The 57,671-nt window shown below is 45.5% G+C and carries 48 protein-coding genes and 1 tRNA gene; 21 read left to right on the top strand and 28 right to left on the bottom strand.

Annotation, left to right across the window (positions count from 1 at the left end; genetic code table 11):
• The first annotated feature begins 333 nt into the window (after nucleotides 1–333).
• Nucleotides 334–1,014 (top strand): glycerol-3-phosphate 1-O-acyltransferase PlsY, encoded by a 681-nt coding sequence (gene plsY, locus QZ938_RS12390; protein WP_293351694.1) that lies wholly within the window; start codon nucleotides 334–336, stop codon nucleotides 1,012–1,014.
• Between the two features lie 128 nt (nucleotides 1,015–1,142).
• Here the strand turns inward: plsY and QZ938_RS12395 are convergent, their stop codons facing one another.
• From QZ938_RS12395 to der, 8 genes are all read right to left on the bottom strand, one after another.
• The gene (locus QZ938_RS12395) at nucleotides 1,143–1,754 is read right to left on the bottom strand and encodes a hypothetical protein (RefSeq protein ID WP_293148821.1); all 612 of its coding nucleotides are present in this window, start codon (nucleotides 1,752–1,754) and stop codon (nucleotides 1,143–1,145) included.
• Between the two features lie 16 nt (nucleotides 1,755–1,770).
• On the bottom strand, nucleotides 1,771–2,610 hold the full coding sequence (proC, locus tag QZ938_RS12400; protein ID WP_293148822.1) for a pyrroline-5-carboxylate reductase: 840 nt from the start codon (nucleotides 2,608–2,610) through the stop codon (nucleotides 1,771–1,773).
• A gap of 405 nt (nucleotides 2,611–3,015) precedes the next feature.
• Nucleotides 3,016–3,660 (bottom strand): cell division protein SepF, encoded by a 645-nt coding sequence (locus QZ938_RS12405; RefSeq protein WP_293351696.1) that lies wholly within the window; start codon nucleotides 3,658–3,660, stop codon nucleotides 3,016–3,018.
• A 114-nt stretch (nucleotides 3,661–3,774) separates the two neighbouring features.
• Nucleotides 3,775–4,440: a YggS family pyridoxal phosphate-dependent enzyme gene (locus QZ938_RS12410; RefSeq protein WP_293148826.1), complete on the bottom strand. Its 666-nt coding sequence runs from the start codon at nucleotides 4,438–4,440 to the stop codon at nucleotides 3,775–3,777.
• A gap of 387 nt (nucleotides 4,441–4,827) precedes the next feature.
• Nucleotides 4,828–5,097 carry a transcriptional coactivator PipX gene (pipX, locus tag QZ938_RS12415; protein WP_293148828.1) on the bottom strand — a complete coding sequence of 90 codons (270 nt, stop codon included), beginning with the start codon at nucleotides 5,095–5,097 and terminating at the stop codon, nucleotides 4,828–4,830.
• A 42-nt stretch (nucleotides 5,098–5,139) separates the two neighbouring features.
• Nucleotides 5,140–5,577: a holo-ACP synthase gene (gene acpS / locus QZ938_RS12420; protein ID WP_293148829.1), complete on the bottom strand. Its 438-nt coding sequence runs from the start codon at nucleotides 5,575–5,577 to the stop codon at nucleotides 5,140–5,142.
• A 371-nt stretch (nucleotides 5,578–5,948) separates the two neighbouring features.
• Nucleotides 5,949–6,944 carry an energy-coupling factor transporter transmembrane protein EcfT gene (locus tag QZ938_RS12425; RefSeq protein WP_293351698.1) on the bottom strand — a complete coding sequence of 332 codons (996 nt, stop codon included), beginning with the start codon at nucleotides 6,942–6,944 and terminating at the stop codon, nucleotides 5,949–5,951.
• A gap of 406 nt (nucleotides 6,945–7,350) precedes the next feature.
• Entirely contained in the window at nucleotides 7,351–8,712 is a 1,362-nt protein-coding gene (gene der, locus QZ938_RS12430; protein WP_293148833.1) for a ribosome biogenesis GTPase Der, read from the bottom strand.
• A gap of 72 nt (nucleotides 8,713–8,784) precedes the next feature.
• Between der and QZ938_RS12435 the strand changes: the two genes are divergently transcribed.
• The 3 genes from QZ938_RS12435 (at nucleotide 8,785) to QZ938_RS12445 (ending at nucleotide 10,912) form a co-directional block, all read left to right on the top strand.
• Nucleotides 8,785–9,993, top strand: a complete 1,209-nt coding sequence (locus QZ938_RS12435; RefSeq protein WP_293351700.1) for a NupC/NupG family nucleoside CNT transporter — start codon at nucleotides 8,785–8,787, stop codon at nucleotides 9,991–9,993.
• Between the two features lie 169 nt (nucleotides 9,994–10,162).
• Complete coding sequence (locus QZ938_RS12440; protein ID WP_293148837.1) at nucleotides 10,163–10,300, top strand: hypothetical protein; 138 nt, start codon at nucleotides 10,163–10,165, stop codon at nucleotides 10,298–10,300.
• A gap of 69 nt (nucleotides 10,301–10,369) precedes the next feature.
• Entirely contained in the window at nucleotides 10,370–10,912 is a 543-nt protein-coding gene (locus tag QZ938_RS12445; protein WP_293148839.1) for an acireductone dioxygenase, read from the top strand.
• A gap of 342 nt (nucleotides 10,913–11,254) precedes the next feature.
• On the opposite strand, the gene QZ938_RS12450 is transcribed toward QZ938_RS12445, so the two are convergent.
• The 4 genes from QZ938_RS12450 to QZ938_RS12465 all read right to left on the bottom strand — a co-directional run bounded on the left by QZ938_RS12450 (nucleotide 11,255) and on the right by QZ938_RS12465 (nucleotide 14,312).
• Entirely contained in the window at nucleotides 11,255–12,052 is a 798-nt protein-coding gene (locus tag QZ938_RS12450) for a hypothetical protein (RefSeq protein WP_293148841.1), read from the bottom strand.
• A gap of 108 nt (nucleotides 12,053–12,160) precedes the next feature.
• On the bottom strand, nucleotides 12,161–12,628 hold the full coding sequence (locus QZ938_RS12455) for a hypothetical protein (RefSeq protein ID WP_293148843.1): 468 nt from the start codon (nucleotides 12,626–12,628) through the stop codon (nucleotides 12,161–12,163).
• A 389-nt stretch (nucleotides 12,629–13,017) separates the two neighbouring features.
• Complete coding sequence (locus tag QZ938_RS12460) at nucleotides 13,018–13,599, bottom strand: cupin domain-containing protein (protein WP_293148845.1); 582 nt, start codon at nucleotides 13,597–13,599, stop codon at nucleotides 13,018–13,020.
• A 146-nt stretch (nucleotides 13,600–13,745) separates the two neighbouring features.
• A complete protein-coding gene (locus tag QZ938_RS12465) occupies nucleotides 13,746–14,312 on the bottom strand; it encodes a sigma-70 family RNA polymerase sigma factor (protein WP_293148847.1) in 567 nt (188 codons plus the stop codon).
• 384 nt (nucleotides 14,313–14,696) lie between these two features.
• Here QZ938_RS12465 and QZ938_RS12470 point away from each other — a divergent pair, with 384 nt between their 5' ends.
• The 3 genes from QZ938_RS12470 to QZ938_RS12480 all read left to right on the top strand — a co-directional run bounded on the left by QZ938_RS12470 (nucleotide 14,697) and on the right by QZ938_RS12480 (nucleotide 19,293).
• Nucleotides 14,697–15,911, top strand: coding sequence for a DUF4331 domain-containing protein (locus QZ938_RS12470; protein WP_293148849.1), 1,215 nt, complete (start codon nucleotides 14,697–14,699; stop codon nucleotides 15,909–15,911).
• A gap of 447 nt (nucleotides 15,912–16,358) precedes the next feature.
• The gene (locus QZ938_RS12475; RefSeq protein ID WP_293148851.1) at nucleotides 16,359–17,759 is read left to right on the top strand and encodes a hypothetical protein; all 1,401 of its coding nucleotides are present in this window, start codon (nucleotides 16,359–16,361) and stop codon (nucleotides 17,757–17,759) included.
• Entirely contained in the window at nucleotides 17,749–19,293 is a 1,545-nt protein-coding gene (locus QZ938_RS12480) for a sulfite exporter TauE/SafE family protein (protein WP_293148853.1), read from the top strand. Before QZ938_RS12475 ends, QZ938_RS12480 begins: the two co-directional genes overlap by 11 nt.
• Before the next feature lie 387 nt (nucleotides 19,294–19,680).
• On the opposite strand, the gene QZ938_RS12485 is transcribed toward QZ938_RS12480, so the two are convergent.
• Both QZ938_RS12485 and QZ938_RS12490 read right to left on the bottom strand, forming a co-directional pair.
• Nucleotides 19,681–20,118: a hypothetical protein gene (locus QZ938_RS12485; RefSeq protein ID WP_293148855.1), complete on the bottom strand. Its 438-nt coding sequence runs from the start codon at nucleotides 20,116–20,118 to the stop codon at nucleotides 19,681–19,683.
• Nucleotides 20,119–20,609: 491 nt separating this feature from the next.
• Nucleotides 20,610–20,792, bottom strand: coding sequence for a hypothetical protein (locus QZ938_RS12490; protein ID WP_293351702.1), 183 nt, complete (start codon nucleotides 20,790–20,792; stop codon nucleotides 20,610–20,612).
• Nucleotides 20,793–21,322: 530 nt separating this feature from the next.
• Between QZ938_RS12490 and QZ938_RS12495 the strand changes: the two genes are divergently transcribed.
• The 3 genes from QZ938_RS12495 to QZ938_RS12505 all read left to right on the top strand — a co-directional run bounded on the left by QZ938_RS12495 (nucleotide 21,323) and on the right by QZ938_RS12505 (nucleotide 25,371).
• Entirely contained in the window at nucleotides 21,323–22,906 is a 1,584-nt protein-coding gene (locus QZ938_RS12495) for a Ycf66 family protein (protein WP_293351704.1), read from the top strand.
• Between the two features lie 362 nt (nucleotides 22,907–23,268).
• Nucleotides 23,269–24,735 carry a cobyric acid synthase CobQ gene (gene cobQ, locus QZ938_RS12500; RefSeq protein WP_293148861.1) on the top strand — a complete coding sequence of 489 codons (1,467 nt, stop codon included), beginning with the start codon at nucleotides 23,269–23,271 and terminating at the stop codon, nucleotides 24,733–24,735.
• 399 nt (nucleotides 24,736–25,134) lie between these two features.
• On the top strand, nucleotides 25,135–25,371 hold the full coding sequence (locus QZ938_RS12505; RefSeq protein ID WP_293148863.1) for a 2Fe-2S iron-sulfur cluster binding domain-containing protein: 237 nt from the start codon (nucleotides 25,135–25,137) through the stop codon (nucleotides 25,369–25,371).
• A gap of 100 nt (nucleotides 25,372–25,471) precedes the next feature.
• Here QZ938_RS12505 and QZ938_RS12510 read toward each other — a convergent pair whose 3' ends face one another.
• Together QZ938_RS12510 and QZ938_RS12515 are read right to left on the bottom strand one after the other, a co-directional pair.
• On the bottom strand, nucleotides 25,472–25,774 hold the full coding sequence (locus tag QZ938_RS12510) for a hypothetical protein (protein ID WP_293148865.1): 303 nt from the start codon (nucleotides 25,772–25,774) through the stop codon (nucleotides 25,472–25,474).
• A 273-nt stretch (nucleotides 25,775–26,047) separates the two neighbouring features.
• Nucleotides 26,048–27,385 carry a hypothetical protein gene (locus QZ938_RS12515; protein ID WP_293351706.1) on the bottom strand — a complete coding sequence of 446 codons (1,338 nt, stop codon included), beginning with the start codon at nucleotides 27,383–27,385 and terminating at the stop codon, nucleotides 26,048–26,050.
• A 98-nt stretch (nucleotides 27,386–27,483) separates the two neighbouring features.
• On the opposite strand from QZ938_RS12515, the gene QZ938_RS12520 reads away from it, so the two are divergent.
• Nucleotides 27,484–28,263 carry an SDR family oxidoreductase gene (locus QZ938_RS12520; RefSeq protein WP_293351708.1) on the top strand — a complete coding sequence of 260 codons (780 nt, stop codon included), beginning with the start codon at nucleotides 27,484–27,486 and terminating at the stop codon, nucleotides 28,261–28,263.
• 387 nt (nucleotides 28,264–28,650) lie between these two features.
• On the opposite strand, the gene QZ938_RS12525 is transcribed toward QZ938_RS12520, so the two are convergent.
• Nucleotides 28,651–29,430: a photosystem II S4 domain protein gene (locus QZ938_RS12525; RefSeq protein ID WP_293148871.1), complete on the bottom strand. Its 780-nt coding sequence runs from the start codon at nucleotides 29,428–29,430 to the stop codon at nucleotides 28,651–28,653.
• Nucleotides 29,431–29,713: 283 nt separating this feature from the next.
• Nucleotides 29,714–30,847, bottom strand: coding sequence for a class I SAM-dependent methyltransferase (locus tag QZ938_RS12530; RefSeq protein ID WP_293148872.1), 1,134 nt, complete (start codon nucleotides 30,845–30,847; stop codon nucleotides 29,714–29,716).
• 475 nt (nucleotides 30,848–31,322) lie between these two features.
• On the opposite strand from QZ938_RS12530, the gene QZ938_RS12535 reads away from it, so the two are divergent.
• Nucleotides 31,323–32,366, top strand: coding sequence for an adenylate/guanylate cyclase domain-containing protein (locus QZ938_RS12535; protein ID WP_293351710.1), 1,044 nt, complete (start codon nucleotides 31,323–31,325; stop codon nucleotides 32,364–32,366).
• Between the two features lie 347 nt (nucleotides 32,367–32,713).
• Here the strand turns inward: QZ938_RS12535 and fabG are convergent, their stop codons facing one another.
• Nucleotides 32,714–33,478, bottom strand: coding sequence for a 3-oxoacyl-[acyl-carrier-protein] reductase (gene fabG, locus QZ938_RS12540; RefSeq protein WP_293351712.1), 765 nt, complete (start codon nucleotides 33,476–33,478; stop codon nucleotides 32,714–32,716).
• 382 nt (nucleotides 33,479–33,860) lie between these two features.
• Between fabG and trxA the strand changes: the two genes are divergently transcribed.
• The gene (gene trxA / locus QZ938_RS12545; RefSeq protein ID WP_293148879.1) at nucleotides 33,861–34,178 is read left to right on the top strand and encodes a thioredoxin; all 318 of its coding nucleotides are present in this window, start codon (nucleotides 33,861–33,863) and stop codon (nucleotides 34,176–34,178) included.
• A gap of 142 nt (nucleotides 34,179–34,320) precedes the next feature.
• Complete coding sequence (locus tag QZ938_RS12550) at nucleotides 34,321–34,911, top strand: hypothetical protein (RefSeq protein WP_293351714.1); 591 nt, start codon at nucleotides 34,321–34,323, stop codon at nucleotides 34,909–34,911.
• Nucleotides 34,912–35,126: 215 nt separating this feature from the next.
• Here QZ938_RS12550 and QZ938_RS12555 read toward each other — a convergent pair whose 3' ends face one another.
• A complete protein-coding gene (locus tag QZ938_RS12555) occupies nucleotides 35,127–37,514 on the bottom strand; it encodes an NACHT domain-containing NTPase (protein ID WP_293351716.1) in 2,388 nt (795 codons plus the stop codon).
• Between the two features lie 157 nt (nucleotides 37,515–37,671).
• On the opposite strand from QZ938_RS12555, the gene QZ938_RS12560 reads away from it, so the two are divergent.
• Nucleotides 37,672–37,875, top strand: coding sequence for a hypothetical protein (locus tag QZ938_RS12560; RefSeq protein WP_293193830.1), 204 nt, complete (start codon nucleotides 37,672–37,674; stop codon nucleotides 37,873–37,875).
• A gap of 304 nt (nucleotides 37,876–38,179) precedes the next feature.
• Here QZ938_RS12560 and prmA read toward each other — a convergent pair whose 3' ends face one another.
• Together prmA and serA are read right to left on the bottom strand one after the other, a co-directional pair.
• Nucleotides 38,180–39,070, bottom strand: a complete 891-nt coding sequence (gene prmA, locus QZ938_RS12565) for a 50S ribosomal protein L11 methyltransferase (RefSeq protein WP_293351718.1) — start codon at nucleotides 39,068–39,070, stop codon at nucleotides 38,180–38,182.
• Between the two features lie 381 nt (nucleotides 39,071–39,451).
• The gene (serA, locus tag QZ938_RS12570; RefSeq protein ID WP_293148883.1) at nucleotides 39,452–41,035 is read right to left on the bottom strand and encodes a phosphoglycerate dehydrogenase; all 1,584 of its coding nucleotides are present in this window, start codon (nucleotides 41,033–41,035) and stop codon (nucleotides 39,452–39,454) included.
• Between the two features lie 287 nt (nucleotides 41,036–41,322).
• Between serA and QZ938_RS12575 the strand changes: the two genes are divergently transcribed.
• From QZ938_RS12575 to QZ938_RS12585, 3 genes are all read left to right on the top strand, one after another.
• Complete coding sequence (locus tag QZ938_RS12575) at nucleotides 41,323–41,829, top strand: hypothetical protein (protein ID WP_293148885.1); 507 nt, start codon at nucleotides 41,323–41,325, stop codon at nucleotides 41,827–41,829.
• A gap of 478 nt (nucleotides 41,830–42,307) precedes the next feature.
• Nucleotides 42,308–45,604, top strand: coding sequence for a DEAD/DEAH box helicase (locus QZ938_RS12580; RefSeq protein ID WP_293351720.1), 3,297 nt, complete (start codon nucleotides 42,308–42,310; stop codon nucleotides 45,602–45,604).
• Between the two features lie 15 nt (nucleotides 45,605–45,619).
• Entirely contained in the window at nucleotides 45,620–46,450 is an 831-nt protein-coding gene (locus tag QZ938_RS12585) for an SWIM zinc finger family protein (RefSeq protein ID WP_293148889.1), read from the top strand.
• A 244-nt stretch (nucleotides 46,451–46,694) separates the two neighbouring features.
• Here the strand turns inward: QZ938_RS12585 and QZ938_RS12590 are convergent, their stop codons facing one another.
• Both QZ938_RS12590 and QZ938_RS12595 read right to left on the bottom strand, forming a co-directional pair.
• On the bottom strand, nucleotides 46,695–47,426 hold the full coding sequence (locus QZ938_RS12590; protein ID WP_293342633.1) for a PaeR7I family type II restriction endonuclease: 732 nt from the start codon (nucleotides 47,424–47,426) through the stop codon (nucleotides 46,695–46,697).
• Nucleotides 47,423–48,469, bottom strand: a complete 1,047-nt coding sequence (locus tag QZ938_RS12595) for a site-specific DNA-methyltransferase (RefSeq protein WP_293148892.1) — start codon at nucleotides 48,467–48,469, stop codon at nucleotides 47,423–47,425. The genes QZ938_RS12590 and QZ938_RS12595 overlap by 4 nt, the downstream gene beginning before the upstream one ends.
• Before the next feature lie 610 nt (nucleotides 48,470–49,079).
• On the opposite strand from QZ938_RS12595, the gene iscB reads away from it, so the two are divergent.
• Nucleotides 49,080–50,351 carry an RNA-guided endonuclease IscB gene (gene iscB / locus QZ938_RS12600; protein WP_293351722.1) on the top strand — a complete coding sequence of 424 codons (1,272 nt, stop codon included), beginning with the start codon at nucleotides 49,080–49,082 and terminating at the stop codon, nucleotides 50,349–50,351.
• 82 nt (nucleotides 50,352–50,433) lie between these two features.
• Nucleotides 50,434–52,137 carry a lipoxygenase family protein gene (locus tag QZ938_RS12605; protein WP_293351724.1) on the top strand — a complete coding sequence of 568 codons (1,704 nt, stop codon included), beginning with the start codon at nucleotides 50,434–50,436 and terminating at the stop codon, nucleotides 52,135–52,137.
• A gap of 673 nt (nucleotides 52,138–52,810) precedes the next feature.
• On the opposite strand, the gene QZ938_RS12610 is transcribed toward QZ938_RS12605, so the two are convergent.
• From QZ938_RS12610 to QZ938_RS12625, 4 genes are all read right to left on the bottom strand, one after another.
• On the bottom strand, nucleotides 52,811–53,923 hold the full coding sequence (locus QZ938_RS12610; RefSeq protein WP_363318826.1) for a fatty acid desaturase: 1,113 nt from the start codon (nucleotides 53,921–53,923) through the stop codon (nucleotides 52,811–52,813).
• A 540-nt stretch (nucleotides 53,924–54,463) separates the two neighbouring features.
• A complete protein-coding gene (locus QZ938_RS12615) occupies nucleotides 54,464–55,729 on the bottom strand; it encodes a glutamate-5-semialdehyde dehydrogenase (protein WP_293148895.1) in 1,266 nt (421 codons plus the stop codon).
• Nucleotides 55,730–55,733: 4 nt separating this feature from the next.
• Nucleotides 55,734–56,138, bottom strand: a complete 405-nt coding sequence (locus QZ938_RS12620; RefSeq protein ID WP_293148896.1) for a hypothetical protein — start codon at nucleotides 56,136–56,138, stop codon at nucleotides 55,734–55,736.
• Between the two features lie 675 nt (nucleotides 56,139–56,813).
• Nucleotides 56,814–56,885 (bottom strand) — tRNA-Gly (locus tag QZ938_RS12625).
• A gap of 220 nt (nucleotides 56,886–57,105) precedes the next feature.
• Here QZ938_RS12625 and QZ938_RS12630 point away from each other — a divergent pair.
• On the top strand, nucleotides 57,106–57,246 hold the full coding sequence (locus QZ938_RS12630) for a hypothetical protein (protein WP_293148897.1): 141 nt from the start codon (nucleotides 57,106–57,108) through the stop codon (nucleotides 57,244–57,246).
• Nucleotides 57,247–57,671: the final 425 nt, after the last annotated feature.

Consider the following 57,671-nt stretch of genomic DNA (forward strand, 5'->3'; position numbering starts at 1 on the left):
TGAAGAAATTTAGGGGTAAATTAACCGGAATTAGTTCTAGATTCTGACTTCTGACTTCAATTTCCGGCGAATAGAATTCGCGGCTATACAAACAAAGTCCGCCTCCGCGGACTGAAGAAATTTAGGGGTAAATTAACCGGAATTAGTTCTAGATTCTGACTTCTGACTTCAATTTCCGGCGAATAGAATTCGCGGCTATACAAACAAAGTCCGCCTCCGCGGACTGAAGAAATTTAGGGTAAACTAACCGGAATTAGTTCTTCCTTCTGCTTGACATCAGTTACATAATTCGTTGCCGAACTTCCTTCTGTACAACAAATCTAAAATCAAAACATGGCTAGCTGGATAATTTTAAATGGCGCATTGTTAATCGCAGCTTACTTGCTGGGTTCGATTCCAACTGGGTACGCTTTGGGTAAATGGATGCTGGGGATTGATATTCGGGAAGTAGGTTCTGGTTCGACTGGCGCGACTAACGTACTCAGGACTTTGGGAAAGGGGCCGGGGTTGGCGGTGTTGCTGGTTGATGTGTTGAAGGGCGTAAGTGCGATCGTCCTGATCCGTTACATCTACTCTCTAGATTTTACCAGCCAGCTCGCGATCGGCGCCAGTTTAGAAGATACTGCAACAGTCATCCCTTGGATGGCAACTTTAGCCGGTTTGTTTGCTGTTTTGGGCCACAGCAAATCAATTTGGCTGGGGTTTACAGGTGGCAAATCCGTCGCTACGAGTTTGGGAGTTTTACTAGGTTTGTACTGGCCAGTCGGCTTGGGGACTTTCGGAATTTTCGGGATAGTTTTTGCCCTATCGCGAATTGTTTCTTTGAGTTCTATTATCGGAGCAATTAGCGTTTCTGGATTGATGTTTGCTTTACATCAGCCGCTAGCTTATGTGTTGTTTGGACTTGCGGGCGGCGTATTTGTAATCGTGCGGCACCGCAGCAACATTCAGCGGCTTTTGAACGGTACTGAACCGAAAATTGGGCAGAAATTGGAAACAGCAGCCAGCGAGTGATAATTAGTTTGATTTATAGCACTTCCCAAAAAAGTTCGCGGACATTTTTGGGATGCGAACCCTCTTATATTTATCATATAGCAATCCTGAATGATTCACAAAATTTTTAGGGTGGTAGTGCCCCGTGCCTACCCCTTATCTATCGGAGGTATAGCGCTTAATAAAATCCCTAAAATTTTTCCCACATCCCTCAGATAATACTCGATCGCATCAATAGACACAATCTGTCCCTCTAACTTCAAAAATCTCCACACAGTACCCGATGTCACGGCCCCATAAATAATCGGAATCTGATTTCCCTCTTCCTCATTAAATAATTGAGCGGCTAACATTTCGGCTGCACACTGCCCGAAACCAGCCTTAATATCTTCTTTTTTCGCTTCAACAAGGGTAATCACAGGAGCACTGATAAACAAGCGTTCCGCTGACAAACTCATTAAAAAATCGCAGGTTCCATTTAATCCTTTTTCAGGAGCTACATTAAACTCGGAACCGGAAAATAAACCAATTTGATAATTCAATTGTCGTCTAACTTCGAGTAAAATTGGTGCGATAATCAGTTCAGAACGCGCTTTTTCGGTATTGATGTCTACCGCTAATCCTGCGTTTTCTTTTAACGATACTTTCAGAATTTCGCTAGATTCTACTTCTAATATATCGGCAAATAAATCTTGATTTTCCTTGATAATTAAGTCAAATTGTTTGACAATTTCTTTGAGCTTGAAGTCGCTATAAGCCATTGTAAATTATCTTTTTTTATTTACCCAATTCTTGAGAGCGCAAACAAGCTGCTTTCACTGCTTCGATCGCAGCAGAGCGAAAACCGTTACTTTCTAATGTAGCAATTCCGGCGATCGTCGTACCGCCGGGACTTGTCACCCTATCTTTCAATTCTGCTGGGTGCATTCCCGTTTCTTGCAACAGCTTCGCCGTACCGAATACTGTTTGGATTGCTAATTGAGAGGCGATCGCCCGCGGCAGTCCAGCACAAACACCGCCATCTGTCAATGCTTCGATAAAAATCGCAACATAACCTGGCCCGGAACCGGAAAGGCCAGTCACCGCATCCAGCATACTTTCAGGCACTTCCACCACTTCTCCCACGGCCTGAAACATCCGCTTGACTAATTCTAAATCCGTCGGTTGCACGAGTTTCCCCGGGGCGATCGCGCTCATGCCCGCCCCCACCGTTGCCGGAGTATTTGGCATCACCCGCAGCACAGAGCGCCCCGGGAAGGCTGCTTCGAGCTTGTTCAGGGGAACTCCCGCCAAAATCGACACGATCGCAGCTTCTGGCTGAGAATTAGCTGTTTCTCCATTATTTGCTTGTGGGCGATCGATCGCCACGGCCAATTCCAAAGCTACTTGCTCAAAAATTTGCGGTTTAATCGCCAAAAACAGCACTTCCGTAGCGTTAGCAACTTCTAGATTGCTGGCTGTTGTTCCGATTCCGTAGGTTGCAGTCAAAAATTCGCGCCGTTGCGGTTGCGGATCGCTCACCAATATTTCTGAAGGACAATAAACTTTTTCTGCTATTAAGCGGGATAAGAGAGCCTCTCCCATTACTCCGCCGCCGATCGTACCAAATTTTATCATAGTTAATTAGTTATTAGTTATTGGTTATTTGTTATTGGTTATTTGTTATTTGTTATTGGTTATTTGTTAACAGTGCGTTGTTTGTAGGGTGCGTCGCTTTCGACCATCTAAAACTTCCATTGCTCATCTGGTAGCGACGCACCTGACTATACTGGTTTTTTGAATGAATATCTGTCAACAACTGTCAACTGTCAACTGTCAACTGTCAACTGTCAACTGTCAACTGTCAACTGTCAACTGTCAACTGTCAACTGTCAACTGTCAACTGTCAACTGTCAACTGACTACGCACCTTACTATAGTGTTTTTTTGAATGAATATCTCTCAACGACTTTCGGAGTCAACTGTCAACAGCCAACAGCTTTTGGAATCAACTGTCAACTGTCAACTGTCAACTGTCAACTCACTACTGAGCCAATTGAGCTTGTTCAGCCGGCCAGACTGTCGGTGCGGGAGCAGCCGCAGCAGGGCGCGGGCGGCCTTGGGCTGGGGGCACTTCGTGAACCACACCAGACTGAGTTCTTACTTGCACGCAGCTAGGCGTAAACAAGAAAATGCTTTCGCCAATACGCTCTTGATGACCGTCAAGGGCATAAGTACCGCCCGCCACAAAGTCCACAGCTCTTTGCGCTTGGTCTGGATCCATCACCGTTAGGTTCAGAACCACAGATTTGCGTTCTTTAAGAGCTCGAATTGCTGCCGGCATCTCTTCAAAAGTGCGCGGCTCCATTACTACTACTTCCGAAATCCCGTTCATAGATCCAGGCATTCCAATCACATTATTCATTACTGATCCTACTCCCCCGGTTGGTGCAACAACATCCGTACCTGTCGATCCTACTACTGACCGCTCCCGCATTCTGCGATTTTGGCGGCGTTCTTCTTCGGCTGCGGCGATCGCAGCAGCAGAAGTGGAAGTGGCGGAGTTTGGTTCAGGCTGTTGGTAGGCGTTCGCAAAGCGCTCGCTTTCGGTTTCGTCGTACTCGTAATCGTATTCAGGCTCATTGTTGAAGCCTACAAAATCTCGTAGCTTAGAAAAAATGTTCACCATTTAAGCTCCTTCACGACTGTGCTGCCCCGACTATACTCGCGTTGCGGGTTAGCCGCGGGTCGTTCACTACTCTATATTTAACCTAAGTTGTGCTTATCAGAAGATTTGAACAATTTATCCCCTCCTAGAGCCAAATAAGGTTTGTCCTAGCCGTACCATAGTAGCACCTGCTTGAATTGCCAAATGATAATCTCCCGACATCCCCATGGAGAGCTGCTGCATTTGAATGTTTGGCAAATTTTGCTCCTGGATTTTGTCAGCAAGTTCGCGAGTGCTCTTAAACAATTGTAGGATTTGCGAGTCATCTAATCCCAGCGGAGGTATTGTCATCAAACCTTGAATTTTTATATGCTCACATTTATTGAGTTCACAGAGGTCGGCAAGCAGTTCTGGGACGTTCCACCCGTATTTATCGGGGTCTGGCAATATTTTGACTTGCAGGCAGACTTGCGGGGTGCAAGACATTTCGCCAGCTAGGCGCGAAAGCCTCTGAGCCAGTTTTAAGCTGTCGAGCGAGTGAATCCACTGGAAATGCTCTAGGGCCTTTGCTGCTTTGTTGGCTTGCAAGTGGCCGATCAAGTGCCAGTTGATATCTGGCAAATCTTGCAGTTGGCTTTGTTTTTCGGCAGTCTCTTGAACTTTGCTCTCGCCAAAATCTCGGATGCCCGCGTCGTAGGCTTCGCGGATAGCATCAGTCGGTACTTGTTTGCTAACGGCAATTAACCGCACTGATTCCGGCAACTGTTGGCGAAGGCTGTTAATTCGAGAGGCAATGGTCATGGTACTCAACGCTCTTGACAGGAGGGCAGGACAATTAAGACAGATATAGCCTTTCTCACTAACATGAGGTACTCATAGGCATTGGGCATAGGGCATAGGGCATTGGGCATTGGGAAGAAGGCCAAACAGGGCATTGGGCATTGGGCATACCTCACTTTTCTGAGAACCGCTATATCAATTACCAAGTTACCAATTGCCGATTACCGATTACCAATTACCGATTACCAATTACCGATTACCAGAAAGAATTGGTTGAAAGCCCGCCCGCCGGAGCGGGATCAATTAAAATCAGACTATTCATTACTCCAATACTCGGACTTATAGGTAGAGGTCGCTCTCTAGCTGTCAACTGTCAATTGTCAACTGTCAACAGTTGAACGATTTTGGCTATTGAAAGGTGCGCTGGTGAATTGCCTGCAATTGGTCGTATTCCTGATATTGACCGCTGCGACGGAGGGTTCGCAGGCGAATTTCGACCATGAGGCGAGCGTCCGATCGACTGATAGGATCGAATCTGAGGCCGCCAGGGCCGTTGGTTACTAAGAAAAATAGGCGCTGGGCGTATAGGGTGGTAAATAATTCTTGGCTGTCTTCAACCTGGGATACCCTGAAGAGGAGGCCAAAGTTTGGATGATTCAGGTAGGTTTCGGTAGTCATTCACTCTCACAATCGATCGATATTAGATTAAAGATTTAGATTTTAGATTTGAGTTTCGCTCGATCGCGGGGTGCAAAGGGCGATCGCGGTAGCCATACTATAGTCTCCATCGTGACTGAGGCTCAACTGCCACTGGCAATTTCCCCAAACAGAGGCTTGTGCTGCGGCGGTTCCGTGCAGTTGCACGTTAGGAGCACCGTTTTCGGAGCGCTGAATTTCGACATCAGCATACCGTATTCCCCGCCATCCCGTGCCTAGAGCTTTGACAACAGCTTCCTTGGCTGCCCACCGCCCGGCTAGTTGGTTGCAGGAAACTCGGTTCATTTTACCTTTAATGCTGCTGTCTTGAGAATTTAGTTGTCCGCAGTCTCTTTGTTCTGCCCTCGTGTAAACTTTTTCTAGGAAGCGATCGCCAAATCGATCTAATACAGCTTGAATGCGCGGAACATATACGATATCTGTCCCAAGATAGATGTTCAAGGTCTTGGATCTCTAAATATTTTCATCCATTACTTTAGCAGGACGATCGCGTCGAAGTATCTCAGATTATTTGAGATTTGAGATTTGAGATTTGAGATTTGAAGAATTGGGGATAACTCACTGGGTAAGGCTTTGGAATCTACCTACACCTAAATTCTTGTTGGAAACTGCTATCAGTTTTGCTTTGATGGGTGGCCGATACAGTCAAGCATAAATTGTTTGATTCGCGTACTGTGCAACTGTCAACCATTCGGCTGGAAGCGCGATCGCCATCAAACTACAGAGCGAGCTGTCAAATGTCATCTAAAAGAGGGCGGGTACGGGGGCACCGCCCCTACAACTGTCAACTGTCAACTGTCAACTGTCAACTGTTAAGCGTCCCAACCCCAAACCAAACGGGCGCTCCAGAGGGCGAGCAAACAGCCGAGAGCGATCCAGTCTCGAATTTTGAAGTGTAACTGATGCCATTCTACGCGGTGTCGATCGGGACTGGTAAAGCCGCGAACTTTCATCGCACTAGCTATTTGTTCGGCTCGCAACAGCAAGTTTTCTAACAGCCTCTCGGCAATCGTCAACCAAACTTGAGCGGCGCGGCGAAATCCAAGTTTTTTCCAGTTTATCGCTCTAGTGCTGACCGATCGCACTAAATTTTGTATTTCTTCCAATACTAGGGGAATGAAGCGCAAAGATAAGGTTAATGTTAGGGCAATTTCGGTGACTGGCCAGCGCAAGCGGCGCAACGGCTGCATTAAGTTTTCGATGGCGGCGGTAATTTCTTCGCTGGCTGTGGTGAGCAGGTAGAGGTTAGTGCTGTAAATTACTGTAAAGAATAGAGTGCTGACGTTGATAGCTAAATCTAAGGATTTGCGGGTGATTTTAACAGGGCCTTGTTTGAATAAAACGTAACTGTAGTTTGTGGGTTGGGGGAGTTTATTTTGGGTTTGAACTTTAGGAGTTTGGGTTGCAGAGTTTGAGCCTAAGTTAAAACGTTTGTACCACGCTTTGGGTTCCTGAGCGGGTGGAAGGGTTGCGGGTTGTTGGGAAAAGGTTAATTCGTCGGCGGGGATGCGGGGCCGATGTTCTGAGGGAAGTGCGTCAGGGGCGATCGCGCTGAGGCAAAATACTAAAAGGCAGAATAGCAGCAGCAGTCCCATTTGCTGTTTCCAGACACGGAAGGGAATGGCTGCGCTTAGTGTCAGTACGATTAACATTACTACTAGCATCAACCGCCAAACGGGATTGGCGAGTATGGGCGCAATTAGAAATGTCATCAACCAGGCTAGTTTGACGCGGGAGTCTAGCCGGTGCAGCCAGGTTACGGGTTGTTCTAGGTAAAGTCCTATAGGGAGCGAGCGAAGTAAATCCATGTTGTCGGTTTGAGATTTTTAATAATATTAATAGACTTATTGCATTCATTTCCAAATTATCTGGAAATTATCTGCGTTTGTCTGTGTTGCATCTGCCTTATATCTGCGGTTTTTGTATCAAACTGATTGACCGCAATAAGGTTCGTAGTGTGGACTTTAGTCCGCAGCATTTTGCGGACTAAAGTCCACACTACGAACGGTTTTTGTTATGGTAATCGACGGGACGTGATGATACAAGAGATCTAATTTATTGAACCGCGAAGACGCTTTAGGCGAAGCCGCGCGTCAGCGCTAGGACGCGAAGGAAGAGAAAGAAGAAAGAGAAAGAAGGAAGGAAGAGAAAATAAAAAAACGCAATTTGCTTAGATCGTTAAACTGCGTTTTTTCTTTAATCTCAAGTCTGGAATTACTTCACGCGCAGTGCTCTGTTTGTGGTGCTGACTTCGCTGGCGCGAACTTTTTTGCCTCTCCACAGCAGCCGCATTGGTGTACCAGTAAAGCCTAGGTGTTTGCGGAATTGGCTTTCCATGTAGCGGCGGTAGTTTTCGGTGAAGCGTTTGGGATCGTTGACGAATAGCGCGATTGTTGGCGGTTGCGATCGCACTTGGGTACCGTAATAGATTTTGCCTTGTTTTCCTTGGCGGGTAACTGGTGCTGAGTGCCAGGTTGTGGCTTCTTCTATGACTTCGTTGATGACGGCGGTAGCGACGCGGCGTTTGTGTTCGTCGGAGGCTTTGTCTACTAATTCAATGACTTTTTCAACTCGCTGTCCGCTCATGGCGCTGACAAAGATCATTTCTGCCCAGTCGAGGAAATACAGTTTAGTTCTTGCTGTTTTTTCGTACTCGTAGATGGTGTCGTTGTCCTTTTCTATGGCATCCCATTTGTTGATGACGATGATGCAGGCTCGACCTTCTTGGCTGATGCGATCGGCTAATTTTTGATCTTGGTCGGTAACGCCGTCAATTGCATCTATTACTAGCAGTATGACATCTGCCCGACGGATGGCTTTGAAGGCGCGGTTGATTCCGAAAAATTCGGCGCCGTATTCGACGTTTTTCTTTTTACGAATTCCGGCTGTGTCGATCAGGCGGTAGGTTTGACCGTTGCGTTCTACTATGGTGTCAATTGCGTCGCGGGTTGTGCCGGAAATTGGGCTGACGATGGCGCGGTTTTCTCCGAGAAATGCGTTTAGCAAACTGGATTTTCCGACGTTGGGACGACCGATAATTGCTACTTTGATTTCATCTACTTCTGGCTCTATTTCTGTGGGAAGGTAAGTCATTAATTGGTCTAGCAATTCGCCGGTACCGTTACCGTGAATCCCGGAAATGGGGTATGGTTCTCCCAGTCCCAACGTCCAAAAGTCTGCTGCTTGGGTAAGTCCGGTATTTTCCGATTCGCACTTGTTGACGGCGAGAATGACGGGGACTTTTTGCACTCGCAGCCAAGAGGCGATGGATTCGTCGCCGCCGGTGAGTCCGGTTTTTCCGTCTACTACAAAAATGGCTGCACTGGCTTCTGCGAGGGCCGCCATTGCTTGTTCGCGGATTAATGGCAGAAATTCGGTCTCGTCATCGAATACTAGCCCGCCGGTGTCTACGACTTGATATTCGCGATCGCCCCAGTATGCTGGCCTGTACGTGCGATCGCGCGTAATTCCCGGTTCGTCGTGGACGATCGCGTCTTGGCTGTTGGCTAAACGGTTGACGATCGTCGATTTGCCTACATTGGGGCGTCCAATAATAGCAACTATAGGTAGAGGCATAAAAGTAGCAGCAATTTAGGCTGCGCCGTAATTTTGAGCTTTAATCTTTAAGTATAAGGGAATGTGACTGAAATGGAAAGACTTATTTCTGTGTTGGGGCTAGGAGTTTTTGTCGGTTTGTGCTACGCCTTTTCAGTCGATCGACGGGCTGTTAAGTGGCCTCCCGTACTGTGGGGAATTGCTTTGCAGCTAATTTTTGCAATTTTGATTCTCAAAACTGCTCCGGGTTTGGTGGCATTTAAATTTTTGGGAGATTTAGTCACTCAATTTCTGAATTTTTCTGATGCTGGGGCAAAGTTTGTATTTGGTGATAAATTTACCGATCACTTAATCGCTTTTAAAGTCCTGCCCACTATTATCTTTTTCTCTTCATTTATCACCCTACTTTATCATTACGGTATTTTGCAGCGAGTGGTGCAGGCTGTCGCTTGGGGCATGATTAAAACCATGAAAACTTCTGGTGCAGAAACTCTTTCCTGTGCTGCCAATATTTTTGTCGGTCAAACAGAAGCACCACTGTTAATTAAACCCTATGTAGCAACGATGACGCTCTCGGAACTGCACGCTGTGATGACGGGGGGTTTTGCGACAATTGCTGGCGGAGTCATGGCGGCTTACATTTCTTTTGGCGTGTCTCCTCAACATTTAATTGCTGCGTCGGTGATGTCGGCACCGGCTGCTTTGGCAATTTCTAAATTGCTGTATCCAGAAACTGAAAAGTCCCTGACTGCTGGCGAGGTGGAAATTAAGGTAGAACAGGTTTATGCTAATGCCGTGGATGCTGCTGCTTCTGGTGCTAGCGACGGCTTGCAATTAGCGGCTAATGTGGGGGCAATGCTGATAGCTTTTTTGGGTTTGTTGGCATTTTTTAATGCGCTTTTGGGTTGGTTTGGAGGGCTGATTAGTTTGCCTCAGTTGTCACTGGAATGGATTCTTTCTTATTTCATGGCTCCGGTGGCTTGGCTGATGGGCGTGCCTTGGGCGGATTGTGGAAAAATAGGAGTTATTTTGGGGAAGAAGACGATTTTAAATGAGTTTATTGCTTATTTGGATTTGATGGAATTGGTGAAGCAACAGGCTATTTCGGAACGATCGGTAATTATTGCGACTTATGCTTTGTGCGGCTTTTCTAATATTGGTTCCATCGGGATTCAAATTGGGGGGATTGGTGCGATGGCGCCATCGCGCAAGGGTGATTTGGCTCGGTTGGGCGTGAGGGCGATGATTGCTGGTTCTGTGGCTTGTTTCATGACTGCTTGTATTGCGGGAATGCTCGTTTAAAAGTTTTGAGTTTTGTAAGGTGCGCCACAAGCACCCAACTCTCTACTCTCAAGGTTATTAAATAAAAGTTAAAATTTGACAATTAAAGTATGTTTGACAGTTGACAGTTGACAGTTGACAGTTGACAGTTTAAGAGCGACCTCTACCTAGAAGGAAGAAGATTGGAGTAATGAATAGTCGGATCGTAATTTCTTCCGCTCGGGGTTGGGGCTTTCAACCAATTCTTTATGGTAAATGTTTAATAAAATATAACGAAAAACATCTAATTTTAGCGATCGGCTATTATGGAAAACAAGCAGGAATTTAGTCTGTAACAACAGTATATGGAAAGTGGCAACTAAATTCTCTTCTAAGCGAAATTAATAGGTGATGTAATATGGCTGTTCTGCAACTAGAAGACGGTAGGACATATACCGATATCGGGGCGATCGCCAGCCAACTGGCTGTTTTAAATATTGAGCTCGATCGCCTGTCAAATCAGGAAAATCCTGCGGTTAAACAAATTCTACTGCAAGACATTCTCAATGTCACAGAAAAACAGCACATTCTCGCAGCATTTAAAACCGAGTTTGAATACTTCAAGCGCGCCAACGGATGTCAGTGGTGCGACTTAAAAGTGCTGCATCCCGGTTCGCCACAGATTTACCCGCTGATGACTCAAAGCGATCGCACTCACACCCACGCAGATGCAGAAGTTCTGCACGTTTTAGCTGGGGAATGTGTTTTTGGGTTTGTCTATCCTAACGGCTCTCAGGTACAATTAATGTTGCAAGCTGAAGAATATATTAAAGTACCGCCTAATACAGAACATTGGTTTTATCTTACTCCGTTGCTGTACTTGAAAGCTGTGCAGTATTACACCACTGCTCAAGGGTGGGTTCCTCAGTATACTAATAGGAAGTTGAAAATTAAAAACTAGGTCGAAGATAAAACGTATATGAAAGCTAATTTTTAGGTATTAGGTATGTTGTTGCGCTTCAGCGCTCATTCATCTAGACAAGAGTGCAAAGATCGCAACTACGTACCTTTAGATGTTGTTGTGTTTTTTGTGCTATTTCATAAGTCTAAAGAGCGCTGAAGCGCAACTACGTACCTTTAGAATGTTGTTGCGATTTTTTCGCTATTTTATAAGTCTAAAGAGCGCTGAAGCGCAACTACGTACCTTTAGATGTTGTTGTGTTCTTTGCGCTATTTCATAAGTCTAAAGAGCGCTGAAGCGCAACTACGTACCTTTGGATGTTGTTGGGTTTTTTGCGCTATTTCATAGAGAAATTTCAATTTCTTCACATCGCTGCAACAGCGCTTCTATTTCCTGGGCGAGAAGAATTACTTCCGGCCACGAAGAACCGTTGATTAAGTCTTGGGCGTGTGCTAATTTGTTTCTCAATGCTTCTGCTGACTTCAAAAAACGCTCCCCGTAACGTTTGGATTTGAGCCCCAGTCGATCGACTATTTCGGCATTCGTCAGGATTAAATCTCGCTTGTCGCAGAATTGCAGGTAATCGATCAAGTCAATTGCCTCATTTCGCGATCGCCCCAATTCCCACAGGTGTTTTGCTGCTACAATACGATCGCCCTTCAGCCACTTCTGCCACGAATCTTGGGGAAAGTAAATCCGCACAATCCGCAATAAATTCATTTCCAGCAGCGTCACCAACCCAAACAGCAGCATCCGCACCGGCGCTTTTTGCAAATCGCCGCAGGTGACAATCCCGTTGATGCGGTTGCTTTCCAAGACAAACAATCTCGGTTTTTCTCGCAGCAGCGGTAGCAATTCCATCAACGGAGTCGAGGCGGCGATTAACTGCGATGGGTGGAAAATTTGCTGGTAATCGCTGCACTTACCTGTCATTAAGTGCGCTTTTTCCACATAGCCGCAAACCGTCCCGTTTTCTTCGATCCCGAGCACATCAAAATCGCGCGCCTCCATCCACGATCGCAATTTAGCAGCATCTTCGCCCGCCGGCACAGATTTTAGCGGTTCCGCAAGGTATTTAACGGTGATGCTGTCTTTGAATAAATCCCGCAAATCGGCGGAACTTGATTTTAAATGTTTCATCTCATGCGGGGTAATTTCCTGAGTCGTGGCGCGACAAGAGGAATATTAATCATATTTTAACTGCAAATAGAGACGCGGGATTGCCGCGTCTCTAAATATTTTACAATCTTACTTGCTGGCTAATTCCGGGCAGTAATGATTGCCTGCAAGAGTTGTGATAATATCGGCTTCGGCGAGAAAACTTTCTTTAGCCGTGGGATTTTCGATACTACCAGCTTGCCCGATCGCCCTTAATTTAAATTCCGGCAGAGAAACTCCCGCTTTGGCTTGGGCGCATATGCTTTTCGCGGCCGCAATTTTTTGATTGGGGTTGCTTTGGATTCCTTGCAATAAAGCGCCTGTTGCGTCGGGAGAGTAGTTTTTGGCTAACCGTTTGTAGTCTTCGATAAATTTCCCGTCGTCTCCTGTTAGCTTGACTCCCGAGTCTTGGGGCGTGCACAACTGGTTTAAGTTAATTACTTCTCCCGCTGAGTTGACTAGAAAGCATCCTTCACGTTCTTGGGCGATCGCACTTTTGGGAACAAATTGTATAATAACGGCGGACATTAGAGCAGTTAAACGCCAGTAATTTAGCATGGCACTATCCTTTGACAGTTGACAGTTGACAGTTGACAACGACCTATAGCGGTTCTCAGAAAGATGAGGTACGTTGTTGGGCTTCAGCCCTCTTACTTGGAGTAATGAATCGTCTTCTTTTAATTTGTCCTGGAGTTCCTCCGGCTTTATGAGGTACGTTGTTGGGCTTTAGCCCTCTTAGCTTGGAGTAATGAATCGTCTTCTTTTAATTTGTCGCGGAGTTCCGGCTTTATATCGTTTCCGGTTGGATCGGAATTATTTAACCGCAGAGGGCGCAGAGAACACAGAGAGAGAAGATAGAGATGAATGCAAGAGGATGCGATCGAATTTGATGTTAATCCAATTTTTCCTATTAAGATGCCCGTCCCAGAATAGATTTAGGTATGGATTCAAACGAGCCTTTCGTTATTTGTAGAAGATTTGATTAACAGCAAACATCCCCCCTCGGTGATGGGCGAATGAATGGAACCGGGAACCGATCGAATATAATCGCCTTGATAGCAAACTTCCCCTTCTACAGTTAAGTCTCCTTCTAATACAAATACCTCCTCCGAGTCCGCGTGTCGGTGCAGGGGAAAAGTTACTCCCGGTTCCAGCCTCATTAAACAAGTAATTTGGTGCTTTTTTTTGTCAAGATAAAGCTTGCCGATCGAGATTCCCGGAACTGAGTAGGGTCTCCATTTGACATCGCGCGATCGCACAATTAAAGATGGCGGATTATTTTCTGTGGGCGATGTAACAATTGGTAGTTCGGCTATGCGCTGCAACAGGCGGTTTTTGAGGTCGGGGGCGACGGGAACGGCAGGGGCTGTATAGGCGATCGCAGAAATTGCTGTTTCAAAGGCAGCTAATTCGCTTTGAAGTTCTGGGGATGCTTGCAATTTCTCGGCAAGTGCGCTGCGTTCTGACTCATCAAGGGTATCGAGAGCTTTAAGCGCTGCAAGCAGATTAAACTCCTCGTCTGGCATCATTTCCATCAGTTCTCCGGCATTATCAATTTTAGACTTTAAATTTTAGATTTTCGATTTTTTTTTGCCATTGCACTCAAGATGGAAGATTGGAGATGCCATAGGTTTAGATCGATATTAAACAATTTAAATTTTGTTTTTTTGACAATCTAAAACTCTTCGCTCAAAGTTTGGCGCAACTTAGAAATTCCCAACCGAATTCTAGTTTTAACTGTACCTGTCGGGATACCGAGTTTAGTGCCGATTGCCGCACAAGTCAATCCTTCGTAATAGGCTAGTTCGATCGCAATTCGCTGTTCTGGTGGCAGTTTTTCTAGGGCTGCGCTGACTTGGGCGCTGCGTTCTTCAAGTATTGCATCTTCCATCGGTTCTGCAATACGCGCAGACGGAATTTTAGCATCTTCCAGACAAGCGTCTGCGGCGCGGACTGTTCGCTGCAACACTCGGAGGCGATCGAGGGAACGACTGCGGGTAAGCATAAATAACCAAGTATCCGCACGAGAGCGACTGGGATCGTAAGTTGCTGCTTTTTGCCAAATTTGGGAAAAAACATCGAGCACAACTTCCTCAGCTTCTTCTACCGAACCCAGAATTTTGTAAGCGAGACCGAAACTTGCACGACCGTAGCGATCGTACAGTTTAGCTAATGCTGCTTGGTCTTTCTGGGCAATCTGCACTAACAGCAGCGATTCATCACTTAACTTTTCCCCTGTCATCTCAGTGTACCTGAAAAATTTTGTTTTGAGCGTACAGATCCAAAATTAAATATTCGGCGTATATCACTATAGAACATAACTGTAAGTCAATTGGGGATGCAAGCATAAGTATGCCTTTGCGGGCTAATTCTGTGATGCTTTGAATTGTAATCTATCCGATTTATATTGCAGTTTATCACTTCTGCATAGTTTTTCATACCTAATCTTGCTGTACAGATCCAAAATAGCCAAAACTTCGTATACCAATTACGAGAAGGCTCAGCAACCTCCCAAAAGCCCGACAGGTTAACAAGTTGAACCTGTGGCGACCAAAGTAAAACCCGCGAAGGTGGGTTATTTGCGATTAATTTTTGTAAAAATCTCAGTAAAAGATAGGTGCTAACTGTGAAACTCACCAAGAAAATTCGCCGAATTATCCTAGCAATTGAAGCAGCTTTAATTGTTGTATTAACTCCTGGGATAATTGCCGCTTCCGACCACGATGACGGCGAAGTCGATATCAAAGGTCGCGCTGTCAATTTAACCGACTTATACGTCTATCGCGAAAAAGATCAAAACTCCGGCGCTGCGGACGGGGATTTAGTCTTTACAATGAATTCAAATCCTCGGTCTGTAGCCCGCTATCAATATTATTTCAGCACCACAGCCCTTTACCAATTTCACATCACGCAGGTAGGTGATGTAAATTCTACACCGACTGGACGTGCCGATATTATCTTGCGGTTTGCCTTCAGTCCGCCTAACAGTAAAGGTATGCAAGCGGTAGCGATGACTGTTGTGCGCGGCGGCTCCCAGACCACAACTAAGACAACGGTTAATGGCGGTTTAATTGCCACAACTCCGCTGAATTCTAATGCTGTTTTGAATACAGTACCTGTGGGCGGTTCTAACTTAACTGTATTTGCAGGTTTGCGGGAAGATCCGTTTTTCTTTGATGTGGAACAATTTTTTAGAGTCCGGGCTGGGGCTTTGGGAACGGGCCCTAAAGTAGGTTTCAAGCCAGCCAGTCAAGCGCTCGACTTTGCTAAAGGCTACAACGTCAATACCATTGCGGTGCGCGTTCCGAAGGCATTTCTGCAAGCAGGAACAGGCGCGAATACTTTTGATGTTTGGTCAACTATTTCTGTGAGGGATGGAGCTGGCGGTTTCAAACAATTCGAGCGTTTGGCGAGACCGGGAATTAATGAGGCGTTGATAGTTACTCCCCAGTTTTTGGAAGCATTTAATACTATTTCTCCGAGATTGGATTTGAGTGCTGCTGCTGCTCCGGTGCGACAGGAAGCTGTTGCTACTCTCAATGCTGTGGATCTTTTGGACGGTAAGGATAATGTGGATGCAAATGCGATCGCCAAAGCTTTCTTACCGGATGTCCTGCGGATCGATACCACAAGGCCCAGCGGCTACGGTAGTGCGGCAAATGCTCAAGGAAGTTTGATCGGAGGTCGTTTGCTTTTGGACGATGTTGTTGATATCACTTTGGGAGCTTTGGTGGGTTCTCCGGCTAGCGATAACGTTTCTTATAACGGAGCTCCTGGAAATCCGGCTCAGGGACACAAACCGTTAGAACCGAATTTTCCTTATTTGGCTTTGCCGAATTAGTTAATAGTCATAGGTATGTAGTTGCGCTTGGGCGCTCTTTCCTAATATTTATCAAGAGCGCTGAAGTTATTTGTAGGGTGCGTCGCTATCGATAATACTGAAAAAAAAGCAACAATGTCAGAGCGACGCACCTTCTACAATCACCGAGGAAACGGGAGCATCTCTTTTTTGCAAATATATTCGTAGGGGCGAAGCATTTCGGCGGTAAATCTCAGATTATGGTTCATAAATTATGTGCCGAAATGCTTCCTTCGCCCTTGCCACAATTAGATGCACCCGAGAAAACTAACCTAACAATAGGTACGTTGTTGCGCTGTCTTCGCTCTTTCCTAATATTTATAAAGAGCGCTGAAGCGCAACAACGTACCTTGGCTCAAGCATGAGCCGACCTTATCAAATAAAATCGTAGTTTTTCGTGCTAAATCCAATAATGACGCACCCTACAATATGACTGCCAACAAATCACAAAAACCTAAATCCGATCTTTTCTGGTGGTTGCTTCTCATCGGACTGCCGATAGTGGGAATTGTCGCAGTTAATTTGCTGCCCAATCTGCGTGAAATCTCAGGAAAAATTGCTAATAAAAGTACGGCAAATCTCGATGCTAATTACCGCTATCAGTTTTCGGAAACTTTGAGGAACAATCCGAATCAAAAGGAAGCTATTCAGCAGGAAATTGCTTTTTACCAGCAGCGATTGGCTGTTGATTCAAAAAGCGGTTTGAATCGGGCTGCTTTGGCGAGTGCTTATTTGAAAATGGCTCGCGTAACTGGGGAAGGTGGTTGGTTTTTATTAGCCGAACAAGCCGCAGAAAGATCGATCGCCCTTTTGCCTTTTGACAACAAAGGCGCGCTGCTAGTTTTAGCTCGAATTGCCGAGGCCAGACACGATTTTGCGACGGCTTTGCGCTTGGCGAAACAGGTGGGTTTTGACAATGAAGATGCGATCGCCCTTTCCGTCACATCTCACTTAGCCACCGGAAAAATCGGTGAGGCAAGTATAGCCGCAGAAGCCTTAGTTAATCGGATTCCTAACTTAGGTTCTCTCACATTAAGAGCGTTAGTGAGAGAATCGCAGGGGCGAGACGCGGAGGTTTTGCAGGATTACCGGCAAGCAATGGCTGCGGAGGAACCGGGAGAGATTGCTGGATCGGCGCGAGTTCGATCGCTCTTGGGTCGATTTTACGCCCGCCGCGGGCAGTTTGTGCAGGCGAAAGCGCTATTTTTGGAAGCGTTGCGGTTGGTTCCGCGATACCCGCTAGCGCTGATTTATTTGGCGGATTTGGAGACGCGCCAGGGAAATTATCGGGAAGCTGAGGCTAATTACAGCAAGGTTTCTGCCTATTCTGGCGGGGCTGCGACGGTGTTCGATCGCCTGGTGGATCGCGGTATGGCGAGGGTGAAGGAGTTGCAGGGAGATGCGAGATCCTCGGGGAGACTGCGCGACAAAGCAGAAGCTGGGCTGCGACAGGAACAGGTTTCTGGCGGTTTCGGGCACCGGCGCGATTTGGCGAGTTTGTTGCTGGAAAAAGGTCGATCGCAGGATGTCGCCGAAGCGCTGTTGTTAATGCAGGAAGAGGTGAAAATTCGCAGGGATGCGGTGACTCTGGATATTTACGCCTGGGCGCTTTCTAGTGCTGGCGAATGGCAAAAAGCCGATCGGGTGATGGTTGAAATTGTGCGATCGGGAATTCGCGATGCTGGGATGTTTTATCGGGCTGGTGCGATCGCTAAGACTTTAGGAAAAGATGCCGAATCTCGCGCTTATTTTCAAAAGGTGAAGGAAATCGATCCGAGTTTTGATAGTCGATCTCGTCAAGCATTGGGTTTGGGAAGTTATGAATTTTGAAATTAGCCACAAACACATCAAATTAAAACCAACCATGCACAAAAACTGGCAAAAAATGCGAAAATATTTAATTCTTTTTTCGCTCACAATCTTACTATTTTGTACAAACTCAACCCAACCAGTTTATTCCCACTGGTCAGACTTATCAGTAGCCGAAATCATCGTCAACGATTTGCAAACCGAAATAACATTAACCTTTCCCACCGGCCTAACAAAATTTGCCGACGACAATGGAGACGGACAGTTACAACTGGCAGAAGTTAGGAATCACAAAACAGAACTAGAAAAGTTTTTTAGTCAAGAAATTAGCATCACCAAAAGTAGCAAGATTCCCGGATCGGTTACAGTAAAACCCCTGGAAATAGCTAAGAGTGCCAGCTCGATCCAGCAGCCCAATACCCATAGCACCTTAATCTTAAACTACACCTGGCCAGAATCTAGCGTAACTTCAAAAAACAACAAAATGCGGATTAAATACAATTTATTTTTGCCCGGAGTTCCGACAGCTAGCTGTCAAGCTACAATTGTCGAAGCTGGTGCTGTCAAAAGCATTGTATTTACGCCACACAACCGAGAATTTTTGTTAGCTGGAAAAGAATCAATCTGGGAGTCAGGTTGGAGTTTTGTGCTAGCAGTAGTCGGAGCATTTACTTGGGGATGCGTGCACGCGATGTCACCCGGACATGGGAAAACCATAGTCGGCGCTTATTTAGTTGGTTCGCGGGCTACTCCAGTACACGCTGTATTTCTAGCAGCAACAACTACAATTACTCACACTGCTGGCGTGTTTGCTGTAGGCGCAATTACATTATTTGCTTCTAACATAATCGAGCCAGAAAAACTCGATCCTTGGCTGAGTTTAATCTCAGGCTTATTAGTAGCAATCATCGGCATCAAACTACTTTCAGAAAGAATCAAAACCAGGTTCGTAGTGAGGACTTTAGTCCGCAAAACCAGGTTCGTAGTGAGGACTTTAGTCCGCAAAACCAGGTTCGTAGTGAGGACTTTAGTCCGCAAAAACCCAAGGACTAAAGTCCTTACTACGAACCTTGAGGAACCAGTAAATCTTTTGAGTAGGGGAACTTGGGAAAGAGAATTTAAACCTGTCAAACCACCTATATCTCAGCACTACCACCATCATGGAGACGGCCGCCTTCATTCACATTTGCCACCAGGATCTGACGGTTCTCCGATTACTTGGAAAAGCTTGTTAGTGTTGGGCATTTCCGGGGGATTGTTGCCTTGTCCTTCCGCATTGGTGATGCTGTTGAGCGCGTCGGCTTTGGGCAATGTTGGTCTGGGGATGACGCTCGTGGTAGCCTTTAGTTTGGGATTGGCTTTGGTGCTGAGTGCGATCGGCTTAATCTTAGTTTATGCCAAACGGAATTTTGATAGACTGCCGAAACAGATTGCAGCAGTCAAATTTATGCCTGCAATTAGCGCGGTGGTGGTAATGTTTTTGGGGCTGGGCATTACCGGAGAGGCTATTCTAAAAATATTGGCTGCGAATCAGTGGGTAATTGGCAATGGATAAGACAATTTAAGATGCTATGGTGCGTCAGCTTTGATGATTTTGTGAATCAAAAATCTTTGTACTGAGGCATCTGATAAAGTAATACCAGTTTTTCTCAAAACATGAGGTATGACTGACAGCTTATATAACCACTAAACTATCAACTAAGAGGGCCCAAGCCCAACAACGTACCTCATATTTCTGAGAACCGCTGTACCAGTTTTTCAAAGTAATGCTACAAAATAAGTTTTTTTGTTTGAGTGTTTTTGTAGGAGTGCGTCGCTATGAGATTGTCGATATTTTTTTAGGGATTTTTCTTTCTTCGACGCACCCTACGGCTGTTTTACCAGGAATTGCTGGTAACGAGTAGATTTATTCAATTGGCGGGAAATCCCCACCTATTGAAAATCAGCTCGCGGTATGTTTATTTATAATTGCGGCTAAATCTGGTATGCCGTTTTCGACGTAAGTCTTAGCGGAGGGGCGGAGTTTGCCATAGGCGCCTTTGACAACTGCTCTGGTGCTGTTTTCGGCTTTTTTGTCACTGATTTGGAGCAATTGATCTGCTACTTGAGCTTTTCTTTCAGTTAGATATGCGACTGGGTTGCCATTGTTTACGGCTTCAGTCCACATTGGATCGAGTGCGATCGAGATTTCGGGCAAAAGTTGATCGACGACTTGGGCGCAATAGTCAGCCCGTATCCCCTTAACGGTAGAGTAGGCAGCTTTCAGAGCAAGGCCGCCCAATCCCGGTGCTGCTGCAACTTGTTTGTCTATCAACTTTACACAGTCATCAACAATAGTGTCTCTCTTGTTTTCATTCAAAAGAATATCGCTAAGTCCCATTTTCACTTTCCTTGATTTAACAGTCTATGTGGTTATCAGCTTTGAGCTTCATCTGGCGATTATATATCAATACGCTTCAGATCGGATAGTCCCGGAAGCAAAACTCTGTACAACACAGATAGTGCAATTGCTTTCTGGTTGTGCGATCGCAAAAAAAATTAACCCAAGCGCGATCGTAGATCTATTTTGATGCTTTACTCGGGATTACAGATTTTTTTGGGGTTTGAAGGTTTTTACTGCACAACTTGATGTTGAGATTTGTTGAGTATTTTATGGCAATTAATATCGGAGCTGCTACTCATTATTCATTTAGGGTTTGTAGCAAGCACTTCCGTTATTGTTAGCCGGTCTTAATGAGGACTGAAGTTCTTACTACAAAGCGATCAGTTGTGAAGAGTCAAATAGAAAAGAGAACAGCTTGAAAAAAAAACTTTAGACAGGCTCTGCCTTGCGATAAATCCCACTTTCACGTAATTATCTGGCACGGAGGGTTAGGATTCGACGTTTGACTTGAAGCTCGCAGGTACTTTAACCAAGGGAAGTTTCTGGATTTGTGTCGGACGATCGCTCGATCGCAATACGAAATTTACTGGTAATTTCGCGGAAGTGCCGACTCCAGCAAAGATGTGAACTAATAAGGTTAAGCTCGCTGCTAAAAACAGTTTTTCACACATGGCATTGTCTCCCATACATATGCCCTAGGGCATAACTTCTGTTACACCTACAACATACAAAACATCGTCTACCGCAGGTGCGATCGCGCCAACGCTAGTTTAGTGATAGATATCACGATCGAGGAGAGGGGGAGAGGGGGAGAAGGGGAGAAGGGGAGAGAGGGAAAGGGGGAGAGGGGGAGAGGGGGAGAGGCGAAATATTGCCTGCGATTTCTTCGTTATTGGTTTTTGTTTCTTTTCTCTGACTTCGGGAGCCTCTGTGTTTTGCATTTTATAGTGCTGTCCCCGAAGAGCGAAGTGTATATCGCGAGCGAGGAAGGGACTCAAAGAAAAAATATATTTTTGCAAAAATTGAGATGCTCCTCAGAATTCCACCCTTAAATCCTGTCAATCCGTTACATCCGGTACAAAATTCTTTGCCGAAATTCGTTCCAAATCGGGAATTGTCCTTCAGAAAGAAGCCGTTGAGTGTCTCGCAAAGGTAGAATTAGCGCGTAGAAGTTATTTGACACAGCGGAGGTACCGACAAGATGCTTGCATACATTCTGGCGTTGGCGGTCGGTCTGGGCAGCTTTAGTATTTACATGGCGGCCTTCTTTTTTCCAGAGGTTCACCGGAAAAGTGATTTTACCTGGAGCGGGGTAGGACTTTTTTATGCGTTAATTTTATGGACTTGTGCGGGGCGAATTACTGGTGCTCTCCTGCTTGGTCAAATGGCGGGTGTGGCTCTGCTGGGCTGGTTTGCCTGGGAAACTCTGACTTTGCGCCGGCAGGTGACGCCGGTGGCTCAGCAAACGCCGATTCCTCAGGCGGCGAATTTGGCCGGGGCGATGGGCGGGCCTTTATCCGGTTTGTTTGGTAAGAAACCTGAACCCGCAGCTAAAAAACCGAAGTTTGTTCGATCGCCCAAACCAAAAGCTGATGCTGTTCCAGCACCTGCGAATCAGGGCCAGGCAAAGGTAGAAGCACAACCGGCGACTGGGCAAATCGCTGAGATTATTCCCGAAAGCATTCCCGAAAGCATTCCCGAAAGCATTCCCGAAAGTGCGATCGGCCCTGACTTAAAAACTCCCGACTCAAAAGCACCCGCAATTACAGAAATACCGGTGTTTTCGGTTGACAATGCTCCTGCTGAGACTTCACCAGCCCCAGCAGAATTAGCCAGCAACTTCACTCCTTTGCCTTCACCTCTAGAATTTTCAGAAATTGCGGCTGCACCAACGGTAGAGCCAGCAGAGGCTCAGCCAGAAGCCAAAAAGCAGGCTGATGATGATGACGATGATGATGATTTTGACCAGATGTGGAGATCGAGGGCTAAAGAGTCCCAGTCTGATGCTACAACGGCGGCCCCAACGGCGACAGCAACCGCAACCGCAGCCCCAACGGCAAACCCAACTCCTGCCAAAACAGCTAAAAAATCAGGCGGTTTCGGAAGTCTGTTCGGGAATCTCAAAAATAGTCTCGGCGGTATGTTGGGACGGGGTGCGGCTAAAAACAAGCCTGATGCAAATACTCCGGTGACAAAGCCGAAAGTGGCACCTGAGTCGATCGCACCTGAATCTCCTGAATCTAAGGTAACGACAATTCCTGCACCGGATATCGACCAGATTCTCGAATCAGAATTAGCCGAGGCTGCGGCCGAAGTCGCAGCCGAAACCAGCGAAGCAGTGCCGTTTCCCACCGATGTGGAAGCAATGGCCGAGTTGATAGCAACAGAAACTGCGGCGAATTCTGCCAAAATAGGGGAAAGTTCGATTTTAGACGACGGATCGCCGGCACAAAGCCAAACAGATCCGTTGGCTCAAGAAACACCTGCGGATGCGGTTGGTGAACCCAAAGCAGCAGCAGGCGCAACCGAAGCAGAATCTCCTGCTGTATCTCTAGAAATGACTGTGGTGGAAATCGTTTCAGCACCGCCTGTAGAGATAGAAGTACCCGGAGAACCAGGGTTGAGCGTTCAGGTAGAAACGGTTTCAGTATCAACAATCTCGATCGAATCCACAGAAGAAAAACCCTCGTCTGACGGAGCGCAACCGGATTTAGTTGAACAGGCCAAACCAGCCACTGAATCCAAGTCTGAGAATGTATCCGGCGAAGATAGGCCGTCATCTTGAGGCAAAAAGCAAAAGGTAGAAACCAGAATTGTTTTAATTCTGTCTTCTACCTTCTTCTGTCTTCCTTTTAGGACTTAGGTGCGGGTGGCGACAAATCGGGTTTTCCCTCAAAACCAATTCGTTGTCACCCCTAGAGCCAATAAAAAAACCATTTATTTGGTCAAATTTTGTAAGCTATAAATCCTAGATTTTAAATTTTTCCTTGTTCCTTATTCCTTTTAAATTTTTCGTTGTTCCTGTTTGCTTCGGTCAACCGTCAACTATCAACTATCAACCGTCAACCGTCAACCGTCAACCGTCAACCGCCCCTACCAACTGTCAACCGTCAACCGTCAACTGTTTTTACATTCTAAATTAATATTATGAAAGCAATTATGGTCGTGGGAACAACATCTCACGCAGGAAAATCTTTACTGGTTGCAGCATTGTGTCGAATCTTTTCTCGGCGAGGCTGGCGGGTAACTCCGTTTAAAGGTCAGAATATGGCACTGAATTCCTATGTCACAGCCGCCGGCGGAGAGATTGGCTATGCTCAAGCAGTGCAAGCTTGGGCTGCGGGCATCGCACCTTGGGTAGAAATGAATCCGATTTTGCTCAAGCCGCAAGGAGATATGACTTCTCAATTGATTGTCAAGGGCAGGGCGATCGCAAATGTGCGAGCATCTCAATATTACGAGCAGTATTTCGATCTCGGCTGGCAAGTGATTCGGGAATCTTTAGAATTTCTCGGTCAAGAATTTGACATGATTGTGTGCGAAGGAGCAGGAAGTCCAGCAGAAATCAATCTCAAACACCGCGATTTAACTAATATGCGGGTAGCAAAACATCTGAATGCTCGGACTTTGCTAGTAGTTGATATCGATCGCGGTGGCGCTTTTGCTCACATTATCGGTACTTTGGAATTGCTCGATCCTGACGAACGCGCTTTAATTAAAGGATTCATTATTAATAAGTTCCGAGGCCAAAAATCGATTTTAGATCCGGGCTTGACTTGGCTGGAAGAAAGGACGGGAATCCCCGTAGTTGGGGTGATTCCTTGGATAGATGAAGTGTTTCCCTCGGAAGATTCCCTCGATTTACTCGATCGGCGTTCTCCCAATTCTCAAACCGACTTGAATATTTCTGTCATCCGGCTGCCCCGAATTTCCAATTTTACCGACTTTGACCCCCTGGAATCGGAAACCACTGTCACTGTCAAATATATCAGCCCCAAAGACCCGTTAGGCCATCCAGACGCCGTGATTTTACCAGGATCTAAAACTACAATTTCAGATTTGCAGGTGCTGCGCCAAACAGGCATGGCAGAAGCGATTAAAAATTACTTAGTAGCTGGCGGTACAGTCATGGGAGTTTGTGGTGGCTTTCAGATGCTGGGAGAAAGTATTACTGATAGAGAAGGCCTTGAGGGAGAAAAGGGAGAGTTCAAAGGATTGGGGTTATTGCCTTTGAAAACTGCGATCGCACCAAACAAAATTGCCCGCCAGCGGATCGTAACATCTAACTATCCTCAACCGGGTTTACCAGTTTCCGGTTACGAAATTCATCAAGGAAGAACCCAGATGATAGAGTCAGATTTGACTCAACCGTTATTTGACGATCCAACTTTAGGAATTGTCAACACTTCTCAATCAGTTTGGGGGACGTACCTGCACGGCATATTTGACAATGGAGCTTGGCGGCGGGCTTGGTTAAATCACTTGCGCCAACAGCGGGGACTCCGTGCATTGCCCACAGGTATTCCGAATTACCGAGAACATAGAGAAACTCTATTAGAAACTCTAGCAGATACAGTGGAAAAGCATTTGGATATCAAGCATATTTTAGGTTAGTTGACAGTTGACAGTTGACAGTTGACAGTTGACAGTTGACAGTTGACAGTTGACAGTTGACAGTTGACAGTTGACAGTTGACAGTTGACAGTTGTTTGTTAGAGCGGAGGTTATAATTTAAATGACAAAAATTTGTTTTTTACCAATCGTAGGGTGCGTCGCCATGAAAAAAACCTAACTAAGTACCAAAAATCTCAGAGCGACGCACCTGTGGTTGATAGTTCTTATCAATAAACCTCAATTTTTTTGAGAGCAAAACTTGGTAAAAAATGTGTTATGGCCTTTCTCAAAAAGATGAGGTATGACTGACAGCTTATATAACCACTTAAAATAAGAGGGCTAAAGCCCAACAACGTACCCCATCTTTCTGAGAACCGCTATATCAAAAGGAAAAATTAAATGATAAAGATTGTTTTTTTGCCAGATAATGTGACAGTCGAAGCAGAAGCGGGAGAGCTTTTGCTAGATGTAGCCAAACGTGCAGGGGTTTCTATTCCTACTGGTTGTATGATGGGTTCTTGTCATGCTTGTGAAGTAGAAATTGATGACGGGGAGGCGATTTGTGCTTGTATTTCCGGCATACCTTCGGGGAAAAAGCAAGTTACAATTAATGTGTATGTCGATCCGACTTGGTAATCGATATATTTTTTAATGGCATCTTTGTATGAGCGATCGACAATTTAAGCCCTGTCCCATCTGTTCCATCCTATCGCCATATTGGGATCGACATCCCCGTCTAGTATGTTCGACTTGCCGTAGCAAAGCCTGTGACAGTCAAGGGCGCAAGGTACAATTTTTTAACAACTCCATGGATGGAGGTGTTGAGGCTGTCGTAGTGGATACTCAAGAAGAGTATCCCAGCCAGCTTTGCTATATTGAAGGGGTCAAGTGTTGGGCCGAGGAAGGGAGATATGGCGGTATTGCGATCGAGGTGTGCGATTGATTGATACGCCGTTGTTTCTGACTGCCTTGTAATTGTCAAGTAGGGTGTGTTAATGTGCAGAAATGCGATCGCACTTTTAAATATTTCAATCGTCACCCACAGATTCGTTCGTAGTGCGGACTTAAGTCCGCATTTCTGAGGACTAAAGTCCTCACTACAAACTAATCTTATCGGTTCGTAGTGCGGACTTTAGTCCGCAGAAAGAAGGACTAAAGTCCTCACTATAGCATTTATCAGAAAGATGAGGTATGAATGTAAATGGAGTTTTTGATGCGACCTCGCTTACTATATAATCACTCTCAGAGGGCTGAAGCCCAACAACGTACCTTACCTATTTGAGAAAGGCTATACTAACCGACTACTACTTAATTATTTTTGCCATTCTTGCTGTTTTTTGCGAGCAGATTGCAGCCATTTTTGAGATTCGGGATAAACAGTTGTCCCAGGTTTGACAGATTCTAATTGATTGATAATCTGTTGCAATTGGCTGAGGGCGTAACCAGGATTTTGACTGGGAGAATTTACATTATTTTGCAAGTTAGCAAACAAACTTTTAGCTTCTTGTAAAGCTTTGGCAGAATCTTTTTCTGCTTGGACTCTAATCTGGGAAATTCCTAAATTTTTCTGGTATTGGGCGAGTTTGGTTTGAGCATCGAGATAGCCCGGGTTATCGACAGGAATCATTTTCAGTCGGTTAATTGCTTCTTCCCACAATCCTGCTATTTGTTCCCACTGTGCGGCTGGATGTGGCGGTTTTTGGGAGGCGACGGCGGCAGAAAGAGCAAATTCTTTGGCTGCTTCAATTAAGTTGTCGGCGTGTACCGAACCGGTGGCGATTCCTCCCATTGCTTGAAAATCTCTCTCCGCTGCTTGGAGTTTTTTCTTAGCAGTTTCTCCGGCGAGGGTGTCGGCGGGGATTTGATTGAGTTTATCGATCGCACTTTGCCAATTTCCAGTCGCTTTTTGCCTGTCGGCGGCAGTTTTCGCTTGCTGGTACTGCTGTTTTGCGGCATCGAGAGTTTGTTCGACTTGATTTAACTCAGCAAAAGCATTTTTTTGCTGAAAAATTTGAGCATCCATCCGCCCGATATTTTTGCGGGCGGCTTGAAATTCATCCACTGTAAAGCGCCAAGTGCAGCCGGAAAAAGAGCAATAAGTTTTTGGATAGTAGCCGAGGAACCACACCGGCAAAGCATCGAGGTGTTTTTGAGCTTGTTTTACTTTCGTGTCGCCATATTCAAAATCTGCCGCAGCCGTAGCTTTGTTAACCAGTTGATCGGATTGTTCCACGAGGGCGATCGCCTGTCGGTAATTGTAATCCATACTAATAAAGCTAGGCAGCAGCAGGATCGGCATAGTGTTCGCCACGGGCCACCGAATCATCGGGAAAGGCAGGTTAATCAGCCAAATTATCCCCCCTGCGCCACCCAGCAAACCGCCAACCCAGATGATTTTATCAAACAATCCGGGCGCGCGGTTGGCTTTGACAGCAGCTTTGAGAGCTTCTTCGCTGAATGTGGGAAATTCGTCTTTGAAAGTATCGCGGATTTCTTCTCTGGATGCGAAAGTGCCGTTTTGCGATCGCAATTTCTCCAGCCGCTTCATCACCATCTTGCGGTAAACCCCACCCGCTAGAGCATCATCAGCCGCGCACTTGTCAACTTCCGCCCGTAAAATGTCAAAAGCTCGATCGGTAAGACGCCCCATAAAACTCACCTATTCCCTTTTAAATTATTCTACAGGCTGCTAGACGAGATAATTGTTAAAATATATAAAGCCCAAATCAAATCATCAAAATTAACTTCATGCCAACTGCTTTAATCACCGGTGCTTCAGGTGGAATAGGCGCAGCCTTTGCCGTCGAATTAGCTCAACGCCAGCACAATCTAATCTTGGTAGCTCGTTCCGAAGCGAAATTGCAGCAGCTAGCGGCTCAACTGCAACAGGAATTCAATATTTTGGTCGAAATTATCGTTCAAGATTTGACTGCGCCAGGAGCCACAACTGCTGTATTTGATGCGGTTATTCAAACAGGTTGGACGGTTGATTTGCTGGTGAACAATGCGGGTTGTGGAGATTATGGCGCTTTTGCCGATCGCCCTTTAGCAAAACAAGTAGGAATGGTGCAACTGAATATTGTAGCGTTAGTTGAGCTATCGCACTTATTTTTGTCGGGAATGCGGGAGAGAAAATCGGGAAGTATCATCAATGTTGCTTCTATTGCAGCCTTTCAACCGATGCCGTACCTATCAATTTACGCCGCAACTAAAGCTTTTGTGTTAAGTTTCAGCGAGGCAATTTGGGCGGAAAACAAAGATTTAGGAATTCGGGTTTTAGCACTTTGTGCGGGCCCTACAGAATCCGATTTTTTTAAAGCAGCAGAATTTCCGGCATCCCTAGCATCTAGCAGCGGGCAAAAACTCGTCCCCGCTGATGAAGTAGTGCGAGATGCACTCAAAGCTTTAGAGAAAAATCAGTCCAATGTCGTGACGGGCGGATTCCCGAATCCTCTAATCGTAAATATGCCCCGATTTATGCCGCGAGAACTTGTGGTGAACTCGATAGCCAAGCTATTTCGGCGCTAACAATTTGCAGTTAAGTTAAGTCCGCCCGTAACTCAAGTTCCGGGCTAATAGCGAAAGTCGCTTGAAACCGACTGGATAGCTAGATTAAATAATCGCAAATTTCCTATCCCATTCGGTCAATTGCTCGCAATACAAAAGGTTTGTAGTGAGGACTTTAGTCCTCAGACAAATTAGGTATGTAGTTGCGCTTCAGCGCTCTTTCCTAATATTATAAAGAGCGCTGAAGCGCAACTACGTACCTTGGCCGAAGCTTGAGCGATACTTTTAGTAGTTTTATATATCCTATCCCAACAATAAATTAACCCTGGACTTTCGCTGTGAGACAGGGGTTTTTAACCCCTGTCTGACTCCAGCACTTACCCGCATCTCAATTCCCAATTCTCCGAATTACAAGTATCGAGTTAACTGCACTCGATAGCGTTCTTTTTTAGTAATCATAACTTCCCCAATTTCCAATCTTCCCTTACCAGTAACAGCGATTAAATCTCCCGACTTAACGTTATAACTAGCTTGGGTGATGTCTTTCCAATTAACTCGCACGTCACCTCTGTCAATGAATTCAACCATTTTGCTGCGAGACATGGCGAATCCAGCAGAAGCCACAGCATCCAATCTCATCGATGCTTCAACGGTTGTCATTTCTTTCTTTTTCGGTTCTCTAATTTTTAGTTCGCTTAACTCAATGCGCCGAGTTTTAACGGGAACCGATCGCACTTGCTGCAAACTCATCTCCAGATACTCTACCATTTCGGGCATGACGATCGCCTGCGCGCCCCGTTCCCCCAAGACAATCACATCGCCGGTTTTCTCGCGGACAATTCCCGTACCCAGCATTGCGCCTAAGAAGTCGCGGTGACTGGCGGTGTCAAACAAGAAATTGCCGGCTATCTCCACCGCAGCCACGCTAACACTCCCAGAGTCGATCGGGATTTCCGATCGGGCGATCGCAATTCTCTGCCTTTCACCCTGGGGATAGCCGCCCCAAGCCACCAATTCCACATCAGTCAAGCGCTTAAATACCGTCAGAGTGTCCGCCAACTCCGGCGGCGACAGAAAATCAGTCAGAGTAACTTCCCAAGTTTTAATTGCTTGTTCAGCTTGGTCTAATGCCCGCGCCACACATTCGCGGTTTTCGATGCCTTTTAACAGTTCTTCTTTTTGTAACATCAGTCAATTTTAGATTCTAATTTGAAATTGCCTTCATGTTGCTGTAGTAACTCAAAAGTCTACTTCTTTAACAGTCCCACTACTTTAATTATAGTCTAAGATCGTCAAATAATACCAAGCATCAAAAATTGTTGCTACGTTTAATAACCGTAGCAACAATTAGCTGTTATTGCCTGAACTCCCCGCCGGACACGGCAGCGCCGTTTCCCGACAGGTGAGATTCTTTAATTAACGAAGAATGGCGGTTGAAAAACCCGGTTGATGCGTCCAGGAATGTCAGCAATTAGGCATGAACCATTAGATATTGACCGTTGCCGTTATATTCACCATCGCAACTGGCGAAATTAGCAACAAACCAAATCAAGTAAAACCGCCAGATTCTGCGGAATTTGGCATAGTCGATGCCGTAGTCTAAATCTTTGACTATCGGCTGAGAGTCATCAAAGTTTTTCAGCCAGTTAGCAAAGGTTGTAGAGTAATTGTAACCGTTGAGATACCATTGTTTGATGGTTTTGAGGTCTTTGTTGTGGCTGGGAACGGCATCGTATTTCCAGTAACGGCCGTGGGGGAAAATGTATTTGTGGGTGAAAACGCTGGAGATGTTGTTAGGAGTACGAACGGTGATGATGTGAATGAATGCGCGGCCGTTATCTTTGAGGAAAGAGGCGAGCTTTTGGAAAGCTTTGGTTAAATTACCGACATGACAAAAAACTCCGATCGAGAGAATTTTGTCAAATTTGGTATCGAATTGGGCGTCGTTCAAATCGCCTTCAAATAGAGTGAATCGACCTGAACTAAGGTAGCTGTCGGGATCTTGCATCCTGTGACGCATATATTCGCATTGATGGTGGCTGAGATTAATGCCAGTAAACTGGACATTGGGGAATTTGGAAAGAATGTAATTGGGAACGCAGCCCCAACCGCAGCCAAAGTCTAAAATGCGATCGCCATCCTGAATCTCTAGTTTCTCAATTACATCATCAATCATCTGAATTTGGGATTGTTCGAGGTTGGCTGCTCCTTTTTCCCACAATCCCATGCTGTATTTCGGATAAATCAGTTTGCTCTCGCCTAACATGGGATTCAGCATAGCTTGAGGCAAGTCGTACTGAATTTTCATTAAATCTCGCGGGCTTTCGGCTGTATGCTCTGTTTCTTTGAGTACCCATTCGTAGGGTGCGAGCAGAGAGGGAAAATACTTAAAAAAGACGGGCATACAGGTATCAAAAAGACTTCGCAATACAGAATCCGGTACTTCTAAGCCGTTGATATAAGACTCTGCTACTGCCATTTGCACCGCGTTAACTGCACTGACTGCGACGCGGGTTGCTCGATAGGCGATCGGGCTTTTGAGATGGATATTTCCCACCAGCGGGATGTGCTGTTCGATGTTTTGTAGGGCTGTTGATGAACTCATGGTTATACGGGTTTTAAAGATGCTGCTATTCTATCTCAAGCAAATTTGCTGGCGGTTAGAGAACCCAACAGCTAAAACTATTGCCAAGTATGGTTTGCATAGCAAAAATCTACAAACCTATCAAAATATCGGGGGGGTGAAGGAGATTCGATAACGGATTTAAAGGGTTTTGAGCTATCATAAATTTATTAAGAATTATGTCAGTTAATTTAAAATTTTAGATGGGAGATTTGAGACTAATTCCACAGACTTTAATGAAGCTTGAATTGAGGTGTTTTGAGGGTGCGATCGCCGATTTAAAGCTGAGTTTGTTTGGCGGTTGAGTGGACGGCACGAGAAGCTAATGCCGATCGCCATTTATACTGAAGGAATCAGGCAATGCAGAAAAAATGTCGAAAAACCGGGTTTGCATAGAGAGTCGTTGCAATAACAGATGTCCGCTTCATGCCTCGCTACTTAGTTAGAAACGCCACATATGCCACAGATTCACTATCTGCCGGACGATCGCGCGATCGAGATAGACGACGACGATATAATTCTGGAAGCTTCCCTGCGTGCAGGTATTCCCCACACCCACGCCTGTGGTGGTAGTGCGCGGTGTTCGACTTGTCGCGTCTTGATAGTCGAAGGTTTGGAATTTTGCTCGCCCCGCAATTCCGCGGAAGATGAGCTCGCGAACAAACTGCGCCTAGATCCCGAAATTAGGCTGGCGTGTCAGACACAGGTTGCGGGCGGGAAGGTGATTTTGCGCCGTCTGGCGATCGATTCTGAAGACTTAGAAACCTTTAACGACGAAATCGCCGGAAACTTCATTTCTGCACCTGTGGGCCAAGAAAAAAAAATAGCAATTTTGTTTGCCGATATTCGAGGGTTTACCGCCTTTGCAGAATCGCTGTTACCCTATGATGTAATTTATATTTTAAATCGCTATTTCCAAAAAATGGGTTATGCGATCAACCGCAACGGCGGGATGATTAATAATTATATGGGCGACGGTTTTATGGCGCTGTTTGGGTTAGAAAACTCAGAGAAGGCAGCGGAACAAGCGGTGAGGGCTGGGGTGGAGATGCTGGAGGAATTGGACAAACTAAATCCTTATTTTGAGACTTTATACCATCACCGGTTGCGGATTGGGATTGGGATTCACTGCGGTTTGGCGGTTGTGGGGAATCTGGGGGCCCAGAAAAATCAGACGGTAACGGCGATCGGGGATGCGGTAAATTTTGCCAGCCGGATTGAAGCTGCAAACAAGCAAGTGGGAACAAGTTTGCTGATTTCCGAGGAAACTTATGAGGAAGTGAAGGAATTGGCGATCGTCAACCAGTGCGTATCAGTTAAAATTCCCGGAAAGAGCGGCGAATATCCGCTTTACGAAGTTGTCGGAATGCCACCGCTACCAGTAGAAATTGAGGAGATTTCCCAGGTTAAGAAAAGTTCAGTTTTGCAGCGCATTTTCAAGAGTTTAATGGGTTTATTGGCTGCGGTACGGAATTGGGCTCGGAAAAAATTTAGATTGTGAAACTTAGATTGCGATCGGCATATAGCGGTTCTTAAAAAAGTGAGGTACGTTGTGAGGTACGTTGTTGGGCTTCAGCCCTCTGAGTTTAAGGGTTATATAAGCTGTCAATTATACCTCATCTTTTTGAGAAATGCTATACATCGGTAATCCTTTACCTACCTGTTATTGTGTTGTAAAAAAATGGTTTGTAAAAAAATTAGATGCTCCCGGAGCGCTTTCATCGCAACTACGTACCTTTCGGAGCGCTTTCATCGCAACTACGTACCTGGAAGGTTTACTGATAACCAGCTTACAGGTATTTGAGATAAAATCATAACCGCAGATATCTGCGGTTATAAAATCAAATCTTAAGCCATCACCATGCCACCATCGACATTAAAAACTTGCCCGGTAATATAGGCCGCCGCCGCATCCGCCGCCAAAAACTTCACCATCCCCGCAACTTCGTCAACTTCGCCGTATCTTCCCAGCGGAATGTACTTCAAAATATCGTCAGATTTGACATCCTTGGTCATATCTGTGGTAATAAAACCCGGTGCAACTGCATTTACCGTAATCGCACGACTTGCTAACTCTTTTGCCACAGTTTTTGTAAATCCAATTACTCCAGCCTTCGCCGCACTGTAATTAGCTTGTCCGGGATTTCCCATTTGACCGGCAACCGAAGCAATATTAATAATTCGGCCGCTGCGCTGTTTCAACATGATTTTACTAGCAGCTTTTGTACACAAAAATACGCCGGTGAGATTCAAATCAATCACTGCTTGCCAATCTTCTAGCTTCATCCGCAGCAGCAATGTATCCCGGGTGATGCCGGCATTGTTCACCAAAATGTCAATTCGTCCCCATTTTTCCATGACATTGCTGATGAGTGCATCCACTTGGTCAGTTTTGGAGACATCTGCCCCAAGGGCCACAGCTTCTCCGCCTGCTGCAATAATTTCTGCTACGGCCTCATCAGCCGCAGCGCTGGAACTCGCATAGTTAACGGCGACTTTAGCGCCTTCTGCTGCTAAGCTTAGAGCGATCGCCCGCCCGATTCCCCGCGATGCACCGGTGACAACTGCAACTTGACCCCGCAATCGCTGATATGTCTCTGGCAATAATTCCATAATTCTGTCCTCAAAATCTATGCTCACAGAATTCTGCACTAAAATCGATCCAGAACCAAAAAAATTTATACTGACTTACTGAGTTCAGTTTTGAGTATTAGTGTCAACCAACACGTCAAATCTAGTGCCGGTCTACTGTCTGACGATTAAGGCCTAGATCCCCCTAGCCGAGGGCGGGCACGGGGGCACCGCCCCTACAGAAGAGGGGAACCGGAGGTGCTCAAAGTCCCCCTTCTTAAGGGGGATTTAGGGGGATCGAGACTCGATTAAAAGCGAGATTTCTCAAGGTTTTTAGTCTTAATTTGACACTAATTGAGTTGTCGCAATTCCCTACTCGTTAACCCTTCGGGTATAATGGGCGTCCCTTTACCACATTTTTAAGATGGCAGTTCAAAAACAGTTCAACAGTTTTGAAGAGTTACTATCGAGCTCCGACTTGCCTGTACTGGTAGATTTTTATGCTACTTGGTGCGGGCCTTGTCAGATGATGGTGCCGATTTTAGAGCAGGTGAGCGGTCAGACCAAAGATAAGCTCATGGTTGTTAAGATTGATACGGATAAGTACGAACAGTTGGCGTCGCAGTTTCACATTTATGCTTTGCCGACTTTGGTGCTGTTCAAAAATGGTGTTGAGGTCGATCGCATTGAGGGAGTATTGCAACCGGCGCAGTTGATCGATCGACTGCAACCTCATTTGTAGGTTGGTAGTCAGGACTTCACTTTTATCTGAAAGGACTAAAGTCCTTACTACCAACGAGGAAGTTAGGTTCGTAGTAAGGACTTTAGTCCTCTTTTGGAAGGACTAAAGTCCTCACTACAAACCAATTGTGCATTTTTGTCTTATGAAAACTCCCAGTCACGCGATTATCAATCTAGCTATTCTGGGTAAACCGCAACAGCCGCAATTTAATCTGATTATTGCGATCGGCGGAATCTTACCCGATATCCCGATATTTTTATTTTACTTTTGGGCGAAGTACATTGCTCGCTTGCCGGAAGCTAAAATCTGGTCGGAAGCATACTATGAGCCTGTTGTCCAGAATATTGTGGCTTTGTTTCATTCTATCCCCCTAGCTGCGATCGGCTGGGTAATTGCTTATTATTTTGGCTGGCAAAGCGTGCAAATTTTGTTTATGAGCATGATTCTGCACTCTTTGGGAGATTTGCCAGTGCATAATGACGACGCTCACCGACACTTTTTCCCGTTCAGTAATTACCGTTTTATCAGCCCGCTTTCTTATTGGGATAGAAATCACTACGGCTCGATCGTTTCTTTTGTTGAAATGTTGCTAGTGTTGCTGTCATCCTATCATGTTTTTGGTTTGATTAACTCTTATGTTGGCAAGGGATTGTTGATTTTAGTTAATTGTTTTTATTTAATTGGATATGTGTTGTTTTACGTGCGGTCTATAATTAAAATTAGTTTTCTGTAGTGTGGAATTATATCCTGAAATTCAAAGGTTCTGCTGTACCTCATCAAGCGTGAGAAGCGCTAGAGATTTATAGTGCTATTTTATGAAGTCGATCTAATACAAACCGTTATTGCACTCGATCGAACGCGATATCAAATCCAGACAGAGGCGATCTGGAATGTCTAGTTAGGGCTTGCTGAATAATCGATCGCAAACCAATACCAGGAGCGATCGATCTATTCTGATTCTTCGCGTTTGCGTTTTTCAATTTCTGCGATCGGCAACAATAAATTCTCCTCAATTTCTTCTCGCACACTACGGCTAACGTAGCAATCGCTATCGAGGCAATCTAGTAAGAAATTATTAGCCTCATAGTATTCTTTAAGCATTTCAATCTGCTGTTTGCTGAACTGCCAATCACAACCTAATCGACGATATTTAATCATTATTTTTCTTAGCTGCTCAGTCCAAGTCGATTGTACATTTTCCCAAATTTCCTGAAATTGTTGTTTGTTTTCTTCAGGATCTGGGAAATCAGGCAGAGATTTTATAAGTGCTTCAAAGTCATTTTTTAATGAATATCTGAGATTGTAGTGTTGAACTATATCATTTACTAGATTGGCGAGCGCATTTTTCGGTGAGAACCAACAGCAGTTACTAAAACTAAATAATCGATATAATGCTACATCGAAGTCTAAACTAAAAATACCTTCCATACCATCACGCGAAATTCTAAATTTATCCATTATATCTATAGGTTCATCTTCATAAAAAATATGCAATCCGTAAATACATTCAAGACAAAAGTAAAAAACTCTGAGAGCAACAGGCTGATGAAAATCATCGTTGACTTTTAAAGATTTTAAGTGAACCCAATACAGAAAGTCTTGCAAGGCACTATCTACAGACATTATGGAATCAACTTTTCTCTTCATCAACAACAGAAGTGTAGTTGATTCTGGCAACATTTCAATGGTTAATAAAAAAACCTCACGCCAGCGAACTTCTGTCAAACGTTCTACTAATTTATTCAGTATTGGATCGTCTATTGATGAAAAATTGCATTGAGCAACAATATATTTTGCAGTAAAGTATTCATGGAACGTGAGGTGCGAGAAGGAATAGATGCTACGGGCGCGTTCCACAAATAAGCCATGCTGTGCCTCAATAGATTTTAGGACAACTTCGCTGTCTAGATCGAGGGTTTGCTCATCAGTGCTAGCTCCGGGTAGGTTTTCAATGAATTCGCGGATTTGAAGCTCAATACCTTTTTGTTTGAAGAAGTAATTTCCAGCTTCAAAAGTACGATAGGCAATCTGGCTGAGTAAGTCTTCTTTGCGTTTCAGGGACAACTTTTTGTAGACTTCATCGCGATCGATATTGCGTTTGATGTCCCATTTTTTTAGCAACACATCTACGCCGTTTTGATAGAGTTCGGCACGGTTGGCGGGAAAATCACCAGAATCTTCAAACACTAAGCACAGCAGAGTAAGCAGCAATGGATTGGTTGCCAGTTCGTAGATAGGTGGGTTTTCTCTCAGTTTTTGGATAAAGCGATCAGCTTTGAGTGTATCCTGTTTGCAATGAAACCATTTCTTGGAGAAGTCGGCAATCTGAACATCATCGAAATCGGCAACTTCAACTTCTGTAAACTGTTGGAAAGTGTATTCGCGAGCAGCGATGCGACAGGTGATAACAAAGGCATTGCGGGAGTAGTTATCGGCGAATTGCTGAATTTGGCGCAGGACTCGCTTAGCATCAGTTTCGCGCACTTCATCTAATCCATCCAGGAAGATTAGAGTGCGTCCGTTTTCTAAGATTTGTTGAGTGGGTGTTGGAGTTTGTAAGGATGAAAAATTTTTGATTTCTGCGGGAGACGAAATTAATGAATTAATGTATGATATCAAGTCTGGTTGTCCATCAGCTTCAGCAAAATCTTTGAGAGTGATGAAAATAGGAACGCGATGAACTTGGAGTACGCTGCCAATACATTGAATTGCCAAATGCTTGAGGAAAGTAGTTTTTCCTGCACCTGGTTTTCCAAGGATCATCAGTTTGTTGTGTTTTTCAATAGCTTTTAATCCCGGAACACGCTGCTCTTTAACAGATCCAAGGCTAAAGCGATCGAACTCTTGTGGTGAAACTTGTTGTGGTAGTTGAGAAAGCTGTAGTCGTTTGCGTCCAGTAATTTTTTCTAGAATGTTGACGTGGGTATAAATGTCGTTAAGTCCGATTGGTTGGTTCATGTCTAACACGCGCATCGTGCCACAACGTTCTTGAATGATTGGACGAATGCGCTGGCGCATCTCTTCCACCAACTCATCAATCCCACTTACCTTGTTGCTGAAACCTAAAGTTTCAGAAAAGTTTGATTTCTGATATTCATTCAGTAGGAAATCGTGCAGTTTTCGGAGTTTACCCGGTCCTTTACCACCTATGCTGAACTTTCTATACACTCCGTTCATCCGGGTTCCAAATGCGGATTCCGAGATAAACATAGTTTCTGCAATCTCTAAATTACTTTCCTTGCCACTAAAACGTGCAACGAAAGCTTCCTCTTGTTCAGGAGAGAGGTCATACTTCTTAGCTAGTTTGGCAAGAAACTCACGCGGTAACGACTGCATTGATTGAGATTAAAGCTTTACAGCTATTCTAGCGACTAATTTGCGATTCTTGGAGACAAGTCAGTCAAAGTCAGCCAAAGTCAGCCTAATGTTTGGATAAAATCTCTCAAATCCTGTTGGGATAGTGGATTTATGCAATTCACAAGAGGTCTAAGCGATGTCTGGCAACAACAAAAAGAAATGGCTTAAGGTAATCGAGTTTGCTATGGTAGGCATTGCTACTTGGCTCAATCCCCATGCAGGATTTTTGCTCTTTCTGCTCCGGTTTTGCTTTCAAATCCTGGCAGCGTTACAGAAAGATGAGCAGAGTGAAACAGACACAAGCAAACTAACAAGCCTGCACTTGCGCGATCGCAAGTAATACTAAGGGGGAGCGATCGCGTGCAGGTCGCTTCCTCATATCAATACTTCGGACAGTTTTAGATCTAATCGAGTATCTCAAACCCTTGATGGCTATAGGGATGGGTATTTTTTCAATCTTTGAGTCTAGCCCGCTCGTTTCAAAAAACCATTAAAAATGCCAGGGCTTACGCTGTAAGGCTTACAGAGTCGTTAAAAAACTGTCCGAAGTATTGTCATATTTCACTTACATTAAAATAGAAAAAGACATTTCAGATCGATTCAAGCGATATCTCGATCTTTAACAATTTCCCAATTTCTAATTATTAGCTGCGCCGAATATTAAAACAGCACCAATCTTCGCGCTTCCACAGAGTAGCTACAATCCAGCCGTGTTGTTCGAGAGTGTCTGCAATTGGTTTGGCTTGTTCGAGTAAAATGCCGCTGAGAACTGCCCAAGTGCTCGGCTTGCTAATGGCGGTGAACTGCGGGATTAAATCAATGATTACTTCTGCTAAAATGTTGCACATCAAACCGTCGATCGGGCCGCCCGTCATTTCGATCAGCCGATCGATACTTCCGAGTTCTGCCACCAACTGCTGCGGGTTAACGCGGTTGAGTTGTCGGTTGCTGATGGTCGATCGCACTGCCAAAGGATCTGTATCCAAAGCATAAACTTTTGTGGCGCCCAACAACACAGCGCCGATCGACAAAATACCCGATCCGCAGCCGATATCAGCAACTATACATTCTTTGTCGTCAAAACCGAGGCGCATTTCCAGCGACTCCAGACAGAGTTGAGTCGTAGCGTGAGCACCCGTACCGAAAGCCACACCGGGATCTAAACGCAAGATTACCCGATCGGTATCAGTCGGTGGGGGCAGCCAAGCCGGATTAATTAAAAAGCGATCGCCCACTTCTTGAGGCTGCCACTGCTGCTTCCAAGTGCTGCCCCAATCTTCATCTTCTATCAAATCCCACTGCATCGCAGGCAAGGGCAAACCCGCACACAAAGCATCTTGGCGCAGCCACAAAGACAGCGCCGCCAAATCCAACAATCCCGCTTGTTCCTCGGGCAAATAAGCCGACATCAGGCAGGAATTGCTTTTAATCTGAGTGGCAGTTCCCCGACAGTTAAACCGTTCCAGGCGCCAAAAGATGATATCTTCCAGCGCCGGATCGCAAAGAATTCTAATTTCCCACCAGCTATGTGCCATGACTATTTTAGATTTTAGATTTTAGATTTTAGATTCGCCCGTCAGGAACTGGATACTGGGAACTGAAGAGTGAGAAATGACGATTGACTAATAGAAAAATTCCAGCTTTTTTGCCAATTAACAATGACCAATCACTTATTACCAATTATTCAGTCCTTGCATCCAAAATCTAAACCCCAAATCCTTCAAAGAGTTAGCGTCTAAAGATTTTAGATTTTAGATTTTAGATTGGTAACCTAAAAAATCTAAAATCTTTTAAAGAGTTACCGTTTAACGATTTTAGATTTTAGATTGGGGAACCTAAAATCTAAAATTTTTTAAAGATTCACAGTTTAACGATTTTAGATTTTAGATTGGGGAACCTAAAAAATCTAAAATCCTTTAAAGATTCACCGTGTAAGCATCCCGAATCCCAGGAACTTTCATAATTTCAGCCAATATACCCTCTGGCAGAGGGTCATCAAGGCTCAAAACCATCACTGCATCGCCTCGCACGATTTTACGGCCTACTTGCATACTGGCAATATTGACATTAAAACTGCCCAATTGGGAACCAATTTTGCCAATAATCCCCGGCATATCGCGGTGCAAGGTAAACAGCATATGGTGCGTCGGGCAAACGTTGACTGGGAAATCGTCAACGCTGGTAATCCGAATTTCGGTTTCGCCGAGGACTGCACCCGTGACTGTGTGTTCGCCGAGAGTTCCCTTTGCCGAGAGGCGCAGAGAGCCTGTGTAGTCGCGGATTGAGGCGTCTCTGGTTTCCACGACGCGAATTCCGCGTTCTTTGGCTTCAATGCTGGCGTTGACGTAGTTAACGCGCTCTCGCAGGGCTTGGGAGAGCAGGCCTTTGAGAGAGGCGACGACTACGGGCTGGCTTTGGTTGCTGGCCAATTCGCCTTGGAGTTGGACGTTGAGGTAATCGACTCGGCCTCCGGCTAGCTGGCTGACGAGGTTGCCGAGGGTTTCGGCGAGTTGCAGGTAGGGTTTGAGTTTTTCGATCGAATCTGGGAAGATTCCTGGTATGTTAACAGCCGATCGCGCCGGCAGTCCCAACAACACATCACGAATTTGTTCGGCAACATCGATCGCCACATTCACCTGAGCTTCAGCCGTAGAAGCTCCCAAGTGAGGCGTCAGCACGATGTTTTGCCCGACATTCCGCAATGGAGAATCAGCTTCCAGCGGCTCATGTTCGTAAACATCGATCGCTGCACCGGCGATTTGACCTGATTTGATAGCTTCTGCGAGGGCTGCTTCGTCGATGATGCCACCTCTGGCGCAGTTAATGATCCTGGCCGTGGGCTTCATCTTCGACAGCACCTCAGCGTTAATTAAGTGCAGAGTTTCCGGCGTTTTGGGGATGTGCAGGGTGATGTAGTCGGATTCGCGCATCAACAGTTCGAGCTCTACCAAGCGGCAGCCCAACTGTTCGGCTCTTTCAGTAGAGATGAAGGGATCGTAAGCGAGCAGTTTCATGCCCATTGCTTTGGCTGCGGTGGCGAGGTGGGAGCCGATTTTGCCCAAACCGACGATACCGAGGGTTTTTTTGTAAACTTCTACGCCGATAAAGCGGTTGCGCTCCCATTTACCGCCTTTGACGGAGGCGTTGGCTTCCGGGATGTGGCGGGACATCGATAGCATCATGGCGATCGCGTGTTCGGCTGCTGCGATCGTGTTGCCTTCGGGGGAGTTGACGACTACAATTCCTTTGCGGGTAGCGGCGGGGACATCGACATTATCTACGCCAACGCCCGCTCTACCGATGATTTTTAGTAGATTTCCGGCTTCAATGATTTCTTTGGTAACTTGGGTGCCAGAACGGATCATTAAAGCATCGTAATCTGGAATAATTCGCACGAGCTCTTCGGCTGAAAGCCCTGTGTTCACGTCAACTTGTGCGACTTGGGAGAGGATGTCAATACCGGCTTGGTCGATCGGATCGGATACTAGAACTTTAGGCATAGCAAGCAATTGAGTGCAATAGTAAAAATAGGCCGAGCGTTGGCGAGCTCAAAGTTGAGACTTATGACTTAGAGCAGAATCTAACAGCTCAGCTCAAGCTTGCCTTTGTGCAGTTTGAATTGTATCCGTATTCGGTCAAGGTCGGTCATTTTTGCTTGAAATATTTTACCTTTGCGGGCGATCGTCCTGGGCGATCGTCTTAAAAACGCTCAATTGCTTAGCTAGCAAGTCTTTTCAGGCTATAATGAATTCCGGATATTGAAGCCTAACTATCAGGAATTATTTTGATGAATTATCTTATCGCCGTACTGCCCGATCGAATGCAAGCCGAAGCAGCCTATTGCGCCCTCGAAAAAGAAGGCTTACCCATGAAGCAAGTCAGCATTTTGGGACGGGGCTACAAAACTGCTGATGAATTTGGCTTAATCGACCCCAACCAGCAAGCAAAGAAACAAGCTAAACTCATGGCTGTTTGGCTGATACCGTTTGGCTTTATTGCCGGCGTTACTTTCAGCTTGATGACAGAGTTGAAGACTTTTGCATGGGCGGGCGAAATTGGCGATCACGCGATCGGCGGAGTGCTAGGTGCGATCGCAGCCGGAATGGGCAGCGTTTTTGTCGGCGGTGCGGGAGGAATGGCCTTTGGTAGCGGCGATGCTTTGCCCTATCGCAACCGTTTGAATGCGGGCAAATTTTTGATTGCAGTTAAAGGTACTGACGATTTAACCAATCAAGCTGCTAATATTTTGCAGCAATTTGAACCGGAAAATATGCAAGGTTATATAGAGAGTTAAGTTCCAAAATAGACGTGCAGAATGTGGCATCTATCAATCAAAGATTGATGCAATTTAAGCGGAGATGTGCGGATATGTCAGATTGTCGCTCTTTTCGTAAAAATGAAGTATGTTGTTGGGCTTTAGCCCTCTAAGGGGCGAAGCATTTCGGCAGTAAATCTCTGATTGTTACTCATAAATTATGTGCCGAAATGCGAGAACCCTTGCCAAAATCAGATGCACTTCAGGAGATCCGGCTTGTTAGGCGCATACTTTCCTATTTGTCACGGATCTCAGCAGGGCTAAAGCCGAACAACGTATCTTACAGATTTCAGCAGGGCTAAAGCCCAACAACGTACCTTACAGATAGATACCTTTATTTTCTTGAGTACGCTTGGACGGGACATCGTTTGTATAAACCTGGTTTCAGCTGCCGTCTGATGTTTTTCGGCTAATTCATGATACGATCGTCTCCTAAAGGTTGCGTTTGGTATGACCTATGAAAATCCTCCACGGGACTTGGATTCCTCAAGCAGAAACGAGTTTTGTTCAAGCTGGAACGTTTTGTCTTTGGGTTGAAACCACTGAAAGGAAAAAACAGCCTGCTAAGGTTCATCCCCGACAATTGGAGACGGCACAGTTAACAGAGTTTCTAACGAAAGAAGCCGGGATTCAACTCGCACCAGCCAGCAATACAAGTGCGATGGGGCTAGAATACGCGATCGCCCCTCGGTACTTTTTACTCCCCACTGCCGATAACCAGCCGCTACCATCTTTAGAGTTAGCGCGATATTTAGAGACAGAATTACCCGAAACATTTGAGTTGGAGTATTGGGAAGTCGATTGTGCAGTCATCGCTACCCACACTTTGACTAAAGTATTGAACGATTTGCATTTTTTGGCCCTCTACGATTTAGCAGAAGTTCAGTTTGGTTCAGATTTGCTGTTTTGGTATCACTACACCCAATTTTTTAAGCAAATTATTCTGAAAGATCATTATATTCCGGCGTTGCGCTATCGAGAAATTGCTCCGATCGCGATCGCACCCATCGAAACATCCGAACCCGCCCAGAAAGCCACGCGCGGGCGCAAGAAAGCGGGTGAAACAAAAACAACCACAAAAACTCCAAAAACACCTGCCAAAATTCCACCCAGCTTTGATATTTATCCGGGATGGGAAATTGTCTCAGCACAGTACGAAACAGAGTTACAACGCTATGTTGAATGGATGCCTTTAGTTTGTGTGTCCGGTTTTCGGAAGATCCAGCTACAAGATACACCAAAGTTCTACGATCGCGAAATGTTGCTGCGTAATTTTTCAGAATGCGCGATCGCAGAAATTGTCACTCAAACTCCCATCCCAGCATCGTTTCAGATGAAGATTGAGGATTCTTTACTCGAAATCTGCTTTAACCAAACACAAAAAATTGCGCGAGTCAGCCTCGAACAATACCAGAAATGGCAAACCTGGCGCGATCGCATTACGCGCAATCAATCTGCTGACTCATTCTCCCTCTGCTTTCAATTACAATCCCCCGAAAACCCCGAACAGCCTTGGGTTTTAGAGTTTCAGGTGGCTGCCAAAAAAGACCCATCTGTACGGGTGCCGTTGCAGGATTATTGGCGATCGCGATCGACTCAACAAAAACAGTTGCAAACACAATTCGGCGACAACTTTGAACAACATCTGCTGACAAATCTCGGCTACGCTGCGCGCATTTATCCCCAACTTTGGCAGGGGCTAGAAACAGACAAACCCGCTAACATTTCCCTCAACGTAGATGATGCTTTTACCTTCCTCAGCGAGTCCGCTTGGGTATTAGAAGATGCCGGATATAAAGTGATTGTCCCCGCTTGGTGGACGCCGAAGGGACGGCAGCGGGCGAAGATTCGCCTGCAAGTCAAAGGAAAGGGCAGTAAAAGCGCTGCAATCAAAGGCAAGGGATTGTTTTCGGCAAATTCCTTGGTGGAATATCAGTATGAATTGGCGATCGGAGGCGAACGAGTTAGCGAACAAGAATGGCAGGCGTTAGTTAATAGTAAAACGCCGTTGGTACAGTTCCGAGGGCAATGGATGGAACTGGACAAAGATAAAATGCAGGAGATGCTGAATTTTTGGCAAAAACATCGCGAAGAGAATCCCGATATCAGCTTGATTGACTTTATGAAGTTGACGGCAGAAGGAGAAGCTAGTGAAGATTTGGAGGTGGAGCGCGATCGCGCTTTATCGGATATGTTGGAGAAGCTGCACGACAAGAGTCGGCTAGAGTTGATTGCAGATCCAGTAAGCTTTCAAGGCAAACTCCGGGATTATCAAAAGCGCGGTGTTTCTTGGTTGAGCTATTTGGAAAGCCTTGGATTAAATGGCTGTCTTGCCGACGATATGGGTTTGGGTAAATCGGCGCAGGTAATTGCTAGATTGTTGCAGGAAAGAGAAGTTTTATCTACTACCAAAGAGACGGAACAAGGAACGGAAAAGAAGAGAAAAAAAGAGACAGCAAATGCAATTTTACCGACGCTGCTAATTGCGCCAACCTCCGTAGTTGGCAACTGGCAAAAGGAAATGGAAAAATTTGCTCCAGAATTGCGATCGCTGATTCACCACGGCCCCCAACGTTTGCAAGATGCCAAAGCATTTAAAGCTGCCGTCCAAGATTGTGATATGTTGATTACTTCCTTTACCTTGGCGCGAAAAGATGAGAAGCTGTTGAGCAGCATAGCGTGGCATCGCGTGGTAATTGATGAAGCCCAGAATATTAAAAATCCGAAAGCCGCGCAAACCAAGGCGATTTTAAAGTTACCCGCTACCCATCGACTAGCATTGACTGGAACACCTGTAGAAAATCGATTGTTGGATTTATGGTCAATTTTTAACTTCCTCAATCCCGGATATTTGGGAAAAGAGGCGCAGTTTCGGAAGTTGTTTGAATTACCGATTCAAAAACATGGTAGTCGCACACAATCACTCGCGCTCAAAAAATTAGTAGAACCTTTTATCCTGCGCCGTCTGAAAACCGATAAGTCCATTATTCAGGATCTCCCCGACAAAGTTGAGCAAAAGCTCTACTGCAATCTCACCCGCGAGCAAGCTTCGCTTTATGAAGCCATTGTCAAAGAGATAGAGGAAGAAATAGACGCCGCAGAAGGCATGAAGCGCAAGGGGATGATTTTGGCGACGCTGCTGAAGTTAAAGCAAATTTGCAACCATCCGCGCCAGTTTTTGCAGGATGAAAGTGAGTTTACACCAGAGCGATCGCACAAACTGGAACGGCTGATCGAAATGATTGAGGAAGTCAAAGCTGAAGGTGAAAGTTTATTGGTATTTACGCAGTTTACAGAATTGGGAAGCGCGCTAGAAAAATACATCAAACAAACCCTACATTACAACACTTATTACATCCACGGCGGAACCAGTCGCGAAAAACGGGAACGGATGATTTCAGAGTTCCAAGATCCAGAATCAGAACCTTCGGTATTTATTCTATCACTGAAAGCCGGCGGTGTGGGAATTACCCTAACAAAAGCCAATCATGTATTCCATTTCGATCGCTGGTGGAATCCGGCGGTGGAAGATCAGGCGACGGATCGGGCGTTTCGGATCGGACAGGAAAAAAATGTGTTTGTGCATAAGTTTGTGGCAATTGGCACTTTGGAAGAAAAGATTGACCAAATGATTGAGGACAAAAAGAAATTGGCAGGCTCAATTATTGGTGCTGATGAATCCTGGTTGACAGAGTTGGATAATGAGGCATTTAAGAATTTAATTAGGCTCAATAAAAATGCAGTTTTAGATTAGGAGAAAATCAAAAATATGCCACAATTTACTCGGACTTGGTGGGGCAACAAATTTATCGAGGCGCTGGAAAGATTTACCGATTCTGGGCGTCTCGGGCGGGGACGTTCCTATGCACGGAATGGTAAGGTAAAGAGCTTTAAAATGAATGATGGCTTAGTGATGGCAGAAGTCAGGGGTTCGGTGAATCCTTATTTTGGAGTTTATAAGGAGCCGCTGTACAAAACTAAAATTGAGTTTGAGCCGATTAGTCAGGCAAAGTGGCAAGTGGCGATCGCCCAAATGGCATCAAAAGCCAGCTTCATTTCCCGCCTGCTGCTCAACGAAATGCCCGACAACATTGAAAACGCTTTTTCACCCCTCGGATTGCACCTGTTACCCAGCAGCCGCGAGGACTTTAAAACCACTTGCTCTTGCCCAGACTATAGCAATCCCTGCAAACATATTGCGGGAGTCTATTATCTGGTGGCCGCCGAATTGGACAAAGATCCATTTTTGTTGTTTGAATTGCGCGGACTTTCTAAGGAAGTGCTGCACCGCGAATTAGCAAAAACGCCCTTGGGCTTGGCACTTTCTGCCGAGTTAACGGCGGATTCAGTCGAGCCTGTGGCGGTGGATTCCTATTACACGCAGGCGATCGCCAATGAGGCGCCAACCGTCAGCCTGAGAGAGTTTTGGCACGGTGCGAAGCGGTTGCCACAGACGATTGAGGTGGGCGTACAAAGTGGCGTAAGTGCGATCGTGGTGAAGAAACAGGGAGATTTTCCGCCGTTTTGGCAGAAGGATGGTTCGTTTATTGAGGCGATGGAAGAGCTGTATATGCGGGTGAAAACGAAGAATAAACTGTAGGATTGCTGATTAACATCATGTCCGGTACCGCAATAAGCAAGGTTCGTAGTGCGGACTTCAGTCCGCATTTTAAGAGCGGACTGAAGTCCGCACTACGAACCATTTTTGTTAAGGTAATCGATCGGAAAAGATATGAATTAACTTCTACACAAAGACTCAAAGGCGCAAAAAGTTTGTTTTCGGCAACAACTAAAAAATGTACATTCATACTCCTGTTCAGCAGCGCCAAAATCTGTTACCTAATTTAGAGCGCGTGCCGGATAAGTTGCTGCAAAAAATTGGCAGCCGACAAGTCTGAACATGGCTCCGTATAGTTGGGATTTTGTGCAGCCTGTTTGCGATCGGTCACTAAAAAGCAAGCAGCCGTGAAATGCCTTTCCCGCACCATCTTCTGACAAAACAGTTCATAGCGTTTAGCATAGCTGGCCCCTCTAAACTCTGGCAGAACCGTGAAATGCGGTTCAGCAACCTGTACCGGGGTGTGCGAGGCAGGACAGTCTTCCAAAACAAACAGATATCCCAACCACGGTGGCGGAGGTGCTGCGCCAAACACCCCTTCCCGGTAAGCTGTCCAGATGTCGAGAGCAGCCCCCATCGCTTCTTCTGTGCGGTTGTTGAAGTTGTTGCCAAAGCTGCCAACCTGGCTCTTCAACTCGATGACTACTTTGAGTTGCCGTTTTTGAGGGTTTACCACCAAAAAGTCGTACATCTTCGTCGGGCGAAAGAACCCCGGTATAACGGTTAGGCTTTTTTTAACGTGGATATGGTTTTGAGGCACACCTGCAGCCAGCAAGAAATTAGTCAGCGTCAGGATGAAACCGTCCATCTGCTTGCCGCCTGTCACCGCACTGCGGTTCCCTTGGTCAACCTTGCCAGCTAGCACCTGGGCTTGTGCCTGGGCGATGCGGGTATCCCAGAAACCCTGCACCGCTTCCTGGAACACATCATTGGGGATAATGGGTGTCTGTCCAGTCATTGAGCAACCTCCCCCATCAATCCGTCATAGACTACGCGCAAGCCATACGTCTCCTGCATCCGTTTCAGCGCTAGCTGATGGTAAGTTGGCTCAACATCTACCCCGATACTGTTGCGCCCCCAGTTGGCGGCGGCGACGCAGGTTGTTCCTGTCCCCATAAATGGGTCAAGTACCGTGTCCCCAGCAAAAGAAAACATCCGCACCAGCCTTTCTGCTAGTTCCAAAGGATACGGGGCGGGGTGTTGCTTGGTGGAAGCGCCTTTGATATCCTGCCAAATTTGTTGAAACCACTGTCGGTGAAGAGTTTCCGGTATCACGGACAATACTCGTGCTGTCAGGCTGGGACTGCGGTAGCCGCCCGGTTTGCGCTGCATCAGGATAAATTCGATGTCGTTTTTGATGACGCCTCCGGGCTCGTAAGGTTTGCCGAGAAAACTGGTGCCGTTTCCTGCTGCTTCTAGAGAAGCATTGGCGATTTTGTACCAGATAATCGGTGCGAGGTTATCAAATCCCAAATGGCGACAGTGTTCCTGAATACTCGCGTGCAGGGGAAATACCATGTGCCTGCCAAACCGCCGGCGCGCAACACAGACATCGCCCACCACAATCACCAGCCGTCCGCCGGGGACTAAAACACGCCATATTTGCTGCCATACTCGATCGATCTCTTGCAAAAACTGTTCGTAGTCTGCTATTTCCCCAAGCTGGTTTGGGTTTTTAAGATATTCTTTTAAATTCCAGTACGGGGGCGATGTGACTACCAGATGCACGCTTTCATCGGGAATATCTGTCAAATTTCGGCTATCGCCCTGTAGCAGAGAATGGAAAGATGGCAAGCTTTGCACCCGATGCTGAATTTCCTCGATCAACGCTGCATTTTTACTAATAGCAGGAATGGCGCGCTGTTCGTCTGCTGCTAGTAATGCCGCTGCTTCCTCGGGTACAAGGCTTCGATCCTGTAGCGCTTGTTTCAACGGTTCGGCTGATTCGCGAGACCGAAACCGCGTTGAAATATTAACCTTGCTTAAACTCGAAGACTTCATACATTTGGTCGAATAATCACGTTCATCATATCAGCTTTACCAGCAATAAAAATTATTATATCCTGAATACAAACCAAACCTACTGTTGCAAAAATTATTTGAATTAGGATAACTTTCGCTTTGGTCTATGGCTTTGAACTGGGGACGAAGCTTGGCTGAGCATCTCCAAATCCCCGTGCTTAAAGATCTGCGACTGATACCAGCAACATAAGTCGAAACTGTCCGGAACGCCATTACCTATCGGCGAACTATGATTGTATCAAGTTCTCTTATACCGTCACAAAACTTAGTTCATCCCATCCTCGTTTTATAGTAATTTTTACCTATATGTTACTAAAAAACAAGGGTGAAATTTGATAAATGGTAAAAATCGTCAGTAACTCAGGGAGTCAACGCCACTGAGCTTGTAAGAAATTGCAAGCTGTATTGACCAGACCCCTCAAACGAGGAAACGTTATTTAGGTCACGACACCGGTGAATGCGACGCTAGTTTTCCGCTCTGTCATCTGCAATTAAACAGTTTTAAAGTCACTGAAACAGTGTTGCAGGTCTAACAAGCCTTTATAACCAGGTCGAAGCGAACATTACACGCAAGTGGAGGGACACAACAATGTCCAATTTTATTTTCGTACTTGATACAAACAAAAAACCACTCACACCTTGCAAGCCGTCAATGGCTCATAAGTTGTTAACCGTTGGTAAAGCGACTGTTTTCAGGCGATATCCGTTTACCATTATTCTCAAAAAGGCGGTGATAGCAACCCCTGAATTAATTACTCTCAAATTAGATCCAGGCTCCAAAACTACTGGTATCGCTTTATTGCAGGGCGAAAAAGTGATTTTTGGTGCAGAGTTAACCCATCGCGGTCAATCGATCGCAGCAAGTCTTGGCTCTCGTCGTTCACTACGTCGTTCACGCAGAAACCGTCATACTCGTTACCGCCAAGCAAAGTTCTTAAACCGTACCCGCAAAAAAGGTTGGTTAGCACCATCCTTGCAGCACCGGGTAGAAACAACCCTAACTTGGGTAAACAAATTACGCAGGCTTGCACCTATCGGTTTGATTTTTCAAGAACTTGTCAAGTTTGATTTACAGCAATTAGAAAACCCTGAAATCTCAGGCATTGAATATCAACAAGGGGAATTAGCTGGCTACGAAGTTCGGGAATATTTATTGAATAAATGGGACAGAAAGTGCGCTTACTGTAATGTCGAAAATATACCTTTACAGGTAGAGCATATTTATCCCAAAGCCAAAGGTGGCAGCAACCGAATTTCTAATCTATGCCTAGCTTGTCAAGCGTGCAACCTCAAAAAAGGAACTCAGGATGTTCAACAATTCTTAGCCAAGAAACCTGACATCTTGAAGCACATTCTCACCCAGGCTAAGCGTCCCCTCAAGGACGCTACTGCTGTAAATTCGACTCGATGGGCGTTGCTCTCACGACTGAAAGAAACGGGGTTGCCTGTTTTAACTGGTTCAGGTGGACTGACCAAGTTCAATCGTACTCGACTACAACTACCCAAAAGCCATTGGCTTGACGCTGCCTGTGTGGGTCAAATTGAATCCTTGTCTGTACTAACAAGTAAGCCACTGCTAATCAAGGCGACAGGACACGGAACTCGTCAAATGTGTCGCACGGACAAATTTGGCTTTCCGTCTCGGTACGTTCCGAGAAGTAAGTTTGTTAGAGGTTTTCAAACTGGCGACATTGTAAAAGCAGTCGTCACCAGTGGCAAGAAAATAGGTGAATATATTGGTCGAGTTGCAGTTAGAACGACGGGTTCATTCAACATCTCGGCATCAGAATTGGTGCAAGGGATTAGTTACAAATACTGCCAAACAGTTCATCACAAAGATGGTTATGGTTACACATTTTAAAGATTCAAGGCGGTTGAAACCGCCGGGTCGTTTCCCTCTCTTTCTCTGAAGCCACTGAGTTTCCCACTTACCGGACTTTTTTATGAAACCTTCCCTTCCTCAAGACGATGCGAACAAACAACAGCGTAGCGATTACTTAAATCGCCAGCAACAAGATTACCAATTTGACTATAACAGTTTATCGCCTTTGGCATTATTGAAAACCGTACCAGCGATCGAGAATTTTTCGAGCGATTATATTGGAGAACGGATATTAGCAACCTCTGAACTTCCTGTAAATATGTTGGCAGTCCGGGCGAGATCTTTTCTAGATCCTCTCGACGAACTCCAAGACTATGAAGACTTCTTTCCCGTGATCCGACTGCCTCAAGTTGCAAAGACTTACCAAACCGATCGCTCTTTTGCCGAACAGCGGTTGTCTGGGGCAAATCCGATGGTACTTCGTCTCTTAAGTGCCACCGACCCCCGGGCAGAAATCGTCACAAAACTCGACAGCAAGCAGCCATTATTGGAACTTGCCAGACTGTTACGGGAAAAAAGTATTTATATTGCCGACTACACAGGTACGGATCCAAACTATCGCGCACCTTCTCGAATTCAAGGAGGCACCTACGAAAAGGGCAGGAAATACTTGCCGAAACCCCGTGCTTTCTTCGCTTGGCGGTGGACTGGAGTGCGCGATCGCGGTGAACTGGTACCCATTGCGATCCAACTAGACCCCAAACCGGGCAGCCGTGTCTACACGCCGTCAGATCCGCCACTCAATTGGTTATTTGCCAAACTCTGCGTGCAAGTAGCAGATGCCAATCACCACGAAATGAGTTCGCATTTAGGTCGAACCCATCTAGTTATGGAACCAATTGCGATCGTCACAGCGCGACAGTTAGCCGAAAATCATCCCCTCAGCTTATTGCTCAAACCGCACTTTCGCTTCATGTTGACCAACAACAATCTCGCACGCGCCCAGTTGATCGCCCCTGGAGGCCCCGTCGATGAGTTGCTGGCAGGAACCTTGCCAGAGACAATAGAGATCGGTAGAGAAGCCTGCACTAACTGGAGTCTGGATCAATTTGCCTTCCCAACGGAACTAAAAAATCGCGGAATGGACAACACAACTCAACTACCTCACTACCCTTACCGAGATGATGGATTGCTGCTGTGGAACGCGATTAAAACCTTTGTCTCCGGCTATCTCAAATACTTTTACCCGACAAAGCAGAAACTTACCGATGATACCGAACTGCAACGCTGGGCCCAAGAATTATCCTCCCAGACAGGAGGTAAAGTCAAAGGAATGCCACAGCGCATTGAGGATGTTCAACAATTGATTGATATTGTCACAACCGTGATTTTTACCTGCGGGCCCCAGCATTCTGCTGTGAATTATACCCAGCATCAATACATGAGTTTTGCTGCCAATATGCCTTTGGCTGCCTACCGCGATATTCCGGCAATTAACAAGTCAGAGATTCCCGAAGTAATTACGGAAATGAAAATTTTACAGTTGCTTCCGCCCTACAAAAAAACGGCAGAACAACTGCAAATTTTGTTTACTCTGTCAGCTTATAAATATGACCGCTTGGGTTATTACGATAAATCTTTCCGAGAACTCTATCGTGCCACCTTCGACGAAGTTTTTGAAGGTACTCCGATCCAACAGTTAGTCAAACAGTTCCAGCAAGATTTGAATGTGGCAGAACAGAAGATAGATCAGAACAATAAAAAGCGATTAGTGCCATATATTGCTCTCAAACCTTCTTTAGTGATCAATAGCATCAGCATCTAATACCCAATTCGCGTGAAAAATCGCTGCTAAAATTCAGTGATTTTTCAGGCGATTCAAGCTCAAATAATAATAGACATCTCCCATAATACTGTGAAACAGACATCCTGCCTGTTCAAGACTGTCTTTTTGGGAGATGTCTATTATCCCAGTCAATTCCCTGCACAACGCTTTGCCCGGAATCAAACAGGTTTGTATTGTCGTTCGCCCCAAAGTCCGCATCCATAAGTTTGAACTCTGAGTCCTCACTATCAACCAATATATAGCGTTTCTCAAAAAGGTGAGGTATGACTGACAGCTTACATAACCGCTTGAACGTATAGGGCCCAAGCCCAACAACATCCGCGAATCTTTCTGAGAACCAATATAGTTGACTTAAGACCAATCAGATTTGGTAAAAATGCCTGTATTCCTATAAAATCGCGCTCGTAAGGATCGCAAATTAAATAATTTACACAAAGAAAGTGGGATGGGCGTCCCGCCCGTCTTTCCGGGACGGGCGGGACGCCCATCCCACGAACCATTAAATTGTAAGTTATTTAATTCTCATTCCTAAATTCATCAAAAAGCTGTAAGTCAACCGTATTGCACTATAAAACCAATCTTACGACATTATATAACTGTCAAAAATCCGTAGGTGTGCAGTGCATACCTACGGATTTTTGACATGGTTAAATTAGCCCTTATATTCTTCGAGAATACTGCAATTAACGGACATTTTTCCTAAGGAATCAGTGAAGGTAACTTCATCTTTATAATGCCGGGGCGTTTCCATCAGCAACCGCCAAGCTTCCCCAGCATCGATTAAATTCATTCGATTGGGATAGTGAACGTTTAACAACTCTTGCACCATCGGGTAATAGTTGGAGTTAATGCTAGGGAAAATGTGGTGTTCTGTATGGTAAGAGAAATTTAAGTGCAGCAGGTCAAATATTTTAGGAACCCGCAGGGAAGTAGTATTGATCAGCGGGTCATTAATGTTGGTCATCCGGCAACCCATGTGGTTGGTATAGATGTAAAACATTGTGCCTGCGTGACCCAGTGCGATCGGCAAAATGTATGCCAGAATAACTTTAATCGGGTTAAAATCTAGGTAAAACAAGACGCCCAGATGAATTCCCAAAATTCCGAGACATTCCAGGGCGATCGTCAATCGATCTTTCGGACTAACGGTAAACGCAGCGGGCACGTAATCCACAGATTTATCGTTGAATAACAATACCGATGACACGTTGCGGAAGTTATGCACCAACCACGATCCAGCCATGCCTACAATGAACCACAGGGGATTGACTTCCACCGACGGTACAAATAGATTTTGAATCCATTTTCCCCAAGTATCCGGTTGCTGGAACAGGTAATTGCGATCGGGGTCTGCTAAGGAATTGGTGGTACTGTGGTGTACGAGGTTGTGCAGCGATTTCCACTGAGTAGGTGGCATCAATAGCATACTTAGGCCTAAAAAGGCGATCGCATAAGTCAGCCGGGATTTTTTCTGAACGCTGCCGTGCATCAGATCGTGGGAGCTAAATAGCAAAACTATGATACTATTGCCCATAATCGCAGCCAAAGGCAAGTAAAGCCCTAAAAGGTAGACAGGCCAGCGATCGAGGTAGTCGGCAATTCCCCATCCCAGCAATAAAATTCCCAGATTGATTAACAGGATTGTTAATTTGCTAGGATCTGGTTCAAAGGCATTTGGTGGCAGTAGCGGACGCAATTTTTTAACATAAGCCGATTGGTGAATTAGCGTTTCGCGATCGACTGTCTCGTCTAAAGAAATGAGCATTTTTTCTGAATTCATTGTTTGCTAATCACACCAAAATGTTAGTCAGATTGTTTTTTTGACATTTATTAGTATATCATATTTGCCGAAAAATTGGTTTCATTAAATCATTTTGTGATGATGTTTATATGTGCGAGACAGACAATTTTAAAATCATATTTGGGTCAAAAAATGTTCAATCTCTCCGCTTCGCTTCGCCCAATGCCATGAGTACCTCATCTTTCTGAGAACGGCTATAGCCTTTCTCAAAAAGATGAGGTATAACAGACAGTTTGCAAAACCAGTAAACTCAGAGGGCTCGCATCCCAACAACGTCCGCGAATCTTTCTGATAACCGCTATATATACTTAAATTAATACCTATTTAAAAAAATATTGATACCAATTATTATTGATTGTCGATAAATTATCTGTCATTTGCATAACTCCGGCTAGACACCCTACTGTGCCGTTGGCATAAAGATGAAATGCTCTAATTTTGGTAGTAGCAATATTTTTTATAATTGGTATAAATTCAACAGCCAAACTGCCAAAGATAACTCAGCTAAAATTCTCCGTTACCTTGAACAATTTCTTTAATTGTTGTCAGCGTATCTAGCCCGATCAATCCCCGACGATAGCCTTTTTGGTTGGACATTCCCAGAAAAATTGCATCTCCCCGATTTTGATAGCGCCAAAACCGAGGCGAGGCATTAATAAAAGTTGAGGCGCTGTTAACATCCAGAGCAAATTGGCGGCTTTCTAAATAAGATTCAGTGGCGATCGCGTCAGCGTGGCCGCTGCTGTAGCGGTTAATCCAGCCGATCGCAATTTCCAAACTATCAACAACTTTAAACGCGATGGTTTTGTTTAAATACGGTTGAGTCCACTCGTAGGGTTCCGCCAGCTTCAAGTCTGGGAAATCTGCGACAAGATCCGCATCTGCGGTAATTTGAAAGCCTTTTTCTTTTAAACTGTTCCACAGCCTGACTAAGGAAGAATGCTTTTGGTTGCGATCGATCAATACTTTCTCGATCGCGTTTACCGGATCGGGCACACTTTGATGGCTGTCCAAAATCATCCACCTTGCCATCTCCAAACTACCAGTCGGCGACCAATAAAGGTAACAATTGCCCATTGCCGATCGCAACACGGGTGCCGTACAAAGCCTTACCACCTGCTGCACTAAACTCGGTCTACCGTAGGGAATAATTAAATTGAGATATTGGTCTTGAGTTACCAAATCGCGGATCGAAGCGCCCCGATCCGGTGGCAATACCTGCAAACATCCTGACGGCAAACCTACCTCATCGATCGCCGAAACCAAAGCTTCACCAATTACAGCATTAGTTTGCCAGCTTTCGCTGCCACCTTTGAGAATCAAGCTGTTAGCGCTTTTGAGGCACAAACCGGCCGCGATCGCGCCGAATTCTGGAAATGCCTCGTAAATAAGCGCGATCGCCCCGAGCGGCAGAGACTGACAGTACACCTGACAGCGATCGACTTGATAAGAAGCATTGATCACCCTGCCAATTGGATCGGGCATTTCCCCCAACCGTTGCAAAATTTGGACAGTTGTCTTGATCCGTTCCGGCGTCAGCTTCAGCCAGTCCACAATCAAGTCGGGAATCGCCATGTCGCGACTCGCTTCTAGATCCAGAGTATTGGCTTCTAAAATGTCATTTTGTCGGCGTTTGAGTGCGATCGCCATTGCCTGCAAAGCAGCAGCGCGATCCGTACTTTTGGTTGCCGCCAATTCCAAAGAAGCCTGATAAGCGCGGCGGGCGACATTGGCCCCCTCTGATGAATGACTAAAATCCTCTATTATCATTTAACTAACGCCTGTAAGCCAGCCATACCATCAGCGCCGGCAGCATTGCTAACAGCACAGCGACCATTGCCCACAGAATAATATTCGGGCCCGGTGAGTGCAGCGCCAGGGGCAGCCAAATCAATAGCGGCACCAAAATCATCCCCAGGGCTAGGGGCAAGTAGTGCGCCTTCAAACCCGGATGTGCTCTGTGCCACTGGTTGCCTGTCCACCGCCAAGCCTGCTTGTAAGGATAGTTCGTTGATAGTTGCTCGATGACGTGTCCGTTTTCCTCCAATACAAATATTTGCTGACAGCGGTTGCAGCCAAAGGCTTCTGTCAGCGTTATGGGTACGAGACGGCCGCGGCGCCGGCAAGGGCACGGGTACTCATCGTTTAAGTCAATTTTGGGAGCTTTTTGAGATGGCACGAGCGATCGGATAAAAAAAGCGTTTTTGCAAAAATAATCGTTAACATATCCATTTAATCAAACTTGTGATACTCCCGAACCCGAGTCATAGACGGGGATTCTTGAATAGTCCAAAGTCGGGCTTGTCTTCGGCGTTATCAAGCCACCGCTACTAACTCAGTTTGAATTTCTTCAAACATTCCGTATACTTTTGTTTTTTTTTATTTCGTCCTGCCATCACTAGCCAACAGGTACGGTAGGCTCAACATCCTGCCATTATTCGCAATGAGAGCTGTTTCGGATATGGGCCGAATATGCCCGTTGCAGGGATTGCTCCCAACTCAGGATGTTTCAACACGCAGGTGGTTATTCTTACTCGATATTTTTGATGATAACATCAACTTTTGATTAACTCTGTAAAAAATACCTAAAGAAATCTTCAAGACGGTTGAAACCGCTATCGAATTTCCCCATACCTAAAGTCAGGAGCTTGAGTCTCGCTTCCCGGTCAATTCTGCCCAGTCGAGGCTTTTAACTACCTGTTTCGATCGATCGCCCGATCGGCTATTGTGACTTGCCAGTTATCTAATCAATTTTACCATTAACCTAGGTGTTTTCAACAACCGTTAGGGGTATATGCGATATCTTCTCGCTATACTTTCCGGGTTAGTCTCCCTGGTGTTCTTGATTTTTAAAAGCGGGTGACGCGATTCGAACGCGCGACATTCACCTTGGCAAGGTGACGCTCTACCACTGAGCTACACCCGCATTTGCTGCGGTATTAATAATATTGCCTCACTGCTCGGAATTTGTCAAGTGTTTTTTGTAAGTTTTTTTCATAAACTCGCTGGGGCGCACCCGAATGCCTCACCCCGCCTGAAATTGCAGCAAGTAGATTGTTAAAAAAATCAGTAATTGCAGTGCTTTTGACCGCGATCCGCCGAGGGCAAAGCTACAATCAAGCTGCAATTGTGGGAGAACACTGCTCATGTCAGACTTAAATCGCGGAATCATGAAGTTCAAGGGAGCTGACAGCCCGATCGCGATCGCCATTTCAGCGATCGTCATTGGTGGCGGCATCGGCATCCTAATCTGGTGGGCGCTGCAATCAGCCTACGCCTTCAGCTAACACGCTGCTCAAACCTAAAAATTAGAAAGCTTTAGTCACAGAAGACAGAATTTTTAGGGAATTCTGTCTTCTGTATTTTTTTGCCCTTTCGAGTGGGGTGACTGCCAGCAGGGACACCGTGATAAAATACTTGTGTGTCGCCCTCAATCAATTACTGCCCAAAAGTACCAGTACAAGGACTTCTGCGACACCACAACTAAGTTCGGCAGTGCATTAATTCGATCGCTCTTCTTGAGACTATCTGCGTTAATCTGCGTTAGTCGGTGGTTTTCTGTTTTTGTCTCAACCCTTGAAATATCATCGCTGGCGATCGATCTGCTTCATTCGATTGCCCCTTCCCAATAATATTTATCTCAAATCTGCGATCGCACCCTAAACGAGCTGAGCTGCTTCAGATTTTCTCGATCGATTTCCCCGAAGACCTA

Origin of the sequence: Microcoleus sp. CAWBG27, assembly GCF_020883145.1 — a bacterium.
GTDB lineage: Bacteria > Cyanobacteriota > Cyanobacteriia > Cyanobacteriales > Microcoleaceae > Microcoleus.

Excerpts from the sequence above, each read along its gene's own strand:
- plsY (WP_293351694.1), top strand. The coding sequence starts at position 334 with ATGGCTAGCTGGATAATTTTAAATGGCGCATTGTTAATCGCAGCTTAC.
- QZ938_RS12395 (WP_293148821.1), bottom strand. The coding sequence starts at position 1,754 with ATGGCTTATAGCGACTTCAAGCTCAAAGAAATTGTCAAACAATTTGAC.
- proC (WP_293148822.1), bottom strand. The coding sequence starts at position 2,610 with ATGATAAAATTTGGTACGATCGGCGGCGGAGTAATGGGAGAGGCTCTC.
- QZ938_RS12405 (WP_293351696.1), bottom strand. The coding sequence starts at position 3,660 with ATGGTGAACATTTTTTCTAAGCTACGAGATTTTGTAGGCTTCAACAAT.
- QZ938_RS12410 (WP_293148826.1), bottom strand. The coding sequence starts at position 4,440 with ATGACCATTGCCTCTCGAATTAACAGCCTTCGCCAACAGTTGCCGGAA.
- pipX (WP_293148828.1), bottom strand. The coding sequence starts at position 5,097 with ATGACTACCGAAACCTACCTGAATCATCCAAACTTTGGCCTCCTCTTC.
- QZ938_RS12425 (WP_293351698.1), bottom strand. The coding sequence starts at position 6,944 with ATGGATTTACTTCGCTCGCTCCCTATAGGACTTTACCTAGAACAACCC.
- der (WP_293148833.1), bottom strand. The coding sequence starts at position 8,712 with ATGCCTCTACCTATAGTTGCTATTATTGGACGCCCCAATGTAGGCAAA.
- QZ938_RS12435 (WP_293351700.1), top strand. The coding sequence starts at position 8,785 with ATGGAAAGACTTATTTCTGTGTTGGGGCTAGGAGTTTTTGTCGGTTTG.
- QZ938_RS12440 (WP_293148837.1), top strand. The coding sequence starts at position 10,163 with ATGAATAGTCGGATCGTAATTTCTTCCGCTCGGGGTTGGGGCTTTCAA.
- QZ938_RS12445 (WP_293148839.1), top strand. The coding sequence starts at position 10,370 with ATGGCTGTTCTGCAACTAGAAGACGGTAGGACATATACCGATATCGGG.
- QZ938_RS12450 (WP_293148841.1), bottom strand. The coding sequence starts at position 12,052 with ATGAAACATTTAAAATCAAGTTCCGCCGATTTGCGGGATTTATTCAAA.
- QZ938_RS12455 (WP_293148843.1), bottom strand. The coding sequence starts at position 12,628 with ATGCTAAATTACTGGCGTTTAACTGCTCTAATGTCCGCCGTTATTATA.
- QZ938_RS12460 (WP_293148845.1), bottom strand. The coding sequence starts at position 13,599 with ATGATGCCAGACGAGGAGTTTAATCTGCTTGCAGCGCTTAAAGCTCTC.
- QZ938_RS12465 (WP_293148847.1), bottom strand. The coding sequence starts at position 14,312 with ATGACAGGGGAAAAGTTAAGTGATGAATCGCTGCTGTTAGTGCAGATT.
- QZ938_RS12475 (WP_293148851.1), top strand. The coding sequence starts at position 16,359 with ATGACTGCCAACAAATCACAAAAACCTAAATCCGATCTTTTCTGGTGG.
- QZ938_RS12480 (WP_293148853.1), top strand. The coding sequence starts at position 17,749 with ATGAATTTTGAAATTAGCCACAAACACATCAAATTAAAACCAACCATG.
- QZ938_RS12485 (WP_293148855.1), bottom strand. The coding sequence starts at position 20,118 with ATGGGACTTAGCGATATTCTTTTGAATGAAAACAAGAGAGACACTATT.
- QZ938_RS12490 (WP_293351702.1), bottom strand. The coding sequence starts at position 20,792 with ATGTGTGAAAAACTGTTTTTAGCAGCGAGCTTAACCTTATTAGTTCAC.
- QZ938_RS12495 (WP_293351704.1), top strand. The coding sequence starts at position 21,323 with ATGCTTGCATACATTCTGGCGTTGGCGGTCGGTCTGGGCAGCTTTAGT.
- cobQ (WP_293148861.1), top strand. The coding sequence starts at position 23,269 with ATGAAAGCAATTATGGTCGTGGGAACAACATCTCACGCAGGAAAATCT.
- QZ938_RS12505 (WP_293148863.1), top strand. The coding sequence starts at position 25,135 with ATGATAAAGATTGTTTTTTTGCCAGATAATGTGACAGTCGAAGCAGAA.
- QZ938_RS12515 (WP_293351706.1), bottom strand. The coding sequence starts at position 27,385 with ATGGGGCGTCTTACCGATCGAGCTTTTGACATTTTACGGGCGGAAGTT.
- QZ938_RS12520 (WP_293351708.1), top strand. The coding sequence starts at position 27,484 with ATGCCAACTGCTTTAATCACCGGTGCTTCAGGTGGAATAGGCGCAGCC.
- QZ938_RS12525 (WP_293148871.1), bottom strand. The coding sequence starts at position 29,430 with ATGTTACAAAAAGAAGAACTGTTAAAAGGCATCGAAAACCGCGAATGT.
- QZ938_RS12530 (WP_293148872.1), bottom strand. The coding sequence starts at position 30,847 with ATGAGTTCATCAACAGCCCTACAAAACATCGAACAGCACATCCCGCTG.
- QZ938_RS12535 (WP_293351710.1), top strand. The coding sequence starts at position 31,323 with ATGCCACAGATTCACTATCTGCCGGACGATCGCGCGATCGAGATAGAC.
- fabG (WP_293351712.1), bottom strand. The coding sequence starts at position 33,478 with ATGGAATTATTGCCAGAGACATATCAGCGATTGCGGGGTCAAGTTGCA.
- trxA (WP_293148879.1), top strand. The coding sequence starts at position 33,861 with ATGGCAGTTCAAAAACAGTTCAACAGTTTTGAAGAGTTACTATCGAGC.
- QZ938_RS12550 (WP_293351714.1), top strand. The coding sequence starts at position 34,321 with ATGAAAACTCCCAGTCACGCGATTATCAATCTAGCTATTCTGGGTAAA.
- QZ938_RS12555 (WP_293351716.1), bottom strand. The coding sequence starts at position 37,514 with ATGCAGTCGTTACCGCGTGAGTTTCTTGCCAAACTAGCTAAGAAGTAT.
- QZ938_RS12560 (WP_293193830.1), top strand. The coding sequence starts at position 37,672 with ATGTCTGGCAACAACAAAAAGAAATGGCTTAAGGTAATCGAGTTTGCT.
- prmA (WP_293351718.1), bottom strand. The coding sequence starts at position 39,070 with ATGGCACATAGCTGGTGGGAAATTAGAATTCTTTGCGATCCGGCGCTG.
- serA (WP_293148883.1), bottom strand. The coding sequence starts at position 41,035 with ATGCCTAAAGTTCTAGTATCCGATCCGATCGACCAAGCCGGTATTGAC.
- QZ938_RS12575 (WP_293148885.1), top strand. The coding sequence starts at position 41,323 with ATGAATTATCTTATCGCCGTACTGCCCGATCGAATGCAAGCCGAAGCA.
- QZ938_RS12580 (WP_293351720.1), top strand. The coding sequence starts at position 42,308 with ATGAAAATCCTCCACGGGACTTGGATTCCTCAAGCAGAAACGAGTTTT.
- QZ938_RS12585 (WP_293148889.1), top strand. The coding sequence starts at position 45,620 with ATGCCACAATTTACTCGGACTTGGTGGGGCAACAAATTTATCGAGGCG.
- QZ938_RS12590 (WP_293342633.1), bottom strand. The coding sequence starts at position 47,426 with ATGACTGGACAGACACCCATTATCCCCAATGATGTGTTCCAGGAAGCG.
- QZ938_RS12595 (WP_293148892.1), bottom strand. The coding sequence starts at position 48,469 with ATGAAGTCTTCGAGTTTAAGCAAGGTTAATATTTCAACGCGGTTTCGG.
- iscB (WP_293351722.1), top strand. The coding sequence starts at position 49,080 with ATGTCCAATTTTATTTTCGTACTTGATACAAACAAAAAACCACTCACA.
- QZ938_RS12605 (WP_293351724.1), top strand. The coding sequence starts at position 50,434 with ATGAAACCTTCCCTTCCTCAAGACGATGCGAACAAACAACAGCGTAGC.
- QZ938_RS12610 (WP_363318826.1), bottom strand. The coding sequence starts at position 53,923 with ATGCTCATTTCTTTAGACGAGACAGTCGATCGCGAAACGCTAATTCAC.
- QZ938_RS12615 (WP_293148895.1), bottom strand. The coding sequence starts at position 55,729 with ATGATAATAGAGGATTTTAGTCATTCATCAGAGGGGGCCAATGTCGCC.
- QZ938_RS12630 (WP_293148897.1), top strand. The coding sequence starts at position 57,106 with ATGTCAGACTTAAATCGCGGAATCATGAAGTTCAAGGGAGCTGACAGC.